The 56,238-nt window shown below is 59.6% G+C and carries 57 protein-coding genes (1 of these 57 only partly in view); 23 read left to right on the forward strand and 34 right to left on the reverse strand.

Translation table 11 applies throughout. The features are described from left to right. Positions 1-246: 246 nt before the first annotated feature. The 5 genes from ABI_RS19820 to ABI_RS19840 all read right to left on the reverse strand — a co-directional run bounded on the left by ABI_RS19820 (position 247) and on the right by ABI_RS19840 (position 5,591). Positions 247-2,370 carry a right-handed parallel beta-helix repeat-containing protein gene (locus tag ABI_RS19820; RefSeq protein WP_006274851.1) on the reverse strand — a complete coding sequence of 708 codons (2,124 nt, stop codon included), beginning with the start codon at positions 2,368-2,370 and terminating at the stop codon, positions 247-249. Between the two features lie 232 nt (positions 2,371-2,602). Next, positions 2,603-3,448 carry a fumarylacetoacetate hydrolase family protein gene (locus ABI_RS19825; protein ID WP_006274852.1) on the reverse strand — a complete coding sequence of 282 codons (846 nt, stop codon included), beginning with the start codon at positions 3,446-3,448 and terminating at the stop codon, positions 2,603-2,605. A 223-nt stretch (positions 3,449-3,671) separates the two neighbouring features. Continuing rightward, positions 3,672-4,397, reverse strand: a complete 726-nt coding sequence (locus ABI_RS19830) for an SDR family oxidoreductase (protein WP_006274853.1) — start codon at positions 4,395-4,397, stop codon at positions 3,672-3,674. Positions 4,398-4,477: 80 nt separating this feature from the next. Continuing rightward, positions 4,478-5,098: a hypothetical protein gene (locus ABI_RS19835; RefSeq protein ID WP_006274854.1), complete on the reverse strand. Its 621-nt coding sequence runs from the start codon at positions 5,096-5,098 to the stop codon at positions 4,478-4,480. Between the two features lie 58 nt (positions 5,099-5,156). After that, positions 5,157-5,591 (reverse strand): Lrp/AsnC family transcriptional regulator, encoded by a 435-nt coding sequence (locus tag ABI_RS19840; RefSeq protein WP_006274855.1) that lies wholly within the window; start codon positions 5,589-5,591, stop codon positions 5,157-5,159. 178 nt (positions 5,592-5,769) lie between these two features. Between ABI_RS19840 and ABI_RS19845 the strand changes: the two genes are divergently transcribed. Next, on the forward strand, positions 5,770-6,648 hold the full coding sequence (locus ABI_RS19845) for a DMT family transporter (RefSeq protein ID WP_006274856.1): 879 nt from the start codon (positions 5,770-5,772) through the stop codon (positions 6,646-6,648). A 170-nt stretch (positions 6,649-6,818) separates the two neighbouring features. Here the strand turns inward: ABI_RS19845 and ABI_RS19850 are convergent, their stop codons facing one another. The 3 genes from ABI_RS19850 to ABI_RS19860 all read right to left on the reverse strand — a co-directional run bounded on the left by ABI_RS19850 (position 6,819) and on the right by ABI_RS19860 (position 10,142). Further along, complete coding sequence (locus ABI_RS19850; protein ID WP_006274857.1) at positions 6,819-7,277, reverse strand: helix-turn-helix domain-containing protein; 459 nt, start codon at positions 7,275-7,277, stop codon at positions 6,819-6,821. After that, complete coding sequence (locus tag ABI_RS19855) at positions 7,274-9,148, reverse strand: methyl-accepting chemotaxis protein (protein ID WP_040309766.1); 1,875 nt, start codon at positions 9,146-9,148, stop codon at positions 7,274-7,276. The genes ABI_RS19850 and ABI_RS19855 overlap by 4 nt, the downstream gene beginning before the upstream one ends. A 250-nt stretch (positions 9,149-9,398) precedes the next feature. Further along, positions 9,399-10,142: a helix-turn-helix transcriptional regulator gene (locus tag ABI_RS19860; protein ID WP_006274859.1), complete on the reverse strand. Its 744-nt coding sequence runs from the start codon at positions 10,140-10,142 to the stop codon at positions 9,399-9,401. Positions 10,143-10,445: 303 nt separating this feature from the next. Here ABI_RS19860 and ABI_RS19865 point away from each other — a divergent pair, with 303 nt between their 5' ends. Continuing rightward, positions 10,446-10,769, forward strand: a complete 324-nt coding sequence (locus ABI_RS19865) for a hypothetical protein (protein ID WP_006274860.1) — start codon at positions 10,446-10,448, stop codon at positions 10,767-10,769. A gap of 68 nt (positions 10,770-10,837) precedes the next feature. Here ABI_RS19865 and ABI_RS19870 read toward each other — a convergent pair whose 3' ends face one another. After that, positions 10,838-11,332 carry an SRPBCC family protein gene (locus tag ABI_RS19870; RefSeq protein ID WP_006274861.1) on the reverse strand — a complete coding sequence of 165 codons (495 nt, stop codon included), beginning with the start codon at positions 11,330-11,332 and terminating at the stop codon, positions 10,838-10,840. Then, the gene (locus ABI_RS19875) at positions 11,316-11,672 is read right to left on the reverse strand and encodes an ArsR/SmtB family transcription factor (protein ID WP_006274862.1); all 357 of its coding nucleotides are present in this window, start codon (positions 11,670-11,672) and stop codon (positions 11,316-11,318) included. Before ABI_RS19875 ends, ABI_RS19870 begins: the two co-directional genes overlap by 17 nt. A 183-nt stretch (positions 11,673-11,855) precedes the next feature. Here ABI_RS19875 and ABI_RS23950 point away from each other — a divergent pair, with 183 nt between their 5' ends. From ABI_RS23950 to ABI_RS19895, 4 genes are all read left to right on the forward strand, one after another. Continuing rightward, on the forward strand, positions 11,856-14,315 hold the full coding sequence (locus tag ABI_RS23950; protein WP_083811577.1) for an ATP-binding protein: 2,460 nt from the start codon (positions 11,856-11,858) through the stop codon (positions 14,313-14,315). A 21-nt stretch (positions 14,316-14,336) separates the two neighbouring features. Continuing rightward, the gene (locus tag ABI_RS19885; protein ID WP_050808368.1) at positions 14,337-14,771 is read left to right on the forward strand and encodes a response regulator transcription factor; all 435 of its coding nucleotides are present in this window, start codon (positions 14,337-14,339) and stop codon (positions 14,769-14,771) included. A gap of 28 nt (positions 14,772-14,799) precedes the next feature. Beyond that, the gene (locus ABI_RS19890; protein ID WP_245531406.1) at positions 14,800-15,582 is read left to right on the forward strand and encodes a response regulator; all 783 of its coding nucleotides are present in this window, start codon (positions 14,800-14,802) and stop codon (positions 15,580-15,582) included. Between the two features lie 531 nt (positions 15,583-16,113). Further along, a complete protein-coding gene (locus ABI_RS19895; protein ID WP_006274866.1) occupies positions 16,114-16,734 on the forward strand; it encodes a hypothetical protein in 621 nt (206 codons plus the stop codon). A 109-nt stretch (positions 16,735-16,843) separates the two neighbouring features. On the opposite strand, the gene ABI_RS25415 is transcribed toward ABI_RS19895, so the two are convergent. Further along, positions 16,844-16,984: a hypothetical protein gene (locus ABI_RS25415; protein WP_157139024.1), complete on the reverse strand. Its 141-nt coding sequence runs from the start codon at positions 16,982-16,984 to the stop codon at positions 16,844-16,846. A gap of 148 nt (positions 16,985-17,132) precedes the next feature. After that, positions 17,133-18,008 (reverse strand): MBL fold metallo-hydrolase, encoded by an 876-nt coding sequence (locus ABI_RS19900; RefSeq protein ID WP_040309767.1) that lies wholly within the window; start codon positions 18,006-18,008, stop codon positions 17,133-17,135. Positions 18,009-18,143: 135 nt separating this feature from the next. On the opposite strand from ABI_RS19900, the gene ABI_RS19905 reads away from it, so the two are divergent. After that, positions 18,144-19,052 carry a LysR family transcriptional regulator gene (locus tag ABI_RS19905; RefSeq protein ID WP_006274869.1) on the forward strand — a complete coding sequence of 303 codons (909 nt, stop codon included), beginning with the start codon at positions 18,144-18,146 and terminating at the stop codon, positions 19,050-19,052. Positions 19,053-19,098: 46 nt separating this feature from the next. Then, positions 19,099-20,151, forward strand: coding sequence for a hypothetical protein (locus ABI_RS23955; RefSeq protein WP_050808369.1), 1,053 nt, complete (start codon positions 19,099-19,101; stop codon positions 20,149-20,151). Between the two features lie 705 nt (positions 20,152-20,856). Here ABI_RS23955 and ABI_RS24610 read toward each other — a convergent pair. The 9 genes from ABI_RS24610 to ABI_RS19950 form a co-directional block, all read right to left on the reverse strand. After that, positions 20,857-22,008 carry a reverse transcriptase family protein gene (locus ABI_RS24610; protein WP_169313753.1) on the reverse strand — a complete coding sequence of 384 codons (1,152 nt, stop codon included), beginning with the start codon at positions 22,006-22,008 and terminating at the stop codon, positions 20,857-20,859. 139 nt (positions 22,009-22,147) lie between these two features. Beyond that, the gene (locus ABI_RS19915; RefSeq protein WP_157139025.1) at positions 22,148-22,525 is read right to left on the reverse strand and encodes a hypothetical protein; all 378 of its coding nucleotides are present in this window, start codon (positions 22,523-22,525) and stop codon (positions 22,148-22,150) included. Beyond that, positions 22,516-23,451, reverse strand: a complete 936-nt coding sequence (locus tag ABI_RS19920) for a phosphoribosyltransferase-like protein (protein WP_157139026.1) — start codon at positions 23,449-23,451, stop codon at positions 22,516-22,518. Before ABI_RS19920 ends, ABI_RS19915 begins: the two co-directional genes overlap by 10 nt. 278 nt (positions 23,452-23,729) lie before the next feature. After that, positions 23,730-24,338, reverse strand: a complete 609-nt coding sequence (locus tag ABI_RS19925) for a hypothetical protein (protein WP_157139027.1) — start codon at positions 24,336-24,338, stop codon at positions 23,730-23,732. Positions 24,339-24,900: 562 nt separating this feature from the next. Continuing rightward, a complete protein-coding gene (locus ABI_RS19930) occupies positions 24,901-27,606 on the reverse strand; it encodes a TonB-dependent receptor (RefSeq protein WP_157139028.1) in 2,706 nt (901 codons plus the stop codon). A 699-nt stretch (positions 27,607-28,305) separates the two neighbouring features. After that, positions 28,306-29,547, reverse strand: coding sequence for an MFS transporter (locus tag ABI_RS19935; protein ID WP_006274875.1), 1,242 nt, complete (start codon positions 29,545-29,547; stop codon positions 28,306-28,308). A gap of 12 nt (positions 29,548-29,559) precedes the next feature. Then, a complete protein-coding gene (locus tag ABI_RS19940; RefSeq protein WP_006274876.1) occupies positions 29,560-30,369 on the reverse strand; it encodes an amidohydrolase family protein in 810 nt (269 codons plus the stop codon). After that, the gene (locus ABI_RS19945; RefSeq protein WP_245531407.1) at positions 30,366-31,364 is read right to left on the reverse strand and encodes an aldo/keto reductase; all 999 of its coding nucleotides are present in this window, start codon (positions 31,362-31,364) and stop codon (positions 30,366-30,368) included. The genes ABI_RS19940 and ABI_RS19945 overlap by 4 nt, the downstream gene beginning before the upstream one ends. Further along, a complete protein-coding gene (locus ABI_RS19950; protein WP_006274878.1) occupies positions 31,318-32,457 on the reverse strand; it encodes a mandelate racemase/muconate lactonizing enzyme family protein in 1,140 nt (379 codons plus the stop codon). Before ABI_RS19950 ends, ABI_RS19945 begins: the two co-directional genes overlap by 47 nt. Positions 32,458-32,620: 163 nt before the next feature. Here ABI_RS19950 and ABI_RS19955 point away from each other — a divergent pair, with 163 nt between their 5' ends. Further along, positions 32,621-33,355, forward strand: coding sequence for a FadR/GntR family transcriptional regulator (locus ABI_RS19955; protein WP_006274879.1), 735 nt, complete (start codon positions 32,621-32,623; stop codon positions 33,353-33,355). Positions 33,356-33,442: 87 nt separating this feature from the next. Here ABI_RS19955 and ABI_RS19960 read toward each other — a convergent pair whose 3' ends face one another. The 6 genes from ABI_RS19960 to lgt all read right to left on the reverse strand — a co-directional run bounded on the left by ABI_RS19960 (position 33,443) and on the right by lgt (position 39,544). Then, complete coding sequence (locus ABI_RS19960) at positions 33,443-34,039, reverse strand: 50S ribosomal protein L25/general stress protein Ctc (RefSeq protein ID WP_006274880.1); 597 nt, start codon at positions 34,037-34,039, stop codon at positions 33,443-33,445. A gap of 150 nt (positions 34,040-34,189) precedes the next feature. Then, positions 34,190-35,494, reverse strand: coding sequence for a hypothetical protein (locus ABI_RS19965; RefSeq protein WP_006274881.1), 1,305 nt, complete (start codon positions 35,492-35,494; stop codon positions 34,190-34,192). A 319-nt stretch (positions 35,495-35,813) separates the two neighbouring features. Then, entirely contained in the window at positions 35,814-36,749 is a 936-nt protein-coding gene (locus ABI_RS19970; protein WP_006274882.1) for a ribose-phosphate pyrophosphokinase, read from the reverse strand. A gap of 94 nt (positions 36,750-36,843) precedes the next feature. Continuing rightward, positions 36,844-37,626 (reverse strand): peptidoglycan editing factor PgeF, encoded by a 783-nt coding sequence (gene pgeF, locus ABI_RS19975; RefSeq protein ID WP_006274883.1) that lies wholly within the window; start codon positions 37,624-37,626, stop codon positions 36,844-36,846. 24 nt (positions 37,627-37,650) lie between these two features. Beyond that, positions 37,651-38,697 (reverse strand): class I SAM-dependent methyltransferase, encoded by a 1,047-nt coding sequence (locus ABI_RS19980; RefSeq protein WP_006274884.1) that lies wholly within the window; start codon positions 38,695-38,697, stop codon positions 37,651-37,653. After that, complete coding sequence (lgt, locus tag ABI_RS19985; protein WP_006274885.1) at positions 38,687-39,544, reverse strand: prolipoprotein diacylglyceryl transferase; 858 nt, start codon at positions 39,542-39,544, stop codon at positions 38,687-38,689. Before lgt ends, ABI_RS19980 begins: the two co-directional genes overlap by 11 nt. Positions 39,545-39,704: 160 nt before the next feature. Between lgt and ABI_RS23960 the strand changes: the two genes are divergently transcribed. From ABI_RS23960 to proC, 3 genes are read left to right on the forward strand one after another with little or no spacing between them, the layout of a single operon-like run. Then, positions 39,705-40,037 carry an accessory factor UbiK family protein gene (locus ABI_RS23960; protein ID WP_006274886.1) on the forward strand — a complete coding sequence of 111 codons (333 nt, stop codon included), beginning with the start codon at positions 39,705-39,707 and terminating at the stop codon, positions 40,035-40,037. A gap of 23 nt (positions 40,038-40,060) precedes the next feature. Next, entirely contained in the window at positions 40,061-40,609 is a 549-nt protein-coding gene (locus ABI_RS19995) for a type III secretion system chaperone family protein (protein WP_006274887.1), read from the forward strand. Then, a complete protein-coding gene (gene proC / locus ABI_RS20000; protein ID WP_006274888.1) occupies positions 40,610-41,419 on the forward strand; it encodes a pyrroline-5-carboxylate reductase in 810 nt (269 codons plus the stop codon). Between the two features lie 43 nt (positions 41,420-41,462). Here the strand turns inward: proC and ABI_RS20005 are convergent, their stop codons facing one another. The 4 genes from ABI_RS20005 to ABI_RS20020 all read right to left on the reverse strand — a co-directional run bounded on the left by ABI_RS20005 (position 41,463) and on the right by ABI_RS20020 (position 45,623). Then, complete coding sequence (locus ABI_RS20005; RefSeq protein ID WP_006274889.1) at positions 41,463-42,461, reverse strand: phytase; 999 nt, start codon at positions 42,459-42,461, stop codon at positions 41,463-41,465. Between the two features lie 183 nt (positions 42,462-42,644). Beyond that, positions 42,645-44,000 carry an ATP-binding protein gene (locus tag ABI_RS20010; protein ID WP_006274890.1) on the reverse strand — a complete coding sequence of 452 codons (1,356 nt, stop codon included), beginning with the start codon at positions 43,998-44,000 and terminating at the stop codon, positions 42,645-42,647. A 2-nt stretch (positions 44,001-44,002) separates the two neighbouring features. Then, positions 44,003-44,704 carry a response regulator gene (locus ABI_RS20015; protein WP_050808371.1) on the reverse strand — a complete coding sequence of 234 codons (702 nt, stop codon included), beginning with the start codon at positions 44,702-44,704 and terminating at the stop codon, positions 44,003-44,005. 106 nt (positions 44,705-44,810) lie between these two features. Further along, the gene (locus ABI_RS20020) at positions 44,811-45,623 is read right to left on the reverse strand and encodes a hypothetical protein (RefSeq protein WP_006274892.1); all 813 of its coding nucleotides are present in this window, start codon (positions 45,621-45,623) and stop codon (positions 44,811-44,813) included. A 125-nt stretch (positions 45,624-45,748) separates the two neighbouring features. Here ABI_RS20020 and ABI_RS20025 point away from each other — a divergent pair, with 125 nt between their 5' ends. Then, positions 45,749-47,308: a hypothetical protein gene (locus ABI_RS20025; RefSeq protein ID WP_006274893.1), complete on the forward strand. Its 1,560-nt coding sequence runs from the start codon at positions 45,749-45,751 to the stop codon at positions 47,306-47,308. A 125-nt stretch (positions 47,309-47,433) separates the two neighbouring features. Here the strand turns inward: ABI_RS20025 and ABI_RS25420 are convergent, their stop codons facing one another. Next, positions 47,434-47,583, reverse strand: a complete 150-nt coding sequence (locus tag ABI_RS25420; RefSeq protein WP_006274894.1) for a hypothetical protein — start codon at positions 47,581-47,583, stop codon at positions 47,434-47,436. Positions 47,584-47,726: 143 nt separating this feature from the next. On the opposite strand from ABI_RS25420, the gene ABI_RS20030 reads away from it, so the two are divergent. From ABI_RS20030 to ABI_RS20040, 3 genes are read left to right on the forward strand one after another with little or no spacing between them, the layout of a single operon-like run. Then, the gene (locus tag ABI_RS20030; protein WP_006274895.1) at positions 47,727-49,010 is read left to right on the forward strand and encodes a NupC/NupG family nucleoside CNT transporter; all 1,284 of its coding nucleotides are present in this window, start codon (positions 47,727-47,729) and stop codon (positions 49,008-49,010) included. A gap of 24 nt (positions 49,011-49,034) precedes the next feature. Continuing rightward, positions 49,035-49,649: a glutathione S-transferase family protein gene (locus ABI_RS20035; RefSeq protein WP_006274896.1), complete on the forward strand. Its 615-nt coding sequence runs from the start codon at positions 49,035-49,037 to the stop codon at positions 49,647-49,649. Positions 49,650-49,669: 20 nt separating this feature from the next. Then, positions 49,670-50,035, forward strand: a complete 366-nt coding sequence (locus ABI_RS20040; RefSeq protein ID WP_211211198.1) for a hypothetical protein — start codon at positions 49,670-49,672, stop codon at positions 50,033-50,035. On the opposite strand, the gene ABI_RS20045 is transcribed toward ABI_RS20040, so the two are convergent. Continuing rightward, positions 50,013-50,462 carry a PaaI family thioesterase gene (locus ABI_RS20045; RefSeq protein ID WP_006274897.1) on the reverse strand — a complete coding sequence of 150 codons (450 nt, stop codon included), beginning with the start codon at positions 50,460-50,462 and terminating at the stop codon, positions 50,013-50,015. The genes ABI_RS20040 and ABI_RS20045 overlap by 23 nt on opposite strands. Before the next feature lie 26 nt (positions 50,463-50,488). Here ABI_RS20045 and ABI_RS20050 point away from each other — a divergent pair, with 26 nt between their 5' ends. The 5 genes from ABI_RS20050 to ABI_RS20070 all read left to right on the forward strand — a co-directional run bounded on the left by ABI_RS20050 (position 50,489) and on the right by ABI_RS20070 (position 54,501). Beyond that, the gene (locus tag ABI_RS20050) at positions 50,489-50,737 is read left to right on the forward strand and encodes a DUF3253 domain-containing protein (protein WP_006274898.1); all 249 of its coding nucleotides are present in this window, start codon (positions 50,489-50,491) and stop codon (positions 50,735-50,737) included. Between the two features lie 196 nt (positions 50,738-50,933). Beyond that, positions 50,934-52,025: an ABC transporter permease gene (locus ABI_RS20055; RefSeq protein ID WP_006274899.1), complete on the forward strand. Its 1,092-nt coding sequence runs from the start codon at positions 50,934-50,936 to the stop codon at positions 52,023-52,025. Further along, a complete protein-coding gene (locus ABI_RS20060; protein ID WP_006274900.1) occupies positions 52,025-52,879 on the forward strand; it encodes an ABC transporter ATP-binding protein in 855 nt (284 codons plus the stop codon). The genes ABI_RS20055 and ABI_RS20060 overlap by 1 nt, the downstream gene beginning before the upstream one ends. Before the next feature lie 12 nt (positions 52,880-52,891). After that, entirely contained in the window at positions 52,892-53,827 is a 936-nt protein-coding gene (locus tag ABI_RS20065) for an MlaD family protein (RefSeq protein WP_006274901.1), read from the forward strand. After that, positions 53,824-54,501 (forward strand): ABC-type transport auxiliary lipoprotein family protein, encoded by a 678-nt coding sequence (locus tag ABI_RS20070; RefSeq protein ID WP_006274902.1) that lies wholly within the window; start codon positions 53,824-53,826, stop codon positions 54,499-54,501. Before ABI_RS20065 ends, ABI_RS20070 begins: the two co-directional genes overlap by 4 nt. On the opposite strand, the gene ABI_RS20075 is transcribed toward ABI_RS20070, so the two are convergent. After that, entirely contained in the window at positions 54,502-54,969 is a 468-nt protein-coding gene (locus ABI_RS20075; RefSeq protein WP_040309772.1) for a tRNA (cytidine(34)-2'-O)-methyltransferase, read from the reverse strand. A gap of 262 nt (positions 54,970-55,231) precedes the next feature. Between ABI_RS20075 and petA the strand changes: the two genes are divergently transcribed. Both petA and ABI_RS20085 read left to right on the forward strand, forming a co-directional pair. Continuing rightward, positions 55,232-55,774 carry a ubiquinol-cytochrome c reductase iron-sulfur subunit gene (gene petA, locus ABI_RS20080; protein WP_006274903.1) on the forward strand — a complete coding sequence of 181 codons (543 nt, stop codon included), beginning with the start codon at positions 55,232-55,234 and terminating at the stop codon, positions 55,772-55,774. Positions 55,775-55,776: 2 nt separating this feature from the next. Next, positions 55,777-56,238: the beginning of a cytochrome b gene (locus ABI_RS20085; protein ID WP_006274904.1), read on the forward strand. 822 nt of this gene lie beyond the right edge of the window; the window shows 462 of its 1,284 coding nt (coding positions 1-462); the start codon lies at positions 55,777-55,779; the stop codon falls past the right edge of the window.

The following is a 56,238-nucleotide window of genomic DNA, read 5'->3' on the forward strand; positions in this document are numbered from 1 at the left end:
AAACGACGGAAGTCACGGACAGAAACGGAAAGAAGCGGAATTTCGGTTATGGCACCTCCCACGCGAAGCGCCATTCTTGCCTCATCTTGATTAGTGTCGCGCCGTCACGTCCGCATCCAAAATACAGCACAACCGCGTGCGCATTGACACGAGAAGGAAGGCGCTTCGCGCGGTTTCAGGTTATCCTGAATTCCGCTTCTTTCCGTTTCTGTCCGTGCCTTCCGTCGTTTGATTCCACTGTAAAACTCAGGGCTTGCTTCCCGGCGTATGGAATTTCGGACACTTGCCGCCGGGATACTGCTTCGGATTACCCGGCCCCACACAGGCCTCAGACGGCGCCTGCTGTTGCGATGTCGCCTGCGGTTTGTCACGCCCCGCCGGCAAATCCGCCCCCGCCTTCTCCATCACCTTGCGCGCCTCAGCCGGCCAGTCTTTGTCGGTGACAAGGTTGTCCTGGGTCACGCTGTTACCCGACTCAGGGTTCCACCTCCCCCCGACCTGATTGCTGTCGTGCCAGTTGCCCGTGGCGATATTGTCGGTGGTGATCCCGCGCGTATATTGCTTGCCCACCGTATTGGCATTCAGCCACCAGCCGCGCGTCTCGACCACATTGCGTTCGATCCGCAGATGTTTTGAACCCTCATCGACATAGATCCCGATGGCGCCACCGATGTCTGAGATATGGTTCTCGCGGATGACACCGCCCGGATTGGCCGATAAATTATAGATGGCGCCGCCATCCTTGTACCAGGTCTTCACGCCATGCACCCGGTTGTTGGCGACGATCGTATTGCGCAAGGTCGTCGGCGTGTCATAGACCTTGTTGACCTCATAACCGCGCTGGTTTTCGCGATAATTCGGATTACCCCCGGCGTCGTTGTAGCCCCAACCCCAGCCGATATCGATGGCGTCATACGGCGCCTCCGAGATGTCATTATGCACGATCCTTGCGCCATCGACATAGGTCGTCAGCACCGCAGCGTTTTCCTTATAGTCCTGTGATACATTTGTTATAACATTGTTTTCAATAACAATATTTCGGTTCACCAAGCGCGGATCCTCCGGATGGTGCGCCGGCTCGCGCACCCCGCCGGCCATAACCGCGCCGCCACCCAGCATCGAGAACCGCGAATTGCGCACCGTCACGCCGTCCACTGCCAGCCCCTGACCCGAGGCATGGGCATTAGCGTCATTGCCGATCCCAAGCGCAATCTGGCCCAGGTGCGTAAAGCTCATGCCATCAAAAACCACATTCTTTGCCGCCGAGACCTGCACCGCCGCCGGCATCTGGCTCCACCTTTGGCGCAAGGTCTCGAACTCGACACAGCCCCAGCCGCAGCTCTTATAGGCATCGACCGGCCGCACCGCCGCGGTCTCCACCAGATAGGCGCCGCTTTGCTGGCTGGCATACCCGGTCGGCAGCGACGGCCCCATCCACGAGGTATGCGACAGATGCAACCCCTTGAAGCTCAGGTTCTTTACCGGCGCATCCAATGTCCCACCAACACTGATCAGATGATCCAGACGCGGCAACACCACGCTCAGTGCCGCAACATCGGCATCGGGCGGAATGCGGATATAGAGCTTGCCGGCCTCGGGATCGATGTACCACTGGTAGGAATTGGAATGCCACTGATTGGTGACACCGAACAACTCAGGGGCATTGACCAGGAACAGCCGCGAATCGTCGGGAAAGATCGGACTGCTGATCGTGTCATACCCGAACGCATTATTATCCCACGACGGCTGCTGCATGATCAGTGTATCGCCATAGATCGCCTTCACGGGCGCGTAACGGTCGGTGAAAAAGCCGGTATATTCCATCTCCAGCCGGTGAGGCTGCTTCAGCTTGGCGATATAGCCGTGCTCTGCATCCTTGAGGATCAGGCTGGTCGGGGTGAACTCGACATCTTCGCGCTTCAGCTCGATCTTGGGTCGCTCGGCGGTGACGCCGTTGATCCACAACTGGCGTGAATCCAGCCCCTTCGGCGTGTCGGCGACATAGACGTTCTTTTCGGCATCAAACAACGTAAACCCACTGACCGTCATGCCGCCGGAAATCAGCGGACCGGCCTTATTGGCCGCCTGCCATGTCACCGTAAACCGGCCCTGGCCGCCATCGGCCGTGCGGAAATTTAGCGGCTTATCCAACACATAGACCCCGTCACCTAAGGTGACGATGACATCGTCCTTGGTGTTGACCGCGCGCACAGCTTCCTGGGCGCGGGGGAAGGTGCGGAAGGGCCGCAACTTGCTGCCGTCGCCTGTATCAGAACCGGAGGGCGACACATGAATGCGGATGTCGGCTAAGGCCGGAGAGGCGAGGGCCAGGACGGACGCACTCAGCAACAGGCAGGCAATACGCGGCATGGCTTACTTCCGACTATTATCATATGATGTATGATGAATTTTGCACGGAATGGAACCCGGCGCAATAAAAAAGGGCATCCGAAGATACCCTTTTAGATAGGAAAGCTTCTAACCTTCTTAGCCCACCCCGTTTACGGGGTAAGCGCAGCGAAAGTATAGCTTTCGCCAGCGCATGGCGCGAACCGCAGGGCGGGGCTCTTTCTTAAGGAGTCAAAATCAGCCGCCGCTAATATCAAGCCGCCCCGACCGTCTGTTTCTGACTGCCTAACCCCTGGATGCCCAACTCCATGACATCACCGACATTGAGGTAGATCGGCTCCGGCTTTTGCCCCAAACCAACCCCCGGCGGCGTACCGGTCGAGATAACATCACCCGGATGCAGCGACATGAACTGCGACACGTAGTGGACCAGGAAGGCCGGCTTGAAGACCATGGTCGCCGTGTTGCCGTTCTGGAACCGCTTGCCGTTTACATCCAACCACATGGACAGGTTGTTGACATCGCCGGCTTCGTCCTTGGTGACGAGCCACGGGCCGATCGGACCGAAGGTATCGCAGCCCTTGCCCTTGTCCCAGGTGCCGCCGCGTTCGATCTGGAAGTTGCGCTCCGACACGTCGTTGATGGTGCAATAGCCGGCGACATAATCCAGCGCCTCGGCTTCAGAGACATAGGACGCCTTCTTACCGATGACCACGCCCAACTCGACTTCCCAGTCGAGCTTGGTCGAACCGCGTGGCTTCAACACTTCGTCATTGGGACCGACGATGGCCGAGGTCGCCTTCATGAAGATGACGGGTTCGTCCGGCACGGGCAGGTTGGATTCCGCGGCATGGTCGGCATAGTTCAACCCGATGCAGATGAACTTGCCGACGCGACCGACGCAGGGACCGTAGCGCGAGCCTTCAGGCGCCGTTGGCAACGACGCAGGATCGATGGCGGCAATCTTCGCCAGGCCTTCGGGCGACAACACGCCGCCGGCGATATCATCGACATGTCCGCTGAGATCGCGGATCTGGCCATCGGCGTCGAGCAGGCCGGGTTTTTCGGAGCCCGTAGGGCCAAAGCGGAGCAGTTTCATGGGGAGGTCCTGTGGACTGAGGAGTGTGGTTTCGGCTGTAAGAAGGGTTGTCCACAGATAAGCCAGATAAGCCAGATGGACAGCTTTTCTCGCGCCCAATCCTGCCAGTCACTTATCGACGCGCTTTGCGCGTCATTAAAAACCGTTAGAATTCAGAGCGGTACGTGCCGACCGCGCGGATCGTCTGGCTTATCTGGCTTATCTGTGGACAACCCTTCTTTCTTTAGTTGAGCCAACCGCCGTCGATAATATGGGCCTGACCCGTCGTAAAGGTGGATTCGTCCGACGCCAGGTAAACCGCGAACGCCGCCAGTTCTTCCGGCGTGCCCAACCGTCCCGAAGGCTGCCGCGCCAGGAACGCTGCCCGGCCTTTTTCGTAGTCCCCAGTATCGCGCATCCGCTGCTGCAGCGACGGCGTGTCGATGGTCCCCGGACAGATGGCGTTGCAGCGAATACCCTGCTTGACGTGATCCGCGGCCACCGCCTTGGTCAACCCGATGACGGCCGCCTTGGACGCGCCATAGGCCAGCCGGTTCGCCACCCCCTTCAAAGCCGCCACCGACGCCATGTTGATGATCGATCCCGACCCGCGCGCCAGCATGCCCGGCAGCACCGCCCTGATCATGCGAAACTGCGCCGTCACGTTTAAAGCAAAGGCAAGCTCCCAATCCGCATCGGAACAGTCCAAAATCGTCCCGGCGTGGACCACCCCGGCGCAGTTATACAGCACGTCGATTTCGGGAAATTCCGCCGCGATGTCCATGACCGCCACCGGATCGGTAACGTCCAACTGACGCAATACGACACCAGCGAAACCGTCCAGCAGATCCAGCCGGACATCGGTGGCGATGACGGTGGCGCCTTCGCGCAAAAAGGCTTCGGCGGCGGCTCGGCCCATGCCCTGGGCGGCCGCGGTGACGAGGGCGGTTTTGCCACTCAGACGACCCATAACTCACATCCTATACATAATACGTATGATGACGTGTTTTAAGAGTCACGGCCCAGGGAGTCAAGCCGGTTGAACGGAAATTACGGTATCGCCTCCGCTGTCGCCTGACCCAACGGCGTATTCGGCGGTGGCGGCACCACGACCGAATAGACGGCGACGAAAAGATAGAGAATTACATGCAGGCCAAGCGCGACGATAAACAGCCAGCGTCGCTTCGTCCAGGCGGCTAATCCGACCAGAACGAGATAGATAGCCAGATTCATCGAGTAGCTGATCGCCAGGACCACGCCGTTCTCACGCGTAAGGTTCACGGCGTAGGTTCCGCACATCCCAAGCAGGTTGGCCACGATCAGCAGGCAAAGGGTCGTGCGCTTATTGGTCCAGAAATGCTGGTCCAGAGGCACGGGTGTGTCGCTCTCGTCGGGGAAGACCAGGGCGGCAGCAATGAAATAGACGACGGCGACGACCAGCCCTCCGACAAGTAGCCCATAGCTGAACGGCAAGGTCCGATAATTGACCCAGGCGGCCTCCCAGAATGACGTGATGTCCAGCGCGACGAAGATCGCGAGCAGGGGCGTGAGCCATCCGACGGGCTGCCTCCGGCGATGCTTGAAAGCCCGCGCCGCGCCGGTAGCCAGGACTGCCACGGACAATCCCAGAAGCAGGCCGTAGAAGCTGAAAAAGAACTCGAACGGGCTCATGGAGGTCTCCCTTACCGCACTTTGGCTTGAAGGAATCCGGCGCCATTGTCCACGGGTTTTACAGTGGCGGCAAACGGCGCTTTACGGTCTGGGATTTGACGATCGATGTGCTGGTCTGAGCCTTGTCTATGATCCGGTCGAGTATCTCGTCCAACTGGGCAATCGACCGCAAAACCAGCCGGACAATAAAGCAGTCATCCCCGGTCACCTTGTCGCATTCGATGACTTCCGGGATTTCGCTTAGCAGGTTCTGGACGATATAAAGCTTGCCAGGCAGGGGCTTGACCCGGACAATGGCCTGCAGAGTGTAGCCCAGGGGCTCCAGCGCGACGTCCACGGAAAACCCCTGAATGACGCCGCGTTCCTCCAGCCGTCGCAATCGGTCGGAGACGCTGGGCGAGGACAGCCCGACCCGGGCGGCCAGGTCTTTAACCGACAACCGGGCATCCTCGGCAAGGGCGGAAATCAAACGACGGTCGATATCGTCAATCAAAGGAAGTCCTCGTGCAATGCCTAAGATAATTAGGCCTTTTGCTGAAAAATCCTTGTGATGTCCATAGATGCCAGGTTCCAATCCGCGTATTTTTGCGCTTCACCTCCCGATCTTCGATGGGCAGCTGATGAACAAGCGGGACCTCTTCGGGCCGCCCTTCAAGCCGCAGGAGCGCCTTATGAACGACACAACCCGTGGCACTGCCGAAATGACAGCCGCCATGTTCATATCCGGTACCATCGGCTGGTTCGTCGTGAAGTCCGGCCTCCCAATCCCGCAAGTCGTCTTCTATCGCAGCCTGTTCGGAGCGCTGACCCTGACGGTGATCTGCCTGGTGATGGGCCTGTTCAAACCTGGCGCTATCACCTGGCGCCAGGCCGGACTGGCGGCACTCGGCGGCCTTGCACTGGTCAGCAACTGGCTGCTGCTGTTCGAAGCCTATCCGCGCGCTTCTATCTCGATCGCCACGGCGGTGTACAATACCCAACCCTTTATGCTGGTCGGTCTTAGCGCGGTCTTTTTTCGTGAAAAGGTCGCGCCGGCCAAACTGACATGGCTGGTCGCGGCCTTTGCCGGAGTCCTGCTGATCGTGCAGGCCAAATCCGGGCCGTCCGGCGGCGACTACCTCACCGGAGTCCTCCTGTCCGCAAGCGCGGCATTCCTGTATGCGGTCGCCGCCCTGGTGGCGAAGCGCCTGAAGGGCGTGCCACCGCACCTGATCGTGCTGATCCAGGTCATTATCGGGATCGTCGTCTTCCTGCCGTTTGCCCGTTTTGACGCGCTTATGACCGGGGAAAGCTGGGCTATGGTCCTGTCGCTTGGAGGGATACACACCGGCGTGATGTTTATCCTGCTTTACAGTGCCTTGCAGAAACTGCCGACGACCTTGGTCGGGTCCTTATCGTTTATCTACCCCGTGGTGGCCATCGCGGTCGATCATATTGCGTTCGGGCACCGCCTGGATGTGGCCCAATGGCTGGGCGCCGGTATTATCCTGCTGTCGGCGGCAGGTATGACACTGGGCTGGACCTGGCCGCGCCGCGTTCCGGCCGAGTAGTTTCGGGGCAACCGAGCTTGCCCCGTGATCTTGCTCCATGACCTTGCCCCGTGACGTGGTCGGCGCCGATCACGCCGGAGATCTCGGCCGACAGGTTCTGGACGATATGCACGTGGCGGGTAAGGGCTTGAAACCGACTCGGGACGCACCGGGTGCTTACGGAACAGGACTCAGGTCAATGCGCCGGCATCTCTCCATTGCCGCACGGCCTTCTGCGCCGCCAGCCGCCGCACGGCATTGGTGACAAATTTTCGACCCTCGGGCTTCAGCCGCCGAAAATCCTCCAAAAGACGCGCTTCCTCAGCGGTCAGTGTCTCCGGAACCACTGGCACTTTCGGTGAAGCCGCAGCCGCCGTGCCCTTTGCACCGTCAAAGAAGTAGCCGATCGGCACGTCCAACGCGCCGGCAATCTCATACAGTTTTGACGCGCTGATCCGGTTGAAGCCGCGCTCGTATTTCTGCAACTGCTGAAAGCTGACCTTCAACTGGGTCGCCAGTGCCGGCTGGGTGATCCCAAGCTCTTTGCGTTTCAGCCGAACGCGCTCGCCGACATGAAGATCGATCGGGTGGGCCTCCGTCTGGTCTTTCGACGGTGCCAGGCGCGGTGCGGTGTCTTGGTGCGTCATCATGCGGCACGTATCCCGTTTAAAAAGCCATCGGCGGCGGTTTGCAAATCCTGCATCTGCGACGACAGGCGGTGGATCTCGTTCAGGGCCTCGCCAGCCTTGAGCCCGGTATGTCCAGCGATTTTCGACAAATCTCCGACGGTGGTGCTGATCTCCCGGGCCGAGGTTGCGACCTCTTGCGTCGACTGCGAAATCTCGCCGACGGCGGCAGATTGCTGGCCGGCGGAATCCAGGATCCCTTGCGAGATTTCCTTCAGCCGCAAAACGCCGTCGGAGACCAAAACCATGACGTCGGCTGCATGCGCCGTCGCCTCCTGCACGCCCCTGACCTGGAGATTGATTTCCTCCGTCGCCCGGGCGGTTTGCGCCGCCAAAGCCTTGACCTCGGCGGCGACGATGGAAAATCCCCTCCCGGCATCCCCGGCGCGGGCGGCTTCGATGGTCGCATTCAGCGCCAGGAGATTGGTCTGGGATGTGATCGTGGAAATCAGGCTGACAGCCGTGCCTATGCGCTGTGCTGCCGACTTCAATTCGTCGACCACGCGCATGGCCGCTTCGGCTTCTACGGCTGCCGTGACGGCGGCGTCGGCGGCTATGTGCGCCTGTGAGGCAATGGTCTGCGACGAGGCGGACATCTCTTCGGTCGCGCTGGCGACCGACTGCACATTCATGCTGGTCGCCTCCAGTTGCGTTGCTGCCTCGGCGCTGCGCTGCGATGTCGTATCGGCATCGCTGGTCAGTTCGCTGGCCGAACTGGCAAGGGTTTTCGCAGATTCGGCCAAGCGACCGACGACCGCAACCAACGTCCGCTCGAATTCATCGGCCAGGTCCAGCATGGCAAGTCGCCGATTGTTGATCGAGGCCTCTTCGGTTTCGTGCTGGATCAGCCGCATCCGTTCCGTCTGCGCCAGAGTTTCCTTGAACGCCGAGAGCGTTTCAACGATTACACCGGTTTCATGGCGATCGGACTGATAGGGAATGGCCGGCACGGCTTCGCCGCGCGTCAGTTTCTGCATCAGGCTGGACAGCACGGAAAGCCGTTTCGCCAGGCCGATGCCGATCAACTGGCTCAGCCCCAGGGCAATTACCAGCGCCAGAAGCGAAAACGCCAGTTGCAGTGACATTGTCGTTTTCGTCCGGGCGATCCGGGCCTGCAAGAGCGCGGTCAGTTCCGAGTTTCCGCTGGCAAACAGCTCGCCGGTGACCGAAACCAGGCCGGTCCAGGCGTCTGAACCCTGATCGGTTTCAAAGGTTTTTGCGGCCGCGGCAAACGCAACCAGTTTCGCTTCGAAATCCGCGCCGGGCTTGCTGAAACCGCGCCCCTTGGCGGAGCGTTCCGCGTCCTCTATCACTTCATCGACAGCCGTCTGGAAGGCGCTCACGTCCACCGCCGCGCCCGACGTGGAATTGCGCAACTTGTAACCTTCCATGATGACGTCCGGTATATTGGCGGTCACCAGGTACATCATGTAGAAGCTGTCGAGGTCGGGATCCAGCGTCAGGTTCGACCTGTCACCGACCTGATGGATCAGATCGTGGCCGGACTGCATCAGCGCCTTGCCTCTGGTGTCGCCCAGACCGGCGAGTGCCGCGACGTCCATCATGTCAGGGTTCTTCGCTGCAAACGCCTTGGACGCCTCGATATCCGCCGGCATTGCTGCCGCGTCAACCGCGCCCGCGGCAACCATGTTCCACAGCGGGGCTAGGGATGTGGTTCCGGTCACTTCGCGGTCGGTAAACGTCATGACCGACAGGTGGGCCTGAACCAGGAACCATGCCGTCACGCATACCGGAACCAGGATGATGACGCTGAGGAGGCGCATGCGCGCAAGGACGCTGAACCTCGCGTTCAGACTATCGAGAGATTGAAACATTTGCCCCGGTGCCTTTTTGTCGCGTCGGCTTTCATGCTAACGTCGATCTACAAAAATGGGGTCGAGGGGTTAATCGTTTGTAAAGCGATGATTACGCCGATGTCAGATTCATTTATAGGTATAGCTAACGCTGCATTGACCAGGTATTTTCTCAGGCTCAGATTGAACCTGCGATTATTCGCAGGAAATTTTATCGCGTGTTCGTGGAGTTGAAAATATCTGCAAATTTTGCGGCAGGGTCGCTTGGTGCCTATCGAATCAGGTTCAGGCGTAGCGCGTCAGCAATGGCCTGGCTGCGGTTGCGCGCGCCCAGCTTGCGTGTAATCAGCTTCATATAGCTGTTCACGGTTTCGGTGGTGAGGTCCATCTGCGCCCCGATTTCCTCGCTGGTCATCCCTCTGGAGGCCAATTCCAGGCACGTCGTCTCGCCGGCGGTCAGCCCAATTTGCTGGTTGAAACCGTTCAGTACCGGCTCGCAGAGATCCTTGTGAATCCGCCGTGAAAACCAGCTCAGTATCGCCATTTCATCGGCGGAAAAAGGCTCGGTCCGCGCATAGCCGGCCGTTCCATACGGGTCTCCGGCCGAATTCCACTGAGAGAAAATGACGCGCGGCGGGATGTGATGCTGATCCAGCAGACTGACCAGCGCCCGCACCTCCGGCCTTGCCTTCACCTCCTCCGGCACGTCGAACCAGGACAGATCAGGCCTTTCCACCGTGACGAGCGTCAGCAACGGGTCCGCGCGAACCAACCCGGAGGCGTGATATTCCGCAATGCCGGCCTCAGGCATGTCGCTCATCAGCACCATGTTCGCGCCGGTATGGCAATTGTCCAGATCGACGCCGCTGAAGAAGAAATAGTCGAAGGGAATGACCTTGCGCAGGCTCTCGATGATCGCCCGGTCATAGGCCGGATGACGGGCCCGAAGCTCGGCCAGTTCACCGGTGGCGAACTCGCGGGCGGCCAGCAGTCGTGTACGCACATAGGACGGCATGGCAAGGAGACCGTAGGAAACGAAGCAGGGAGGTCAGTTTTTACAGCTCGGCCGGAAAAAATGCAAAGGGACGGACCGCCGCCGCCGCCGCTCATACGGTGTGCTGCGGCCGGCCGGCGCGCAGATAGTGTCGTTGCCCGCCCTCAATACTTGCAGCGGTCGTCGCGATCTCAATCTATACGACTGCGTAAGGCTCCTTTAAGTTGTCGGCAATAAATGTCTCCCATGTTTAGGTAACCGGCTTCGCAGGGATGCCTTGGCGCCGTTTCGACTGTATTCGCGTTTAAAGCTTCGCTGAAGATTGTGGCGCAAGACCTGGTTGAGTTGTTGATATCGGACCTGGATACTGAGCGTGCGCCCTTTGAGAGTGTCATCCGCGTCCTGGTCGGCATCAACCGTGCCACATGGCCGACCTTCTATTCCATCCGCCGCATCGAACGGCTTTCCAGCTATGTCGAGTACAGCGTGATGGGCTATTTCTTTGACTTGCTTGGACAACCCGAACTGGTGGCGCGTCTGTCCCGATTGCTGGAGATGGCGTCCCGGCGCGATACCCATCCGCAATTCGTCCTCTCGGGCGACTGCGAAGCCGAACACTTCGGCCATCTGATACCCGCCGCCGCCTGACGTTCAGCGGCCGGAGAGGGGGCGCGATTTGCGGATGCAGGCGGCTTGCCGCTGGAGGCTGGGCCGGCTCAGCCGAGGGTGTCCTGAGCGCCAAGCACCTCTTCCAGTTGGGTGAATTGCTCGTCGAACCCGCTTGTGGCACCGGACACCAGGGCCTCATCGAGCGCTTCCTTTGACGGATAGAGGTCGTGCCAGGTGACCAGGGTCATATCGCCAATGCTTTCAAACGTCACCGTCGTGACGGCGCCTTCGTCATCGCCTTCCTCGTTGGTCCAAACGATGCGCGCGTTCGGCACCACATCCAGATACTTGCCGAAGAACGCCATCGGCTCTCCCATGGCGGGGTGGCTGATCACCAGGCGGTAGCCGCCGCCGGTGCGCACGTCCATCTCGCACGACAATATGGTCATGCCGAACGACTTCGGCGTCCACCACCGTTTGAACAATTCGGGATCGCTCCAGGCCTTGAAGACGAGATGCGCAGGACCGTTGACAGTCCGTGTCACGACAAACTCGCGATCGGAGGTCCGTTCCGCGGTGGTGCGGCTATCTTTGTCGTTCATGGTGTCTCTCCTGATGTTTCAATTCTTCGACAATGTCGTCCAGCGCGTCGAACCGTTGCGCCCACATCTGGCGGTGATGCTCGATCCAGGCCGCTTCTTCCGCCATGGCGCGCCGCCCCAGCCGGCAGGTCCGCACGCGTCCGACCTTTTCCGTCGTGACGAGGCCTGCCTTTTCCAGAACGCTGACGTGCTTCTTCATGCCGGTCAGCGTCATGTGAAACCGGTCGGCCAAGTCGGTGATCGAGGCGTCCGACCGGCCGAGTTGCTCCAGCACGCCACGCCGGGTGTGGTCCGACAGCGCGGCGAAGGTGGCATCGATGAGGCGTGAATACTGAACCATTTGGTTCAGTGTATAGCCGATGAGTGGATGCAAGGCAAGGGGGCGCATTTCGGGACTGCAAAATGTTACCGGGCGCTGAATTTCGCAATCATTGATTGTGACCCTGGCGTCGCAATTGATTCGCGGGTTTTTAAGCATTTTACCCCCATCTTGGACGTCGTTGCTCAGCAAGCGAGATGATGTATGCCGAAGTTGCCTAAGCCCGAGAATGAAGACCAAAGGCTTGCGGCACTGGCAGAGTTGATGATTTTCGATACGCCGCCAGAACCGGCGTTCGACCAACTCACGGAACTGGCAAAGGCCCTCTTCGACGTCCCGATTACCCTCATCTCCCTCATCGATGAAGAGCGGCAATGGTTCAAGTCCTGCATCGGCCTGGACGTTGATAGCACGCCACGTGACCTTGCCTTCTGTGATCACGTCATCCGCAATGACGCCGTAATGATCGTCACCGACGCGAGCTTGGACCCCAGGTTTTTGCACAATCCCTTGGTTACGGGCGCGCCGCATATCCGGTTTTATGCCGGCGCACCGGTGCGCTACCAAGACGTGCTGATCGGCACGCTGTGCGTTATCGATCGCGTGGCTCGCGCGGATTTCGGGGCGAATGAGGCGCTCAAGCTCGAAAAGCTGGCGGCGGCGGTGTCGTCTGTCATGGCGATGCGCAAGGACGCCATGGCCAATATCGCCATCATGAGAGCGAGGGAAGAAGACCAAAAGACGCTGGAACTTGTCGAAGATATCGCCGGCGTCGGGCAATGGTCCTTCGACGTCAAATCGGGACGCGTCGTCTGGTCCGATCAGGTTTTTCGCATCCATGGCTTGCCGATCACCGAAAGTGCGCCGGATTATAGTGACGTGCTCGCACTCTACGATGAAAACGATGCCTCCACTTTGGCCAGACTGGTGGAACGGGCAGCAAAAACCGGCAAAGGTTATACATTGGAGGCGCGAATACGCCGGCCAAATGGTGCCTTTCGAAATGTCGTCGCGAAGGCCGAGACCCTGCGCGGCGCCGATGGCGACGTGGAGACCATCCATGGCGTGTTCCAGGACGTTACCGACTACCGGATGGCCACGGAAAAGGCGCGCAAGAGCGAGGCACGCTACAGGCTGCTGGCGTCCAACATGCCCGGCATGCTGGGTCACTGGGACAGCGATTTGAAATGCCGCTTCGCCAACAACGCATATTTGGAATGGTTCGGTAGGACGCCGGACGAACTGATTGGCGTCCACCTCAAGACCGTGCTTGGCGAAGAGCTTTTCGCGCTGAACGAGCCCTTCATTCGGCGCGCGCTTTCAGGTGAAAAACAAACTTTTGAGCGCGCAATCTCCAAAGCTAGTGGCGCCTTGGGGTATACCCTGACGCAATACTTGCCGGATTTGGACGAGGACGGGCGGGTTCGGGGCTTTTTTGTGCTCGTGACCGACATCACTGATCTCAAGCTCAAGGAACTGGCTCTGTCCGACAGCAATGCGCAGTTGATCGCGGCGCGCCATCAGGCCGAGGCAGCCCTCGAAATCAAGGCCCAGTTTCTGGCGACGATGAGCCACGAAATCCGCACGCCTCTCACGACAATTCTGGGCTATGCTGGCCTGCTGGGCGAACAGGACGACCTGTCGCAAGAGGCGGCAGCCTTCGTAAAGCGTATCGGCAAGGCGGGACGTACGCTCTTGGCATTGATCAATGACGTGCTTGATGTGTCTCGCCTGGAAGCCGGGCAGGTTACCCTCACTCAGCAGGCCGTCAATGTGCACGAACTCGCGCGCGAGCTTGTCGAGCAATTCCAGATGCAGGCGAGCACGCGGAACCTGAAGCTGAACCTTGACTATGACGAGGAACTGCCGGAGTGGCAGTTGATCGATGACACCCGTTTGACGCAGGTATTGAACAACCTGGTCGGCAATGCCTGCAAGTTTACGTCCGACGGTGTCATTTCAATCTCCATGCGGGCGGTTGAAAACCTGGCGGGCACGCGCATGAGAGTCGAGGTAGGCGATCCGGGGCCGGGTTTGACCACGGAACAGACCGGCAAGCTTTTCAAGCGGTTTCAGCAACTCGATGCCGGCATCAACCGCAAACACGGTGGCAGCGGCCTTGGCCTGGCCATCTGTGCCGAGATCATCAAGCTGATGCAGGGCGAGATTGGTGTCGTCTCATCGGTCACCGCCGGCAGCACCTTCTGGTTTGAAGTTCCCTTGACCATGGCGGCGCCAGTTTATGTCGATTCGGAAGAGCCGCATTTTACGGACTATGACATAAGTGATCGTAAGGTCCTTCTGGTTGACGACCATGCGGTCAATCGTCAGATGATAAAGGCACTGATCCTGCCCTATGCGGCGGAGGTTGCCGAGGCCTGCAATGGAGCCGAGGCTATTGCGCAGTGCCAGACCTCGAGATTCGACCTGGTGTTTATGGATATCCAGATGCCTGAGATTGACGGCGTGGCAGCCACAAAGGCCATACGCGCGACCTGTCCGTTCAACGCCGACACGCCGATCGTGGCCCTGACGGCCATGACGAAAAGCCGTTTGCCCGATGACTATTCCGAGAGCCTGTTCACCCAGGTGCTCGCCAAGCCTATAGATCCCCGGAAATTCCACTCGGTGCTGGCCGCGCTGCCGGCACGCGCTTCCGCTTAGAATCCAATCGAAGGTCATCCCATGAAGCTGTCATCAGCCTCGCCCGCTAAGCGCAACATTCTCGTCGTGGAAGATGACGACGATATCCAGTCCCTCCTGAAGCACATCCTCAAGCGCGATGGTTACGACGTGACCTGTGCCGACAGTGGCATGACAGCGCTCGGTGCCATGGCGCAATCGATCCCGGATTTGATCCTGCTCGACATGGCCATGCCTGACATGGACGGTCTGAGCTTTCTGAAGCGCCGCGCCCAATTCCCGGAATTCCGTGTTATTCCCGTTATCTGTGTCACAGCGCGCGATCGCAACACAGACGTTATGGCCGCGATAGAGATGGGCGCGGACCACTATGTCACAAAGCCCTTCGACAATGCGAAACTGCTGGCAAGCATTGCCCGCCTCATGCCCAAAACCTCAAGTCTAAGCGCCGAGGTCCGTGCCGTTGTCTGGAAATAGTTTGCTCGCGACGCATTCAATGCCGCAAATGACCGCGCTCGTGCTCGAGGATAGCCAAACCCAGGCCAATATCATCACCCGCATGCTGGGCGCTGTCGGCTGGTCAGCCCTGCATTGCCACTCTGCGGCCGAAGCGTTTGAAATCCTTAAAACCGTCAGCGTCGAAGCCTTGTTCATCGACGTCTTCTGTGGGGTTCAAAATACACTCGGCCTACTGCCACAGTTTCGGCGGATGGCACCGAAAGCAGTCGTGGCGGTGATGACCGCGGGCTCGTCTTTGGAAAGCATCGACGTAACCCTTGACAATGCACGTAAGGCCAGAGCGGACTACGTCCTGCGCAAGCCCTTCGGCGAGGCAAAGGTCAGGGAAATCCTTCAGCAGGCCAAGGGGGACGACACCCTCTCAGGTCGGCGAAAGCACATACTGATTGTCGATGACAGCATGACCGTGCGCAGCTTGACGAAAGCCATTTTCGAAGGCGCTGGCTATCGCACGTCCCTGGCAAGCAGCATGGAGGAAGCCTTCAAAAACCCCGACATCGCTCATATTGACCTGGCCCTGTGCGATGTTTTCATGCCCGGCATGGGGGGCTTAAAAGGTATGCGCTACATCAAAAAGGTATGGCCGCACGTCAAGATCATAGGGATGTCAGCCGGCGCCGGTGCCTATGTCAGCGACGCGGAGGCTCTAAACGCTGCGCGCGAACTCGGATCTGATGGCCAGATATACAAACCGTTCGCGGCGGAAGCGCTCCTGGAACTTACGGGGCTCGTCCTTAACCCCGAAGTGATTGCCGAATATTTGGACTAGGCTGGCCCAACGTCAAAAGCGATTGTACCAGGTCACACGCCGCGCGTGCCGTCCAAGCAGATCGCGCCCAGGCGCACCCCCTCGGAAAACCCGGAATATGCCAGCTAGCGCGCTATGGGATTTAGCAGAATTGGGATTCCCAAATCAGCGGCATTTTGATTCAATGTCCTCCAACGTTGGCAGCGATGGGTCGACCCTTATCCATGGATTTGCGTGAGCGGGCGATAGCTCGTGTTGAGGGGGGCGAAACGACGCGGTGCGTGGGCAAAGCGCTAAATATAGCGCCGTCTAGATCGTTATGACTTTAGGTGGAACTAAGATCATCCCTTCTTCTCCTCCCTACGAAGTTGGGAGGGGGACCGTGAAGCGGTGGAGGGGTACCTTATACGCTACGACGGCTTGTTTCCGCTATCCTATCCACAATTTCGCATAACAGCGTTTGTAATTGGCGCAGAAGCCGCGTGCCGTGCCAGTCTGGACCGTAGCAAGCCTGCCGCCATGCGGCCCGCCCGCGCCCGGAAAGGGACGAAAATGAAGAAAAGAACCGCCATAGCGCTGGCCCTATGCCTACTTACACAGCTCGGCGGGGCACAGACCGCATTTGCGTCGGACCCCAATGTCGACGCCAGCCAAGCGGTTGCCTTGTACAACGAAGCGCTGGAAGCTGCCAGGGAAGGGCGGAATGAAGACGCCTGCCGCGGAAGCCGCAGCGCGGCGAAAATCGCGGAAGGTACCATTGGCGACCTGGTGTTCGATTCAGACTTCGGCGAGTCAACCAAGTATGAATTCATCAAACACCTTCAGGACGTGATGAAACAGGCCACCGCGCTGGCCGAGATGACGTGCGGCCAGGCCGACTTTACACCGCCGGCCTCATCGTCTTCCGGGACAGACTACAGCGACAACGCCGACAATCTGGCCGACCGGGTGGCGGAGGCCGCACGCCGCAGCGACCAGGCCCTGGCGGCCTACGAATCCGGCGACAAGCCGACATCCTGCGTCCTCGGCAGGCAGGCCATCACGCTGTGGCAAAATGCCTATGCCCTTATCCAACGGACGTCTGCAGACGATTCCCGCGGCATCGAGTCGGTTAGGCAAAACGCCGAAACGGCCCAGGAGCTTGCGGATAAGTATTACTGCAGGCAAACCTAGCCCCTCAGGCGGGAAGAAGCGAATTTTTGGGGTCGGCGATTTAAGCGGTCAGAATCGATTACAGACCATGTTACCTTGCTTCCACCCGCACCACATCAAGCCTGAGCATTTAGCCCGCCAATGGCGTATCCGTTACGCCTTCGATAACCTGTTGCCGGTCGGGGCGGCCTTGGGCGCCATTGTCGATCTGCCGGTCATTGCCGTCGATCACCTGGATGGTGACGGCCGCGCACACGCAACCTGACACCATAGGTGGTCCCGCCCGTCGCACACCCGCACAAATGAGAACCCGCAGTTCCGGGTGAGGGAGCTACGGGTCAGCGCCAGAGCCTCCGCAGGGCCAAACGCAGGGTAGGGTTAGATAACAACGAGGAGGGAGGGCGCCATCGCCGGCATAATCAGCCCCATTTCATCTCGCCCATTGCCACCTTGGCCCCGATCTCGAGCGCGACGCCCATACCCGCTTCGGGATAAAGTTTCTTCATGGCTTCGATCAGTGCAGCGCTGTTCGTGGCCTTTGCCAGTTCCGCCTCGAATGCCAGGAGATAGCCGTGCGTATAGGCGATGGCAGACGCGTCCAGGGGCGAACCGGGCATCATATGGCCGGGCACAACCACCTTCGGATGACGGGCCGCCATCGTCTCCAGCGCCCCACGCCAGGCCGCCCGGGCCGCAGGCGTTGCCGTGTCGGCCGTCCAGACATGGACACCACTGAAAACCAGCACCCCGCCGAAAATAGCTTCCAGCGATGGCACCCAGAGATAGCGACGGTTAGCCAGGCCCTCGACCGCCACGATCTCGATAGCCTTGCCCTCTATCGTCAGATGAGAGGCATCCGAGATCTGGGGCATCACGATATCAGCCAGGGTTTGCGGCCCGTTGTCTTTCAATTGCGGCCCCCAGGTCTCCAGCTTCTTACCGACACTGGCCTGGATGGCCGCAACCGTGTCGCCGGCGGCAATAACCCGTGCGTCGGGGAAGGCCGCGTGTATCGGCCCCAGGCTGAAATAATAGTCCGGGTCGCTTTGGCTGACATAGATGGTCGTCAGCTTTTTCCCGGACGCCGAAATCTCCCCGGCCAGCGCCCGGCCGTCGGGCAAGGTAAAGCCTCCATCGACAAGGATGGCCTCATCGCCGCCTGAAATCAGAACCGGTGCGCGGAAGAATCCATTTTCACCCGCCGGAAAGGCTTTCCAGCTCAGGGAGGTACTTGCGAAAGACGGATCGGCGGAGGCCAAAACCGCAACAGGGCCGGCAGCAAGTAAGTTTTTCATCGTCTGTCTCCTGGTCAGCATGTGAGGAACTCCTATGAGGCGGCGACAGACTACCAGAACGACAACGTTGCATAAGTTAGATCAATCTTTACATACTGTATGTATTTTCTATACAATGGGCGGCGGGAGGCCGAGGTGGCCAAGCATATAAATCTCAATCGGCTGGCCTATTTCACCGCCGTCGTCGAAACCAGGTCCTTCACCGCCGCGGCCCAAAGGCTGAGCACAACCAAGGCCGTTGTGAGCCAGCAGGTGGCGCGTCTGGAAGAAGAGATCGGCACGACCCTGCTCATCCGGACCACGCGCAACGTCCATGCAACGGAGGCCGGGCTGGCATTCTATGCCCGCTGCATCACCATCCTTCGCGAAGCCGAAGACGCCTTTGACGCCCTGGCGGAACGCGCCGTGAAACCGTCGGGCCTCCTGCGGATAACGGCGACGTTCGACTATGGTATTTCCGTTATCGTGCCGAAGATTGCAGCGTTCACAGCCCTATATCCTGCCTGCGAAGTCGACCTGTCCTTAAGTGACGAAAGGATCGACCTGGTCTCCAGCAATATCGATATGGCCATTCGTGTCGGCTGGTTATCCGATTCCACTCTCCAAGCCCGCCGTATCGACTCGTTCCGCCAGATCCTCGTGGCGAGTCCTCAGATGGCGCCCGCTGTCTCTCATCTTGACTCGCCGCGAGCGCTGGAGACCCTGCCATTTGTCGCCAACAGCGCTTTACGTCATCCTCTGCACTGGAACTTTTCGCACGGCGAAGACGACCCTATAGCCGTCAGACTTCGGGCGGCTGTGTCGATCGATGCGACATTGGGTGTTCTGGCGGCTGTCCAGGCAGGCGCCGGCCTGTCCGTCCTTCCCGACTATATTGCAGCCCCTCTGATCGGGTCCGGGGAACTCATTCATGTCCTGCCCGACTGGAGCCTGCCGATCGGCGGGATATTTGTCGTCTTTCCGGCGGCAAGATACCGGCCCGCCCACGCGCGAGCCTTTGTCGACCTTCTGTCCACCCCTGCCAAACGATGCTATTGCCGGTAAGGTGCGGCATGTTTTGAGTTCGGAACATTTTCGCAAGGGGGGTGTCATGTTGGAAATAAGCAATTTCATCTACTTTCCCGACACGTCGGATGCGCTCAGGCAGGTCGAACGGGCCTTTGGCGAAGCATTGCCCGACGCGCCAGGCCGCCTGAGCCTTATTGGGCGTCTTGTCGTCTCCATTCGTCTCAACAATCCGTTGGCAGGCATAATGCGCCCGGGACGTGGCAGCTATCACAAACCGACGGACACCTACTATGTCGAAGCCTTTGCCGACTACGAACGTTGGATCGTTCCGGACTGGCTCGCGCGGATCCAGAGCTATGCGGCAGCGCTGAAAGACGCCATTGGCCGGGTGCCAAAGACGCGCTTGTCCGATGCCGAGCGGATAGCCCTTCTGGGGTTGATCGACCGTTTGGAAGAGACGGTCCTTGGATCGCCCCCCGACGTTCTGAAGCCCCTGAAACCGATGAAGCTGATTTACGCAGCGGATAGCCCCAGGCCGGCCATTGCCTTCGACGTCGATTCGCCCATCTGTTTCGGGCTTTCCACCGACGCGGTCCTGGTGCCGCCGGAAAACGCCGCTGCCGTCGCGGCGAGCTTGCCCAAGCGGGAGCCCGAAGGCCCGCGCCCCTTCAAGCTGTATCGTCGAGACGGCGACGCGTTGCATTATCATGAGGCCTGGGCCAATGACAGTGAGATCACCGAACATTGGGGCGTGTGCGGCCATGAAGGAGATAGCTTGCGCCACCTCTACGATGGCTTGGCGGCCGGGGAGAAAGTCATGGCGGCCATAAAGCGTCGTGCGCGCCAGGTTGGATTTTCCTCCCTGCCGCGCTCGCGCCACCGACAACTGGTTATCGAGCTGCCGATCGACGGCTTTGGCACCAAAGGCGATATCGATACCCGCCACAAACTTGAAGACCACTTCGACAATCGCCTTGGCTGGCTGGGTCTCGGTCATGTAGATGGAGGATCAACCGGTTCCGGAAGCATGGAAATCTTTTGCATCGTCCCCGATGTCGCTATCGCCAGGACAGCCGTCCTGGCCGAATTGACGAAGCTGAAAGTCGACAATGTCCGACTCTATGAGATGAAGTGATGTCTACGGAACGAATGCGAATACGGGCACAGGAGGAATATTCGCCAACCGTTTTTGACGCGGCATTACAGAAGCACGGGCTGACCCACGCCTGCGCCTCTCGGCTTTCGTCTCGGCGCGCGGCGAGCGTCGGCGCACCGAGTACGCGTTCCAGACTTGTAGGGAATAGTGCTCCTGTCCCTGAATTCCATCCATGTATTCCATCCACACAACGTGGCCAACTTAATGATGGCGCCAGCCAGGCACAACCAGCACCTGGACGCATTGAAGCGTATCACCGCGTCCTACGCACTCTAGGACCTGCTTATCGGTTAGCGGCGGGTTCATGAAGAAGTCGGAAAGGGTCATGATACGATATGAAGAGCCGGGAAGCATCGGGAATACAGATGCGCCAAAGCCTGCGGGAAACGAACGCATTGGATCGTCCTTGTGATTGGGTTGGGGGGATTGAGCCGACAGCGCGCCCCGCGAACTGTGACGCCACACTCTGTGGACAATTGCCAGATTTGTCAAGAAAACGGCCTTTTCCTCGTTTAGGCGCGACGTTTAACGAGGCTCGGGTCAAGGAGTTTGCCTCCTTGCTGCCGGCGGCCTTACGCCCGGCCAGAACATACTCGACTGAAACGGCAGGGAGCGAGTAGTGTCCATCGGCGGCTGAGGCCTAGCGGAAACCCTGACCTCTTTTCTAACATGCATATTTGTCGATTAGGTCGTGAATAAATCGATGTCGGAGAAAAGTTCGTCTGGGTAATTGATAGGTACTATTCTCCTTGGTTGTGGCAGGGATACGTCCGTATCAACGGTCTTTCTGTATTCCGCAAGCGCCGCGCATAGCTGTCGCGCTGTCTTGGATTCGGGCTCAGCCTGGAGCCAGAAAGCGAGCTTTCCTGCCACCCTTTCTAAAATCAGTGGATCATTGTCTCCAGTCGCCAGTAGATGGCCGGCAACGCCTCGCTTCACTAACTGGAACGCTTGGTTTTTTACGTTACGTCTGAAAGCCCTCGGTACTCGTAGCGTCTGCCCACCTACGGCCAAGCCAGTAACGAATTTTGGTGAGGAACCGCGCATTAGTTGGGTTTTGCGAGGGTTCACGACAAAACGGCATTGCTCTACTATGCTCTTGACGGCAATTGCAAAGCGCGGTCCGATTGAACGCCCAGAGAAAGTCAAATCATCTACATATCGGGTATACGAAAGGCCATATTTTTTAGCCAACGCTGATAACCGTTTGTCCAATGAATTGGCCGCTAAATTTGCCAGCGTAGAGCTAGTAGCAGCACCTTGAGGTAGGCAGCCATTTTCGAAACAAAGTAGCGCGAGGGACCGGCTAACATTTGGCGAATAGCCTGCAGCCCGGAAAATGCTTATTCCGAGCGCTAACGGAACTGTATCAAAAAATCCTTTCAGATCGATTCGCAACACACATCTAGCGCCGAGGTGTGCCTTGGCGTTGCTAAAAATTGAGCGTCCCGGTACACCGCCATGTGCAAATTCGCTGACGGGAAGTTTGTACAATATTTTACTCAGAATCCACTGCTGAATATGAAGCAGCAATGGTGTGGGTGTATTTATTAACCTGACTCCTCCTTTACGTTTTGGAATGTGAAACGATCTATATCTGCCTTGTGCTCCAGACAGATAGAATGCTAAATCTCTAATGTTGATGCCAAGAAGCTGGGAAAGATGATTATCTTCAAATATTGGGGGGATATCTTTTTGTTTGCAGTGTTTCAAAAAGTGAAGGTATCCGCTAATTAGCTGCTGATTGCCTTTCGCTTTATCTAAAAAGAATGCTGCCCACTGTTCAAGATCAATGCTCATTGGGGGTGGCGATACCTTCTCATCAACATCGTTCACAACATGCCTTTATGGCATACTACGCCCCACCGGGGCGTAGGTCAGGACGTGTCCTGACCTGTGCATAAACTTGGCCTTAGCCAACGAGGCGAGATCGCCTCAAAGTGCTATCGCCACCCTTCATCGATTGTTTAACGCTCTATTCGGGGTTGTCCAGAGGTAGCTTTTGAAAAAATGTACGATCGACCAATCGGAGTTTGGGAAGGTACGGGGCGGATGGATCTAAAGCTTTATGAGTGAGTTCTTCCAAGCTTGGCTTCCATCCACTCTTTTCAGTTCCAAAAAATATACCTTTCCGTGCGGCAAGTACCCACTCCCTGCCGGTAAGTGTAAGGCGGGCCCGGATTTCTTTCACTTCGGCAAAGTTCATGGCAACCATGCGTTCCAAAAGGTCTAAGACCTGCGCGGGGCTCAATAGAAAGGCTACGTGAAGATCGTAAAGGTCAGACCATCCGTCTTTCTCAAAGAGAAAGCGAATAATTTCTCGATCACTTGATGTGTACTTATTCATATGCATCTGAGTATCGTTTTTCGCATAGCGCTGTCCCTTCTGGTCTCCCACCAAAATATTGGAAATACGTTATTTGGTGTATTTCCATTGGAGCGTGAGTATAGAGCTTCAGATTTCTTGTATCCAAGGGTGTGCTTTTTCAGTTTCCCTCGACGACCCATTTCTCCAAGCGTTTTTTCTATCGTCTTCATGGTGCCGATGTTCGCAATCGCTTCATCGACTGGATAGAAATCAGTTATTCCTTTGCGCAAAATGTGCGCCGAGAATATTCCGTCAACCGAGGGGCTTAGTCGCGCAATTCCCACTTCCATAGCTGCGACCGAAGCAAAATAGATTTTTGAACTTGCTCCGACGGCGGCGAGTTGCTTCTTAATCCAGTGGATTTGCTTTTCAGCAGTTTCCCCAGTTCCGACGAATTCGTCCACCAAAACTATATTCTCTCTGAAAGGTAATGCGGGCAAGTTCTTTAACCCCGAAACGAACGCGGTGGTGTTCCAATCGTGTGCGTTCCATTTTGCTGCTTTTAAACTATAAGCTACCAGTTGAGAACTATCGGAATATTTTGTGTCGTCTGCGGCAGCTATGTAACAGTTTTCACCGTTAAGATTAAGATCATTCTGTATAAAATCAGATATGCTCTGTATGGATGCGCTGAAATCATTTGCATCAAGAAATGTAAATCTATATAATAATTCACAAATCAAAATCTGCTGCTCATGATCTGCGCATTCATCAATCAATTCGGCCAAAGCTTGCTGGTTTTCTTTCAACCAAGGTTGCTTATCAGTTAAATTGAACAACGTCTTGAAAGTTTCCCTCTCAAGCTTGATTGAGCTTCGCGGCAACGGCGTCTGCGTAGAGACGATCTCTTCATCTGGCACAAATTGAGCTTCGACTGACAAAGGGTTTTGATCGGTTGTTTCCCCGGACACTGTACTATTCCCACGTCATATATGTGAATTATTTGCACTTGAGAGGGGGAATTGATATAGACAATTTTGCCCCACTTGCAGCTAATAGACTAGTTAGCGGTTCCACACTTTTTTTTAAAGGCAGATTCCGAAGTCTTAGCACCGGCATCCAAATCGGGGGCAGAGTCGTTGGAGTCGTTTTGGAGTCGTTGGCCGAAAGGGGGCAGAGTCATTTACAGAAAGTTTTTGCACACTGTCTGCACCGCCTCTCCGGCTTTCGCCGGGGCGCGCGCACTAAACTACCTCGGCTCCACCCGCACCACATCAAGCCTGAGCATCTGGCCGGCGAGCGGCATTTCCGTCACGCCTTCGATCATCTGTTGCCGGTCGGGACGGCCTTGGGCGCCATTGTCGATCTGCCGGTCATTGCCGTCGATGACCTGGATCGTGACGGTCGCGCCCGCCGCAACCTGGATACGCGCCTCGAAATCTTCCTGGTAAATGGTGTGCGATACCGACGGATAGTTGTTCAGCGTGTAGGTCTGCTGAGGCGATGACACATCGATACGCCACTGCGAATAATCCGGCGTGCGAGTCTGCCCGCCCTTATAGAAATAGGGATGCGCTGGATCGGGCGCCGCGCCGCCTTCCATCGTGGTAGGTTCAAACAGGCCGCGCACGCGCAACCTCACATCATAGGTGGTCCCGGCCTTGCCGCCGAACACGAACGACGTTTCGTGGTGGCGCGCATGAAGACAGGTATCGGGCTGGGCGGCGTTCTCGCCTATGCAGGCGTCATGCAAGAAGACGCCCTGAAATCCCTTGGCTGCAGCCAACGGATCGCTCGCTGGGGCCGTCGCGCAACCGCTCATTAAAAATATAATTGCCAACAATCCTGTTGTCCGCATCCCATTTCCCCTTGCTGTTGGCAGGTCTGCCATTCCTCAGACTATAGGACGCACCGTGATCCGCGTCACGCAGTTGTTTGGCGCCGGTTCATGCGGCATGGGGAGGGCGCCGAGTCGACAATGTCGGGTGCCTACGGTGGAATCGAACGGCGGAACACACGGACAGAAGGGGAAAGAAACGGAATTCAGGATGATCTGAAACCCGCTGCGCGGCGGCATCAATTGTAAAGTGGGTCCACAGATTACACAGATTACACAGATTAAGTAAGAATGAGCTCGATATCTAATCTGTGTAATCTGTGTAATCTGTGGACCCACTTAGGAATAAGGCCGCTGCGCGGCGGGAGACAGGTTTTCCGGAATTCCGTTTCTTTCCGTTTCTGTCCGTGTGTTCCGTCGTTTGATTCCATTGTAGGCGCCGGGTCTCGTCACTCAGCGCCGTACGGACAAAAAAGAACCCGCAGTTCCGGGTGAGGGAACTGCGGGCCAAGGGGCCTCTGTCGCCCGAGCCTCCAAACGGGTAAATGCAGGCTCGGTAGGTTAGAATACAGCAGGCAGGGTCTTAGAACCGGTAGCGCACGCCGGCCGAGATACGCTTGCCGGTGGTGCGGTATTCCTTGGTACGGTCCGGGGTGACCGAGTAGATGAACTCGTTCGTATCCGTCAGGTTCAACCCGTCCAGATAGACCGTGAAGTTCTCGCTCACGTCATACGAAACACCGGCGTCCAACTGGCCATAGGCGTCGAAATATTCCGGCTCGCCGTTGCGGCCCGAAGCCACCGCCAGGAACTTGTCGCGCCAAGTATAGGCGAGGCGGGCCTGGACCGGACCCTTTTCATAGAAGCCGATCACGCTGTAGCTGTACTTCGACAGGCCCTCCAGGCCGTACGACACATTGGCCACCGCATTGGTGTAGTTGGCGTTCGACTCGGCATAGGTGAACGAGGTTTGCACGCCAAGGCCGTCGAACGGCGCCGGCAGATTGCCGAAGACCTGACGATAACCCAGTTCGAAGCCCTTTACCGTTGCGCCCTTGCCGTTGGTCGGCACGGTCACCTGGAAGGTTACCTGGTCGACCTTTTGCGGCGTCGTCGTCAAGGTGACGAAGCTGTCGATATTCTTGTAAAAGGCGGCGAACGACAGCAGCGACAGGCGGTCGAAGTACCACTCCACTCCGCCTTCGATCTGCGCGGCGCGGAAGGGCTGCAGGTCCGGATTGCCGCGGCGGATGGTCTCATTGCCGGGGTTGGTCTGGATGGTCTGGCGCGGCGACAGGTCGGACAGGGTCGGACGGGTGATGACCCTTGACGCGGCAAAGCGCAGGATCAGGTCATCCGTCACGCCCAGCTTGGCGTTCAGCGACGGCAGGATGTCGGTGTACTTGCCTTCGAAGCTGACCGGGATGATCGGCGACAGGGTGATGATGTTCTGGCCCGCGCCGTTCGGCACCGCCGACAGTACGGTGCGCGAGGCGCCGGACGAGGTATATTTGGTGTCCTCGACCCGGATACCAGCATTGACCGACAGCGGCATGCCGCCCAGGTCGGCGCGGATATCGCTCATGATATAGCCCAGCATCACCTTTTCATCGACGACCGACGAACCGGCCGCATCGAACCGGCCCGGATCGAAAGCCTTGCCATCCTGAGTGGCAAAGGTGTCGACCTGCTTGATCACCGCCAGCGGATCATAGCCGACCCAGTCGCGGATGATGTTGCCGTCGTGGCTGGCGAAGAAGTTCATGTCGGTGTTGAAGAACAGCGACTGCGGCAACACACGGTCGGAACCGCAATAGGCGCATTGTTCGCCACCGGGGGTCGAGAAGGCGGTGATGGTCTTGACGCGCTTTTGCGACGCTATACCGGCAAACAAAGTGACGTCGCCTTCGGGCGCCCACTTGGCGTCGAACTTGGCTTCGTCGATCTTGTCGTCGATGTCCGAACCGCCGCCCCAGATATAGTAGTGGGCGGTAATCCCGGCCGGGTTGGTCGACGCGTTCGAATAGTTCGGCGAGGTAAAGCCGTAATCATAGATCGGCGAACCGTTGCGGCGGTCGAACCACAGATCCATGTTCTTGCGGCGGATGGTGGTGAAGTGGTTGTTTTCCTTGCCGCGACGCTCGGCCTTGGAGCTCGACAGGTCGAACGACAGGGTCAGGGTGTCGGTGGCGCGGAAATTGGCATTGACGCCCAAAAGCGTGGTGGTGACGTTGCGGGTGTCGTGCTGCAGAATCTGGTCGACGAAACCGCCCTGGTAGCGCTGATAGACCGCTTCCTTACCTTGCACGACCTGTTCGACCAGGGTGCCGCCGGAGAAGTCATAGGCCAGGCCGGTCTGGTCTTCGGTGATCTCGGCCTTGGCATACAGGGCGTCGACACCGATCGTCAGGCGTTCGGTCGGCTTCCATTGCAGCGCACCGTTCAGGCCCGCCATCGACTTTTGCCGCACGAAGAAGAAGGGCGAAAGGTTGGACGGCATCGAAACGCCGGTGAAAGGGGCGACGTTCGGACCCAGGCGGGCGCCGGCAACGCCGCCGGCATTGTAGTAGCTGTCGGTCGACGAGCGCTTGACGTGGCCGGCGCCAATGGTGAATTCGTCGTCGCGGACCTCCTGGTCAGAGAAGGTGGCGGCGACCGCGATACCGAAGTTGCGGTCGGCATTGCGCCAGCTCACCACGCCGGCGGCTTCCGGGTTCCAGCTATCGGCCAGTTCCGCATAGGTGCTGCCGATCGAGGCGGCGGCGGAAAAGGCCTTGGGCTGATCCAGCGGGCGCAGAGTGCGCACGTCGATGGTGGCGCCGATCGAAGCGCCGTTCACATTGGCCTGGGGCGACTTGTAGACGTCGGCGCCGGAAATGACTTCCGACGGGATGACGTCGAAGGAGAACTCACGGCCGTTATTGTCGGTGGCCAGGGTGCGGCCGTTGACGGTGACGGCGTTGAACTTGGGGCCGAAGCCGCGGACCGAGACGTAACGGCCTTCGCCGCGGTTACGTTCGATGGTGACGCCGGGGATGCGTTGCAGCGACTCGGCGACATTCTGGTCGGGCAACTTGCCCAGATCTTCGGAGGCGATCGAATCGACGACACCGATCGACTGGCGCTTGATATCCAGCGATTGCTTGATGCCGCGGCGGATACCGCGAACCTCGACGACGGTGTCTTCAGCCGGGGCGCTGGCGGTGGTGTCCTGCGCGGCGGCCATCTGGGGCGCAAGCGTGGCGACGGTCATGGCTGTGGCGGCCAGTAGAAGCAGTTTCCGGGGCATGAGTTTCCTTACTTATGTCGTACGCCCTATTTTGAGCGCTGATGACCCGTTTTTACGGCATGGTCATATGTGTGTCAAATTATCATCATATGTCTGACAATATACTGCTTCTTATCGCATCCTGTATGCCGGATCGCAGAGTCTGACCATGAAAGACGGTTCGATGAGCAGTGTAAGTCTGTAAGTCCCTGTAACCGTTCTTATTCTTGTTCGGCCAGTTGTCCGGCTCTTGCCTTACCGGCGATTAAGCCTCTTGGATCACCTCATGTCAACGGACCTAAAAAGATTGACGGTGAGGGGTGGATGAACGCGTTCCGGTATCAGCAAGAGGTTTAGGTTATAAGGATATCAGGTGCCATCCGCTGTGATCGATTCAACACAATCGTGATCTGAATATGCAAAAACACATCATTCTATGATGAAAAATGATGTTATTCAATATAAATTGTCTGAGTTAATATAGCGCCGCGCACGAAAAAGCCGCAGAGTCATCTAAACTCTGCGGCTGAAATATTATACCAACAGCCCCAAACCTTGAGCTTGCTTTGCCCACCCGATTTATGGGGAGGGTGGCGCGAAGCGCCGGGCGGGGCCCTTGCTTAGAGTCATGATTCAAGGCTGATGGTATTAGTCCTCCTCTCCATTTATGGGGTTTGGCGGAGCCGATGGCCGGCGAAGCCGGCGGAGGGGTACTCTTTCTTACTTCACCGACTTGATCGGCAACACAAAGAACGACCCGGCAAACACAAAGACAATGGCTGCGATGAACAACACGCGATAGTCGGTGTCATAGATGTTCAACAACACGGCGGCCATGATCGGGCTGATGATTTGCGGAATATTGATGGCGGTGGTCAAGACCCCGAGGTCCTTGCCGGCATCACCCTGAACCGTCTTGGGCAAGACCTGGGTCATCAGGGCCATGTCGATGCTCATAAAGGCGCCATACCCGATGCCGATCAGCGCGGCATAGACATACATCCCCTCAATCGTCGGCAGGAACAACGGCACGGCCATGGCGGCGGCCATCACCAGGCTGGCAAAAAACACGAACGGCTTGCGCCGTCCCAGCCAGTCGCTGGCCAACCCGCCCACCAGGGACGCTATGACAACAAACACGAAGTTGATCACGGCGATATTGCCGATAATCTTGTTGGCGTCGCCGGTCGACAGCTTGATGTAATCCTGCAGGATATAGAGCAGATAGGTCGCGATCCCCTGATAGCCGAGATAGATGGTGAACCGCCCGGCAAACGCCCAGGTGAAGTCGAGCGACTTGAACGGCCGCGCGAACCCAGCGAGGAAACTGCCCAAATCGAATTTTTCAACGACCATACCTGTCGACGGCGCCTCACGGTTCACCACCACAAACACGACACAGCAGGCGGCAGTGGCGGCGGCAAACAGCCCGTACGCCATAACCATCTCACCGGCCAACTGCCCCGCCACCCAGGTGCCGGCGGCGATACCGGCCGTCATGCCGGCGCCGACAAAGCCGGAAGCCACCCCACGCGCCTGCTCAGGAAAGCGGTCCGCGACGACGGTGGTCAGGGCCGGCTGCATCGAATTGAGCGCGATGGCGGCCATTACCCAGACAACTGTGATCGACACCAGCGAGGTCATGAACGATACACCGAACAACGCGGCCGCACCGACCAGGGCGCCGATGGCGATCCACGGTGACCGCCGGCCCCAGCGCGACCGCGTCCGGTCAGAAAGCGCGCCGGCGATCGGCGTGGCCAGGGTCGAGAAGATTGAGGTCACGGCGAAGACCAGGGCCAGATTGCTGGTCTTGTTATCCGGATCTATGGCGGCGATCTGGTTGGGCAAAAGTACGCCCAGGACCCCGCAATACAGCGCCAGCAGGACGAAATTATTGACCAGCAGCGAGATCAGCAAGGTCCAGCGCTGGCTACCTTTCACATGAGCGATGTCGGTCATGGCATTCCTCTTTTATAATTTGTAGACGGCGCGGGCCGTGCCCGACCAGATCCGCTCTTGTTGCGCTTCGGTGAGTCCGGTCACAGCGGTTTCGACCGTTTGCCGCCACGGCTCGTAACCGCCGGCGAGGTCGACCACGGGCCAGTCGCCGCCGAACAGGCAGCGCTCCGGGCTGAAAACCTCGATAGCGTGCGCCAGATACGGCATCAATTGCTCCGGTCGCCACGATTTCCAATCCGCTTGGGTCGGCAATCCCGAAAGCTTGCAAAACAGACCTGGAAATTCCGCGATCCGGCTCAGATCCGATGCCCAGCCGTCGTACTCGCCGCCGGCGATGTCGGGCTTGCCCAGGTGATCGAGAATCACCGTCGCCGCCGGCATCGCGTTGAACAGGACGTCGAGCGCGCGGAGAAGTTCTGGAATCTGCTGCGCCCGGATGCACATGTCGATTGTCAATCCGGTCCGCGCCGTGGCGATCATTCCGGCGGCATAGCCATCCAGCATGAAACCGTCGGGCTCGTTCTGGGTATTGCGGCGGATGCCTTTGACGAGGGGGCGCTGAACCAACTGCGCCAGATGCGGCGTAACCGCCACGCTCAGTTCCAACGGCGCGTAGGCAACAATTCCAGCTATCTCGAACTGTCCAGCCCAGTCAACTTCTTGCAGCGCCTGGTCTGGCGCACAATCCGACTGAACAAAAACAACACTTCCGGCATGTATGAAGTGTTCCGGCAAGTGGGCATGGGCGATATCCGGCACGTATTTCAGCCAGTCATAGCTCAGCCGCGCCGGGTCCCAAAAGTGCGCGTGGGCGTCGATCATTGTCCCGCCTTGCCGCCGTTTCCGGGCAGGACATCCCAGCCCTTATCCCTTACCGGCGCCAGTACGGTTTCGACATGCGCCAGCAATGCCGCATCGACGGACGCGCTCATGGCGGCGACGTTGTCACGCATATTGGCGGCGCTGGAAGACCCGATCACGGTCGACGCGATCCCGTGCTCCGCCGCCTGTCGCAACGCCCACTGCACTGCCAACCGCGAAATATCCGATCCGGCCTCGGTGCAGATCCGCGCAGCCTCCGCCGCCGCCCTATGCACCGTCTCATGACCTGGGTGCCAGTCCGGCGGACCCTTGCGCGTCAGCAAGCCCATCCCCAGGGGCGAAGCGTTGAACACGGCGATATCATGCGTCTTCAACCGTCGTGCCACTGGGCCAAGCCTCTGATCCTGCAGGGTAAAGGTGCAATAGGCCATGACGGTGTCGATCTGCTGTTCGACGGCGATCTTTTCGAGCACCGCCAGGTCGTAGCCGGTAATCCCGACATAGCGGATCACGCCCTGCGCCTTCAGATCGCGTAAGGCGGGGAGTGCCTCTTCGACCAACTGTTTGAGGTCGCCATGCTCGATGTCATGGCATTGCAGGATATCGACATGGCCGGTTTTCAGCCGCCGTAGCGACTCGTCCAGGCTGCGCAGGGTGGCGTCACGCGAAAAGTCCCACGCCTTGTCGCCATAGCGGCCGACCTTGGTGGCCAAGGTATAGCGCGAGCGCTCGACACCCTGCAGGGCGTGGCCCAGGGCGGTTTCAGCCCTTGTCAGGCCGTAATAGGGCGCGACGTCGATCAGCGATACGCCGAGGTCCAGCGCTGTCTGCACCGTGGCGTCGGCATGGGCCTGAGAGACGTGGGAATAGACGCTGCCCAAAGAGGCAGCGCCCAGGGCCAGCACGGATATCTCTGGTCCATCGTGCGGAAGGCGGGTGGTCAGCATATCAGGCTTCAGGAACCAGGCGCAGGCCTGCGCGGGTGGGGCGGACATGCGGGCCGCCAGGCACGGACCATTGACCGGACTGGCGTTCGCTCAGGATAAGGGCCTCGTCGACGTCGATCCCCAGGCCCGGCGCGTCACCCAGGACGATCCCGCCGTCAGCCAGGTGTTGGTCCAGGCTAAGACCGAAGGGCGGCTTGAAATCCTGGACCTCGACCGTCAGCAGGTTCGGCACGGATGCGGCAGCATGGGCGACCGGATTGCAGTTATAACCGACCGGTGACACCGGTAAATTATGGGCGTGGGCAGCATTGGCGACCCTCAGGAAGTGGGTAATCCCCCACACCATGCCGGCCTGGACGATATCGACGGCCTTGGTTTCGAACAGCGGCAGGTATTGGTCAAGTCCGGTCAGGTTCTCACCGGTCGCCACGGCGCATTTGGCGGCGCGCGAAATCAAGGCGTGGCCTTCGGCGTCCCAGCGCCGTACCGGCTCCTCGATCCAGGTCAGGTCGATATGGCGCTCGATCTCGGCGAGGTGGCGAATGGCCTGTTTGCGCGACCACGATTCGTTGACGTCGAACATCATGGCTGGGCGAGGGGTGTTGCGTTCCAGGATATCGCGCACCGCCATCAACCGGCGAATATCGCGGTCCAGGTCCCGGCCGCCCTTGAGCTTGGCACCGGTAAAGCCGAGGTCCGCCCATTGGGTGTAGAGTGTCACCAGATCATCGTCGTTGAGGCCCTGGCACAGGCCGGAGGCATAGCCCGGCACAAAACGGTCGCAGGCACCAAGCGTCCGCCAAAGCGGTTCCTCGGCCATCTTGGCCTTGAGGTCCCACAAGGCCATATCGACCGCGCCGATGGTGCCGAAGGTAGCGCCGGCATGACCGCTTTTGAAGACATGGGCCAGCATTCGGTCATACAGGGCCGTGACGGCGCGCGGATCTTCACCTTCGACGGCCGGAAAGATGCGATCAATGTCACCATGCGCGCCCAGACCGACCCCGGTCAGACCCGAATCGGTGGTCAGCAGCAGAATCGGCACGTCCGTGATGCCGGACTTGACGATGCCATTGACGTCGCCGATGGGCCGGCCCCAGTTGTGAACCGTGGTAAGGCTGCGATAGCCAGTGATCTTCATACGCGGGCGCTTTGTCACTTAAATTGATAATATGTATTATGATGCTATCATGTGGGTCGGGACGTGACAAGCGGTACTTGCGCCCGTTTTGCGTTCGTCCCATACTGGTTGTGCGAAGCCTGTGATCACATGGGATTCGCGGACTCAAAAGGATTTATTGCGCTTGACCGGATCTGCTGCCCTTTCCGCCCGCAACGCCCGCCGCCGTCCCCGCCTGGCAGCCGCCGTTGTTGAAGACCTGGTGACCGCCATTGTGACCGAGGTCTATGCGGCCGGCTCGGCCCTGCCGCCGGAAAACGTGCTTTGCGACATGTTTGAGGTCAGCCGCACCGTGATCCGTGAGGCGACGACCGCGCTGACGGAAAAGGGGCTGGTGGTATCGCAGCAGGGGCGGGGGACCATCGTCCAGGATTCGGTGCGCTGGAGCCTGCTGGATCCGATGGTTTTGGCAGCACTGTTCCAGCGTGACGACGGACTGGTATATCTCGACAACCTGATCGAGATACGCACGGCCCTGGAAGCCTCGATGGCGGCCAAGGCGGCGGAACGGCTGACGGCCGACGATGCGGCGGAGTTGACGGGGCAATTGGAAAAGCTGGATGCATTGCTGGGGACGCCGGCGGCCTATGTCCATGAAGACGTCAGGTTCCATGACATCATCATGCGGATTTCCGGTGATCGTCTGTCCGAAGCGATCATCAACTCGATCCAGGGTAAGGCTCTGAAAAACATAAGCTATTCGGGAAAGTTGAACGTCGAGCATATCCGCGATACCCACGCGGCGCACAAACAGGTCTATGACGCGATCATGAAGCGCGACGGCGAGGGGGCAGCGCGTGCGATGCGCGAGCATATCCAGGGCAGCTGGAAAAAGCGCCGTCCGACGAGTCTAAAATGATACCTTCCCACACGCGGGGAGGCGTCAGACGACAAAAAACCCCGCGTCGATGACGCGGGGTTTTCGGTATCAGGATAACCGGGAAGCTTAAGCTTCGGCGCCTTCGGCGTCGCTGCTCTTGCTGGCGCCCGAAGCAGTGACCGAGGCCACAACCGTCAGGCCCTTGGCGACCGGCGAGACGTCCGACGGCAGCTTCAGGTCGGAGATGTGAACCGACTGGCCGATTTCCAGGCCCGTCAGATCAATGATGATGTCTTCCGGAATGTGGTCGGCCGGAACCTGGATTTCCAGTTCGTGGAACGCCACGTTCAGTGCGCCACCCTTCTTCAGGCCGGGCGACAGCTCGTGATTCTTGAAGTGCACCGGAACCGAGATGCGGATCTTGGCGTGCTCATCGACACGGAACAGGTCGAAGTGCACCGGCACATCCGTGACCGGATGGAAGTCGATCGACTTGGCGATGACCTTCTGGGTCTCTTCGCCGTACTTCAGCGTGACGAGGTGACCGTTCAGCTTGCCGGTCGACAGCGACTTGCGGAAAGCGTTCAGGTTAACGGCGATCGGCACGGGGCCCTTGTCACCACCATACAGAACACCCGGCAGCTTGCCGTCATTGCGAGTGGCACGCGCGCCGCCCGTACCGGTGCGTTCACGCACTTCGACATCCAGAACAATCTCGGCCATCAGCCTCTTCCTCGAACATAAAAAGGCCGCGCATCCATCCTGGGCACGGCGGGGAAACTTTTAAGAGCGCGGGTGATACACGAAGCTGCGGCGGTATGCAACCCGGCAAAACCGGGAAAATGCATGCCACCGCAGCTTCCTGTGATCAGTTTATCTCCGCTTCTTGCGCTTGCCGGTCGCCTTCTTCTTGGACGTCGTCTTGACCGGCGCAGGCTTGATATAGGGCTCGGCATTGGCATAGGAGGCCGCCACCTTGACCGGCTCAAAGCTGAGCGCGTTGCTGGACATCTTGCCCAGGCACTGTCCGGTATCCATCAGCACGTGCTGACCCAGGCAGAAGACGTCCTCGAAATGCGGCGTCGACACGGCCAGGCACTGATACAGGTTCAACTTGCTCATATCGAAGCAGCGCTCGCCTTCGACCTCTTCCAGCAGGGAGTGCAGGTAATCGGCGCGGCCTTCGCCGGCTTCACCCATAATCGCCAGGGCGGCGATGGTCAGGGCACGGTTGACGGCGCTCGTGTAGGGCTGATTGAACAGGTCCGGACGGTCGAAGACATTGGTCGTCGATGCAAAGGTGGACGCCGGCACAGCGGCATCGCTGGCGGCGGGGGCACTGGCCAGCTTGGTGACCGCGGGCGCCGTGACCGCGCTTTGATCATCGGTGGTGGTCGCGGCGGTTTCGGTTTCCGGCGTAAAGGTGACGCCGTCGCCCTGGATGACGTAACCACCGGTCGATTGGCCGGTCGTTGCCTGGGTCGTCAGACCCGTGCCGCTCAGCGCTGCGGCCAGAAGACGAGCGCTCTCGTCACTCTGGACGCTGCGAAGGGTGACCGAACTCTGTTTGGCCTGGGCCAGGCGGCCGTCGCGGTCGGCGACCTTTTCCTTGGACCACTTCTGACGCTGAACGTCATAGGCGGCGCGCTTGACGCCGGCCCCGGAATTGTAGACCGACTGGCCGTCCGAGCTGAGCGCCAGAATGACGCGGCGGGCGGCGATATCGGCCGAGGGCAGGCTGGCGGCGTAGTTGTAGTCAGAGGTCAGCCGACGCACCAGTTCCGCGCGGGCGGTCTCATCGGAGGCGTAGGCGCGCATAGAGGCACGGAAGCTGGGCTCCTGCATGGCGACGATGGCGGCATAGGCCACGACGCCGCGTGCCAGTTGATCCGGTTGATAGGCTGCGCCATCCTGAAGCTTCGCCTGGACCACCCGGGCATCTGCGAAGTTGGCCTTCATGCCGCGCGCCGTGGTAATGTAGTCGACATAGACGGCTGCGGCGTCGGAGACGTTGGACGCCAAGGCGACGGGAGGACCGGCGGGCGCCGGCGGCGGGGGAGGTGGCGGTGGTGGCGGCGCGTCCGTCGCGCAGCCGGCCAGGACCAGGGCAAAACTCAGAGCAACCAGGCTGAGGCCAGAACCCTTCGCACCAGAACCCTTCGCAACTGCCATTTTCATACGCTACTCCCTTTTTTACCCGAGGTGCCGACGGCGCGATTTAAGGTCACCGCGTCGTCGGAGAATATGCTGATTTTGTTGTGAAACATGACGCCGCCGACCGTCACACGTCTTTACATCACAAGGCAGACGCCTTGACCATAAGTGATCGGTAAAAATTTTGCCCAAATTGTGGCCGGACAACCGCTGAACCACGTCGTTTAGGTGGCAAGGTTCGGTGTAAATGCATTAAAAGACAACAACTTACCGCGGTTGCGATATTTATGGCTTCTTTATTGGCCGGTGATCAAAAAGTTTTGATGGCGATTCGATCACTTTTTCAATCGAACAGCTTCGACACGGACTCTTCGTTAGCAATCCGGCGGATGGCTTCACCGATCAGCGGCGCGATGCCGACGATGCGCACCTTGGCATGGTCGCGGATGACGTCGGTGGCTTCGATGGAATCGGTGATGACCAGTTCTTTCAGAACCGATTTGTCGACACGGTTCATCGCTTCCCCTGACAGCACGCCGTGCGAGACATAGGCCGAAACCGAGGCGGCGCCTCGGTCCATCAGCGCCTTGGCGGCGTTGCACAAGGTGCCGGCGGAGTCGACGATATCGTCAAACAGAATGCAGTTGCGGCCGGAAACGTCACCGATGATGTTCATGACTTCGGATTCGCCGGCGCGCGGACGGCGCTTGTCGACGATGGCGAGGTCAGCACCCAGGCGGTCAGCCAGGGCACGGGCCCGAACCACGCCGCCAACGTCGGGCGACACGATCATCAGTTCGTGCGGGTCGCGGTAATTGGCCTGTATATCCTTGGCCATGAAGGGGATGGCGACCAGGTTGTCGGTCGGAATGTCGAAGAAGCCCTGGATCTGGCCGGCGTGCAGGTCCATGGTCAGGACACGATGGGCGCCGGCGCGGGTAATGATGTTGGCGACCAGCTTGGCCGAGATGGGGGTACGGCCGCCGGTCTTACGGTCCTGGCGGGCATAGCCGAAATAGGGGATGACGGCGGTGATCCGCCGCGCCGAAGCCCGGGTCAGGGCGTCGATGCAGATCAGCAGTTCCATCAGATTGTCATTGGCGGGGTAGCTGGTCGACTGGATGACGAAAACGTCTTCGCCGCGGACATTTTCATCGATGGTGACGAAGATTTCCTTGTCGGCAAAGCGCTGCACGCGTGCCTTGGTCAGCGGCATGTCGAGATAGTCGCCGATGGCCTGGGCCAGAGTCCGGTTGGAGTTGGCGGCGAGCAGTTTCATGGCGATGTCCCGTTAATAACTTGCGCGGCTTTTAGCAGGGGTTCGACAGCGTTCAAGAGCAAACGTCGCAAATCCGTAATTTTTCGAGCGTTCTCTAAGCGCGCAGCATGATGGCCGAGATCAAACGGCCATAGTCCGGAAGTTGCTGTTTGAAATTGCGCCGGTTCGAGAAGAACAGGGCCTCATCAGCGCACGTGTCGTGACCGGTGGTGGCGCACTGCGTCACGCCTGCGCGTTCCAGCCGCATCAGGCAGTATCCTGGCAGGTCGAACATGCGCTTGTCAGGCGTGGCGCCGGCGACGAAATAGGGTGGACTGTCCGGGTCGTGGCTGGCGAAGATGCCGGCATAGTCGGCGCCGACCTCATAAGAGGTCTGGGTGATGCAAGGGCCGATAACGCAGCGGATCTTGCCCAGGTCTGCGCCTCTGGCCTGCATCAGGTCGAGGGTGGCTTCGATCATGCCGTAAAGTGCGCCCTTCCAGCCGGCATGGCAAGATCCGACGACGCGGTTGTCGGGATCGGCGAACAGCAGTGGCGCGCAGTCGGCTGAAAGGGCCGACAGAATCAGGCCCGGTGTCGTGGTGACCAGGCCGTCGGCTTCAGGCCGGTCGGTGGTCCACGGACTGGAGACGTCCAGAGCTGTCGCGGAATGGATCTGGTAGAGGCTGAGCAGATGATCGGCCGGCCTGTCGAACGCGGCGGCGACGCGGCGGCGGTTCTCCTGAACCAGCGCCGGATCGTCCTTCGATCCCAGACCGATGTTCAGCGAATCGTAGACGCCCGTCGATACGCCGCCCTGACGGGTGAAAAAACCATGCTGGATGCCGGGCAGGTCGAGCAGCGGATGGAGGATGCGAGGGGGAAGCGGAGCGGCCATGGCGGCGATGTAAACCCCGGCCGTCTAGTCTTCAAGGGCGAAAAGCGGCAGGGAAGCCGGCCAGGCCATACCGACCACCTTGAACAGGTCGCCCATCTGGTCAGGGGCAGTCAAACGGTCGTACTGCCGCTGAAGCTTTTCAGCCTCAGTCGGGTGCGCCTCACAAAGGGCGTTGAACCTGGCGGCCATGCCAAGCGCCTGCAAAAACGCAGATTGTGTTTTGATTGTGCTGAATTTTACTGATGTATTACATATTTGGGCGATCGCCGGAAAGTCTGCCCACACCGTGAGGTCATGGTCGCCCGGCGCCGCCAGAGGGTCGGTTTTACGGTGATTGTGCAGCGCCTGGAGGGTGTCGCCCGCTTCCGGCTGGTCGCGGCCATAGTCAACCAGCAGCGCGGCGCCGGTGCTGGCTTTCAGAAGGCTGGTCAACTGGGCGGCAAAATGCTGTTGCGCCGCGGAGATTTCGATAGTCTGGCCTGGTTCGGCGTCGAGCTGCGGCGTGTATTCCGTCGGGACCAGGCCGAACGCGAGGTGTCCGTCAATGACGCCAACGCATTTTTCAGCCCACCCGTTGTCGGTGCGGACAAACTGTCGCGCAGGCAGGCAGTCGAGGACTTCGTTGGCGATCACAATCACCGGCAGGTCGGTGGCCAGGGCGTTCACATCCGGGACGAAGACGGCCTGGGAGATGGTCTGTTCCTGGGAGGCGCGCAGTCGCGGTGACGGCTCAACCATCGTGACCTGAGCCGCGTCGGAAAGGCCGGGAACGCGTTTCGCCACACGCAGGATATCGGACATCAGGGTGCCGTCGCCACCGCCGATTTCGACCAGGCGAAAAGCGGGCGGGCTGCCCAGCGCGAGCCACATCTGGGCGACCCAGACGCCGATCATTTCGCCGAACATCTGCGACACCATGGGGGCGGTGAGGAAGTCGCCATCGGCGCCGATGCGCACATGGCAGGTATAGTAGCCATCCTGAGGATCGAACAGGCATCGCGCCATATAGTCGGCCACATTCATCGGGCCTTCCAGGGTGATCTGTTCGATAAGTCGGTCTCTAAGCGACATGTTTGCCGGTACTTGGGCTGTCCTTGCGCAGGGCGTGCCAGATGAAGGCGGCGCCGGCGATGACCATCAAAAGGGACAGGGTCTGGCCCATGGTGATGACGTTCTTGAAGAAGTCCCACATCTGCTCGTCGGGCTCGCGGACCATCTCGATCAGAATGCGGAAAATCCCGTAGCCGGCAATGAACACGCCGGTGATGAGGCCCGGACGTTTGAACTCCTTGCGGACATGGGCCAGGTACCAGGCCACGGCGAACAGGATCAGCCCCTCGGTAGCCGCTTCGTAAAGCTGGCTGGGATGGCGGACAATGCCCTGGCCGCCGGAGCAGGTGTGGGAATTGCAGAAAATGATCCCCCACGGCGCGGTGGTTTCACGGCCCCAAAGCTCGCCATTGATAAAGTTGGCGATGCGGCCGAAGAACAGGCCGATTGGCGCGGCGCAGGCCAGCAGGTCGCCGAGATTCAGAAGTTGCGGCAGGTCGAACTTCTTGACGCGGGCATAGATAACGGTGGCGGCAACGACACCGACGAAGCCGCCATGGAAGGACATGCCACCGTTCTGAATCATAAAGACCTGGAAGAAGTCCCGCCAGATCAGGGACATGTCGTAGAAGAGGATAAAGCCGATGCGGCCGCCGATGATGATGCCTAGGGTCATCCAGACAACCAGGTCATCGAGTTGGTCGGTATTGACCGGAGGTTGCCGCGGCGTCCACAGGCTCTCATTGCGGATCAGACGGCCCAGATACAGCCAGCCAAGGACGATGCCGGCAATATAGGCAAGGGCATACCAACGGATGGCGACAGGCCCGAGTTGGAAAATGACGGGATCGATATCCGGCAGGGTCATAAGGCTGCGTCTCCCCAAAATGGTCGCGGCTGTTTAGCACTAACCTGTGACACGTCGCCACAAAAGAGAGACAAAGGACTTAGAATCATGGAAAAACTTTGTCGACCGAGGGAGAAGCCTCTATATTGAATGCCTATGCATTTTCTGGAGGCCCCTCGCCATGCAAAGCCAAAATCCGTTCCTTGACGAACTGGCCAAAATGACCACCTCGGCCATGTCCCTGGCCCAGGCTGCCGGTGAGGAGGCCAAGACGGCCTTTCGTTCTCAGGCGGATCGTTTTGTCGCCGACATGGATCTGGTCCGCCGCGACGAACTCGAGGCGTTAAAAGCGGAAATCGCTGATTTAAAAGCCCAGGTCACCGCCGCGCTCAAGGAGCGAAGCGTTAGCGCAACTCAGGATGCGCTCAAGGAGCGAAGCGTTAGCACCGCTGACACTTCCGCTAAGCCGAAGGGCAAGGGCGTCAAGCCGGACGTCGACCTTCCGGTCGACTAGAACAAAAGGATTTCACAGGTACCATGACCACGCCGCAGACCTACGACAGCGACGCGACCTTCGATCCGCTCGATGTGGTGGAATCCATCCTCACCGAGGAAGGGCTGGAATTTGAACGCACACCCGAGGGCGACCTGGGGTTTGCGTTGAGCGGCGACTGGCGGACCTATGAGATGTGGTTCTCGTGGCGGCCGGAAGGCGAATGCCTGCAGTTGTGCTGTTCGCTGGACGTTGAATCGGGCGCGGGCCAGGCCCTGACCGAAGACCGCCTGCCGGGCCTCTATGAGTTGCTGTGCCTGGTCAACCAGCATGTCTGGTTCGGGCATTTCGAAGCCTTCCGCGATCCGGAAGGCGGCGTGCCGGGCCTGGGGCTCTATGACGTGGTGTTTCGCCATACCCAGGCGATCAATCCGCTCGAGCGCGCCTCGGTGGTGGCCAGTGCCCACATGATCAACAGCGCCGCCGAGGCGGTCGATCGTTTTTATCCGGCCTTCGACTTCTGGTTCAAGGGGGCTGCGTCGGCCCGCGATGCGTTCGCGGCTTGTCTGTTCGAGACCGTGGGAGAAGCTTAAATGGGTGATGTTCTGCCGAAGCCGGTGCTGCTCATTGGCGCCGGGGCGCTGGGCTCGTCCATTCTGAAGGGGATGCGCATTGCCGGCCATGCGGCACCGGCAGACCTGATGATTGTCGACCTCAAACCCGGCGATGAGGCCAAGGCCTATGCCGAGGCGGGGGCGCAACTCAACTCGTCGCCCGATACCTGGCGCGCGGCGAAGACGGTCATCCTGGCGGTGAAGCCCCAGGGCTGGCATGCGGTGGCAGCAATCCTGAACGGCAATCTCGGCGCGGGTGCGGTGTTGATCTCGGTCATGGCCGGGGTACAGACGGGCAGCCTGGAGCAGGCCTTTGCCGGTCATGCGGTGGCACGCGTCATGCCGACGACCGGAGTCGCGACGGGCAAGGGCGTGGCCTCGATTTTTTCGGCCACGGCGGACGGCCTGGCGGCGGCGAGCGCAGTGTTCGCGCCGATGGCGACGACCGTGGTGTTGAGCGACGAAAGCCTGATGGATTCGGCGACCGCGGTATCGGGGTCGGGCCCGGCCTATGTCTATGCCTTTGTGCGTGCGCTGGAAAAGGCCGGCCGTGAAACCGGCCTGTCGCGCATGCATGCCCGCGACCTGGCGCGCGGGACACTCATCTCGGCGGCGCGGTTGCTGGACCAGACGGGCGAGGAGCCGGATGACCTGATCAAGAAGGTGGCGTCACCCGGTGGGACGACCGAGGCCGCTTTGAAAGTGCTGTGCGCTGAAGGTTCCGGCCTGGACGAATTGGTGCTGGCGGCAGTCCAGGCGGCGCATAAGCGGTCGAAGGAACTCGGCTGAGTATCGGGTGCAGGGTCCAGGACCCTGCCCGCCGGAGGCTCTTTTACTTAATAATCAAAGCCTTTTTGATCTCCGACCAAGGCACGATTTTAAAGTTTTGACGGGAGCGGGCGCCGGTCGGGGCTTCGCCTTCCATGTCCGAATCGTCCTGCATCACTACAACGCCCTCGGCATAGGGTCCAACCTGACCGCCCAGGGCCGCGACGCCGTCGGTTCCCGTCACAGCATCGAAACCATTGCCTGGAAACACCGAGAACCGGCCCTTGTAGTTCGCCGTTTCGCCCGCCACCTGCCAGACGGCAAAGGCGCTGTCGCCCTGAGACGAGGCGACCAGGTAGCTGAGACCGGACTCTTCATCGACCAGCAGAGCCAGGCCCTCGACATCCGCGACCAAGATGTCCGATGGGGCGCCCTGGAGTTGCACACGCGCCGGTCCTGTGGCCGGCTCGACACCGTAACGCCAGATACCCTTGGCTTCCTCGGCAATATACAGCGCACCGGTGCGGTCATCGACCACACAACCTTCGGCCTGGCTGCCGACGTCGAAGCGACGGACGATCTCGCCCTTGGGGCCGGTGTCGGTTTCAGAATAGACCGCCTGAACGACGTCGCCGTTCTTGCCAATGATGATGATAGTGATGCCGTCGGCGGTCGTGCCCATGCACAGGCCGTAGGCTTCGGACGTGGTCATGGCTAAGAAGCCGGCGGGCTTGAGCTTCAGGTCATCGCTCAGGGTGAACAGGGCGGCACCGTTCTTGGCCCGATCGGAGGCGGCGATCAGGGTGAAGGAACCCGTCTCGCCATAGACGGTGCGCAGGTCGACATTGTTGAGCGGGCCGTGCGGCACGAAATCGCGGACGCTGCCGTCGAGATTATAGGCATAGAGCCCCGCCTTCTTGTCGGTGCCAAGGATAAGGGCACGCGACCGGTCCATCGGATCGACCCAGATTTCCGGATCGTCGGCGGCGTCCAATCCTGCGGTGCCGACGGCGACAGTTTCGGCAGATGCCAGCACCGGCGTGCCAGTGCCATGGGCGACCAACAGGGAGTCTGACGTCAGTTCTGGGTGTAACGCCGTGCAAGCCGAGAGAAGTGTTGCAGTAATGGCGATGACTGAGACTGTCGTAAATCTGTCACAATTGCGTTTTAAGCCCATAATTTGCCTCATGTCTTGCGTTGCTCAGGCTCATAGCAAGATTTTCGCAGATTGCACGGCAAATTTTTCTCACTCTAGCGGTAGGGCCACAACGGCTCGCAATCCGCCCATGGGGCTGGTGTCGAGTGTCAAATCGCCCCCGTGGCCGCGCACGATATCCCGCGCGATGGCCAGCCCCAGGCCGACACCCTGAATATTTTGGTTGCGCGAGTCGTCCAGACGGTTGAACGGCTTGAAGGCGTCTTCGCGCCGTTCGGGGGCTATGCCAGGCCCATCGTCGTCGACGATCAGGTGCAACATTTTCTTGCCGTCATCGCCCACGATTTCGGCGGAAAAGGCGACCTGCTTGCCGTAGTGAAATCCGTTCAGGATCAGGTTGCTGACGGCGCGCTGGATTGCCATTTCACGAATGACGATACGCAGGTCCTTGTCGAGATAGTCGGTTTTCAGCGCATGTCCGGCGCGTTTGATATTGCCGGTGAGGGTTTCCATCAGGGCAGAAACCGAGACCATGTCGCGATCTTCCGCCATCTCGCCGCGGGCAAAGGCCAGATACTCATCGATCATATAGGCCATTTCCGACACGTCCTGCTTCATGCGCCTATTGGCCTCGTCCTGCTCAGCCATGGCTAGTTCCAGCTTGAGTCGGGTGAGGGGCGTTCGCAGGTCGTGGCTGACCGAGGCCAGCAGGGTGGTGCGCTGCTCGATCTGGCGCTGGATGCGCGCCTTCATCTTCTGGAAGGCTTCGGCGGCGGCGCGGACTTCCTTGGCGCCGTAAGGTTTGAAGTTGGGATCGTCTTCGCCGCGGCCGAATTTCTCGGCGGCTTCGGACAGGCGTTCGATGGCACGGACCTGGTTGCGAATGAACAGCATGGCGACCGTGGTCAAGAGCCAGGTCGCGCCAAGGACCCAGAAGATGAAAATATAGCCGGTGGTGGCGAAGGCGCGTTCCTTGGGGGCGATGAAGCGCAGGACACCGCCCTCGACCTGGACGCGGATGTCGATAAAGCCGGGGTAGCGTCGGGCATCAAACCAGTAGGGATCACGAAGCCGTTCGCGCAAGGCGCGGTCGATCGTCCGGTCCAGCGCCACGAACAGGGTGGGGCGCAGGGTGTCGGGCAGGCCGTCGTCTTTTTTCAAGGTGACCGATACCTGCATTTCGTCGGCATAGGCCTTGATCTTTTCGAGGTTGGCTTCGGTCGGCTCGTCTTCGTAGGCGCGCACCGCCCAGGCGATGTCTCCGGCCAGGCCCTCTGACAGGCGCTCGGTAACCGTTTCCCAGTGCAGGTCGAAAAAGACCCAGGTGATCAGGACCTGCATGATGGCGATGGGCAAAACGATGATCAGCAGCACCCGCGCCATCAGGGTACGCGGGAAGTTGCGCTTTAAGACCTTGGGCAGGAGGCGGAGTTTCGGCAGGCGCATCTTTAATCCGGCGCGAGCATATAGCCCTTGCCCCGGACGGTTTGCAGGTACCGCGGATTCTTCGGATCCTGCTCGATCTTGCGGCGCAGGCGCGTGACCTGGACATCAACAGCGCGGCCCGTGGTGTCGACGCTGTCCTTGGCCAGGTCCATGCGGTCGACCGGCACATTGGCGCGTTCGGCCAGGTAGCGCAGAAGTTGCGACTCGGCTTCGGTCAGGCGCACCAGCGATCCGCTCTTGGTCAGTTCGGACCGCTCCAGGTCAAAATTGAAGGCACCCATGGTGATCGCCTTGGGCAAGGCCGGCTTGACGCCTGTGCGGCGCAGGATCGCTTCGATGCGCAGCAGCAGCTCCTGCGGTTCGAACGGCTTGGACAGATAATCGTCAGCGCCGAGCGAAAGACCCATGATACGGTCGTCGGGCAGGCCGCGCGCCGTCAGGATCAGGATCGGTACATTGGAATTGGCGCGGACCCATTTCGACAGCGAGAAGCCGTCTTCGCCCGGCATCATCACGTCCAGAATCAGCAGGTCGAAGTCGAGCAACTGCAACATGCGCTTGGCGGCGTCGGCGTGGGCGGCGGCCGTGACGCGGAAGCCCTGGCGGCTCAGGAATTCCTTGAGCAGGGTGCGGATGCGGTCGTCGTCGTCGACGACCAGCAGGTGGCGGACAGTAGCGTCGTTGTGACCTGTGGCCAGGCTCATGGGTTTCGATTCTTCCGGCAGGAGGCGCAAACCGGGCCATCCTCACCAATCGGACACAAATGTAAAGCCGTTTTGCGTTGCCGATTGTTTCTGGGGCACATGTTTCTCAGCGCGGACAGCCGGTATAGTGGGCGCGCAGCAGGCTGTTCCACTCGGCTTCGCCGCCATCGCTGACGCGGTTCAGCTTCAGTTTGAAATCGGCATATTCGGCGTGGTTGGGGATGCCGAACTCGGCGTCGACGATGTGGCCATTTTTCGCATCGAGCCACAGGGGACCGCCCTTATTGCCAAAGGCCAGGCCGCCGACGTCGTAGCGGCGCGTGGCCTGGCCTTTGCGTGTTTCCTCGCCGACATAGCGCACGTCGGTGCGGCCCATATAGGTCAGGAAGTCGCTCATGTCGTCGGTCACCACCAGCGCCATACCGATGCTGAAATCCGCCTTGGGATCGGTCAGGTGGGGCAGGGTGACGGTCAGGGTCGCCAGGTCGTAGTCGTACAGATGCCACGGCGCGTCGGGAGCTGTGGCGGTGTCACTGAGTTGAGCGTCGGGCAGGTCGATCTTCGCGGTAATGACACGTGTGGCCGGGTCGAGGTCCATACGGCCGAACACCCGCTGGGTGCCGTCGCGGTTCAGTTTGCCGGCGTAGAGGGTAGTGGCTTCCAGGGTTTGCGGATCCAGGACCGAGGTGACATAGGCCGCCGTGGTACAGGGATCGATCGCCTTGAACACGGCAACTTCGGTGACGCTCTTGCGGTAGACCACGATGTGCTCCGGCAAGCTGCCGTCACGGTTGCTGCGGGTATAGTCGTAGATTCGCCCGACGGGATCGGCGCCACTGAGCGGGGTATAGCCGGGCGTGGTGGCAAGGGCGGGGAGGGCGGTGGCGGCGAGAAAAGCGCTAGCAAACAAGGATTTCATATTTATCTTTCGGTGGCGGCGGGGGCGTCAACGGGTTGTGGCCAAGTCAAAGCTATAATCCGAGTAGCAACAGGTGACAATCGGCGCCGGGTTTCGTAAGGTGCAAGGAATATTGGGGAGATATCATGTCCGCAAAAACCAAACTGGCAGCCTTGATCGCTGTGGCTGTTCTGGCGTCGGCGGGAGCGGCCAACGCGATCACCACACCGGCGGCGCCGCTATCCCAGACAGCCCAGGATTCGTTGTTCAAACGGCTGGAAAAGGCCGTCACCGAGGGCCATGCCGAAAGTCCGGAAGGGGCGGCGGCGCTGACGGTGGAACTGCGGTCGATCATTGCCGACCCGGGCTTTTCGCTTCTGCCGCCACGTTATCGGGCCGGAGCCTACGCCATACTGGCTGTGGCCCTGTCGACCCAGGCACAGCATGAAGACGCTTACCGCATGTTGCTCAAGGCAGGTGAGCTTTCGGATGAATTTGCTCAAAGTGTCTACTACGACGTCATGCTTTCGAGCATAGCCCTGCTGGCCGGGGAAGATGTTGCCGCGATCAACGCCCTGGCCTCGGCGTATGAAAAGGACCCCGGAAACAGCACCGGTATAAGGTCGGAACTGGTGGAGAGGATCGATCATCGCGCCAGCCTTCTGACTGACACTGCGCCACGCCGCCGCCTTCTCGAAGCGCTCTGGGCCGCGGATTACGCCCATGACAATCCGCTGTGGACGGCGCAGGACCTGTGGTGGTGCCTGTTCGAACTGCGCGTCGCCGCCGGTGACGACGAAGCCGCGCGTGAGGTTCTGCCGAAACTGGTCGAGGCCAAGTACGTCGTCGCCGTGCGGGCCGATAACCGCTATACCCGCTTTACCGCCGACCTGCCTTCGGGCGGTGATTACCGCGCCGCCTATCTGCAAAACCGGGCAGAAACGGAGGCCCGCATTGCCGCCAATCCGGACCTTATCGAAGGCCAGAAGATGCTGTCCGACTATCTGGCCAGCGACGGAAAGTTCGAAGAGGCCTTGGCCCTTCTGGACGCAGCCCTGAAAAAGGGACGGGCGCCGGGAGAACCCGCCTACAGCGACTTTACCGATCAGGAGCGCTGGGTTCTGGAAGGTCGTGCCGACCTTTTGGGAGAGATGGGGCGTCAGGAAGAGCAGACTCTCGAGCACGTCAAGGCGCGGGACGCTGCCATTGCCGCCGGTGGCGATAAGGTCAGCCAGGCCCTGAACCTTGGAGGCTACTACAATTCCATCGAGCGGCCCGATCTCGCGCTGAAGGAGGTCGAGGGCGCCGACATTAAATCGGCCAGCCCGTATGGACGGATGGTGGCCGCGGAAGTCCGTGTCTGCGCTTACCAGCAGCTTGAAGACCAGGCGCACGTCGAAGTCTGGATGGATTATCTGACGGAGAACCGGCTTGAAGGGCCGACCATGTACCGCACAGCCCTGGCCTGTGTCGGGAATATGGATGGCCTCGCGGCGATGGTGATTTCAGAGCTGGAAGACCCCAAGACCCGCAATGTGATGTTGCGTGGCCTGCAAACCTATGACGATCCTGTCGGCAACGTAACCCCCTATGAAAGGAGCATGTCGGCGATCAATTACGCCATCAAGGTGCGCCCCGACGTGCGGGCGGCGATCGCCAAATACGGAACGCAGGCGACCTATTCCCGCTCCGGCGCCAAGTCGTAATCAGCGCGCTTCGCCGACTACCTCCATCGCGGCCCAGTTGGCCGGGGTGGCATCACCCTTGGCCAACATATCCGGTGAGGCGTCGATGCGGAGCATCTGGGCCTCACCGCCCTTGTGGGTAAGTGTCAGTTAAATTCGCTCTCAGCCCGGTTGTAGCTGCCAGAACTGCTCGACACCGAGGCGAAGCTCGCGCGAAACAGGTCGGCAAACCAGGTCCCGAAGCTCAAGGTGAGCGTGACGGCAAGAAACACCGATGCCACTTTGGTCTTTTTCATGATAGTCCCCTCTGATTGCGGTAAATCTACCGCAGGTAATAGTCACCATAAGCGCAATTGTCTGTCAACGCGAATTAGCCCTTGCAAAGGTTACGTTTGCTCCCGAATATGGTTCCCTTTCGGTAAATTCGGGGATCGCGTATATGTTCCACTATGGCGTTGAAAATCTGCAGAGCCTGCTCGGCATCGCCGTCATTCTCGCCATATGCTGGGGCCTGTCCGAAAACAAGAAGCGCTTTCCCATATTCCTGACCCTAGGCGCCATCGCCATCCAGGTCGCGTTGATTCTGCTCCTGTTCGCCATCCCGCAATCCCATGGCGTTCTGGACGGTATTTCCAACGGCATGCAGGCCCTGTCCGACGCGACCGCGGAAGGCATGCAGTTCGTCTTCGGCTATCTCGGCGGCGGCGCCCAACCTTACCAGGTGGCCAATGAAGGCGCGCTGTTCGTTTTTGCCCTGCGCGTCCTGCCGCTGATCCTGGTCATTGGCGCCCTGGCCGCCTTCCTTTGGCATATCGGCGTCTTGAAGGTCATCATTCGCTTCTTCGGCGTCATCTTCGAAAAGGGCGTCGGCCTGGGCGGCGCTTCGGCCCTGGGCGTTTCGGCCGGCATCTTCGTCGGCAATGTCGAAGCCCTGATCATTATCCGTGCCTATCTCGACAAGCTGACCCGGTCGGAACTGTTTGTCATGCTGGTCATCGGCATGGCCAATGTCTCGGGCTCGACCATGGTCGCCTATGTGCTTATCCTGAACAACGTCCTGCCCAATGCCGCCGGTCATATCCTGGCGGCCTCGATCGTCTCGGCGCCGGCGGGGGTGCTGCTGGCGCGGATCATGGTGCCGGAACTGGTCGACCACAAACACGAGAAGGTCGATTACAGTTCGTCGCTGAAATACGACAGTGCCATCGACGCGATTGCCAAGGGCACGACCGACGGCATGAATGTCGCCATCCACATCGCCGCCATTCTGATCGTCATGGTCGCCCTGGTCGCGCTGGGCAATGCGGCGCTGAGCGGCTTTTATCATGTCGGCGGCGAGCCGATCACCATTGAACGCATCCTGGGCTGGCTGTTCATGCCCCTGGCCTGGCTGATGGGCGTGCCCGCGGACGAGGTCTCCGTCGCCGGGCGGTTCCTCGGCATCAAGATGGTGCTGACCGAGTTCGTCGCCTATCTCAAACTGGCCGCCGTGCCAGTCAGCGACATGTCGGAACGTACCCGCATCCTGTTGACCTACGCGCTTTGCGGCTTTGCCAATGTCGGCTCGGTCGGGATCACGGTGGCAGGCTACGGCGCTTTGATGCCCGAGCGCCGTCCCGAAATCCTCAACATGATCTGGAAGGCCCTGGCGGCCGGATTCCTGGCCACCGTCCTGTCGGCCGCCATTGTCGGGGCCTTGCCCAACGCCATCTACGGACTGTAAGGTTTCCCACACGGGAGACGCGCCATGAAACTCTACACGACGGACTATGCCCCCAATCCGCGGCGCGTGCGCTGGGTGATGGCCGAAAAGGGCATCGGTGATATCGAGCTGATACTGATCGATATCATGAGCCTGGAACACCGCACCCATCCGGTCATCGCCAAGGCCGGTTCACCGCACCTGCCGGTCCTGGAACTGGAGGACGGGTCGGTGATCGCCGAGTCGGTGGCCATCGGGCGTTTTCTCGAAAGCCTGTATCCGGAACCGAACCTGTTCGGTCGTGACGCTCGGGAGATCGCCGACATCGAGATGTGGACGCGCCGTCTGGAACAGCGCCTGGCGACGCCGCTGATGCTAGGCACGCGCATGAAGGCGGCACCGCTTGTCATCCTGGAAGATCCCAATGCGGCGGTCGGTGACTACATGTTCGAGAATGCGGCGGCCTACTGCGCAGGTCTGGACGCCCATCTGGCCAGTCGCGCGTTTATCACGGCCGGGCGGCTGACCATTGCCGATATCGCGTGCGTGTGCGCCTTCGACTTTGCCCGCATCGCTCGCTTCCGGCCGGACAAGTCGCTGGAAAATGTGGCCCGGTGGCTGGGCGCGCTGCGCGAACGGGCGAAGGTGTTAGAAGTCTGATGCGATACGCAGGTTCGCTTGTGGCGGTAGGGATCGCGGTCGCGCCTTTTCATGCAGCAGCCTGCTCCTTGATCGACGTTGTTGGCTCGACCCGATCATCGGTAGAAACCGCCTACATCTACCTCGCCATTTCGGCCGTCGGGGCGGCTGGCATTGCAATTGCCGACATACGAAAAAAACGTCCGTCTTGGCAACTGATGGCAGTGACCGGTTTGTTGGCGCTTCATCCGGCGTGGACAGTCAAACCCTTCTACGGACCGGACTGCCAGTTCGAGAATGTCCAGGCAGCGCAACTATTCCTGATCGTGGTAACAGTTCTGGCTCTATGGCGCCTTTTTCTGGCCTGGAAGCGTCGTGACAGCGCTACGCATCCCCCTGCGGTTTGATCTTCTTGCGCGCCAGAATCCCCGTAAAGCTCAGCAGCAGCTTGTCGCCACAGCGCAATTCACCGCGGCCGAAGATGACCGTCTGACCGGCGCGGGTGATCTCGCCCGTCGCAATAATGATATCGCCCTCGCGCCCCGGCGCCTGAAACTGGGCATCCAGTTGCAGGGTCACCGCAGCGCCATCGCCGAGATGGGGTATGGCAAAAACGAACAGCGACGTGTCGGCCAAGGTCAGCAGACAGCCGCCATGGACGCTGCCGCCACCATTGAGATGGCGCTTTTCCGCCTGGAAGCCGACTTTAACTCTGGTCGGATCGGACGTGTCGTAATAATAGGCGCCAATCAGCCCGTTAAAGGTGTCGCCGGGTTCAGCCCGCTTCCACCCGGCAAACGGGCCTTCGGTGACGGTCGATAGGTCGGCACTCATTTTCACGCACTCCGGAGTTCGCATCCATGTCCCAACTGGCCGAAGAGACACTTTTGGCGCTCTTATCGCAGGTGCGAACCGGAGAGTCCATCAGCCCCAACGACGTCGCCAAGGCGATGAGCGCCGAAAACTGGCAGCGCGAACTGCCCAAGGTGCGCGCGGTCATCCTCAGCCTGGTGCGTCAGGGCCGCATCGAGGTGGTGCGTAAGGGTAAGCCTGTCGAACTGGAAGGGCTGAAAGGCATTTATCGCATCCGGTTTGTTCCCGCATCTTAGGAACTTGAAGGAATCGCCCTATACACAATCGCTGGTGTGCGCTTGGCTACACTCTTGCCTTTTTATGCGTTTACCTCATCTAAGAGGTTCGGCCCTAAAAGGCGTGCGAAAGAGTCCTGATTCCTGATGCCGAAGGCAAAAACCAAAATCCCCCAAGGCGGACTTCGCGGTAGATGCCGGTGAGGGCGGAACGGCTGTGCTGCGGCCCAAGGGCAATTGGATCGTCACCCGCATCGAAGGCCTGAGCGAACGTTTGCGCCAGGCACTGAAGTCGTACCAGCAGATTACCGTTGATGGTAGCCAGATCGAGGCGCTCGACACAGCCGGCGCCTACCTGTTGCGCACCGCGGTCGGTGACCGGCTTCAGGGCGAGGTTTTTGCCGGCCAGGACAACTTTGCCCGCCTGTATGGCATCGTCGGCAATCACGCAGCGCCGATTTCCAACTATGCCCAGGAAAATCCCGAGCCACCCAAGATGTGGCTCCACCCGTTCTATTTCGGTCTGGTCAAGCTGGGCAAACTGGCCGAACGCTTCAAGACGGGATTTATCGCCCAGGCCGTCTTCATGGGGCATATCATTGCCCAATTGATGATATCGATCGCCAAGCCGGGCAGCATGCGATGGGCTGCGCTGGTCAATGTCATGCAGCGCGCCGGCATTGAAGCCATTCCCATCGTGCTGATGACCAGCTTCTTCATCGGCGCCGTCCTCGGCTTTATCGGGGTCCTGCAACTGAACCAGTTCGGCAGCGGCATCTTTGCCGTAGACATGGTGGCGATGTTTGCCCTGCGCGAATTTGCCCCCCTGGTGACAGCGGTCCTGCTGGCTGGGCGCTCGGCCTCGGCGTTTGCTGCCGAAGTCGGAGCGATGAAGATGAACCAGGAAATCGATGCCATGCGCGTCATGGGGATCGATCCCTACGAAGCCCTGATCCTTCCGCGCCTGATCGGGCTGGTGCTCATGTCGACCTTTATCACCTTCCTGTCGACGCTGGGCATGATGTTTGGTGGCATGCTGGCCATCTGGAGCGCACTGGGGGCAGGGCCGTCGGTCTTCCTGCAACGCGTCCAGGATTACGTTCCCTTCTACAACTTCTTCGTCGGCATCGTTCGTCCGCCCTTCTTCGCCGCCACCATCGCCATTGTCGGCTGCTGGCAGGGGATGCAGGTCAAGGACGACGTCCTGTCACTTGGCCGTCAGGTGACGACCGCCGTGGTGCAGTCGATCTTCCTGGTCTTCATGCTGGACGCCCTGTTCGCCATTCTGTTCAACGGGTTCACCTTCTGATGACCGAGGAGCCCGATATCAGCGCCGAGACCAGCGACGACAGCGGCAAAAAGCGCGAGAAGCTGAGCCTGAACCATGTCGCCAAGCCGAAGAACGGCCAGGGTGACGACCCTGTTGTGATCGAAAAGCTGAACAATCGCTTTGGCGATCACGTCATCCATGAAGATCTCGACCTGGTGGTCAAGCGTGGTGAGGTGCTGGGCGTGGTTGGTGGCTCGGGGTCGGGCAAGACGGTCCTGCTCAACTCGATCCTGGGGCTGCATCGTCCGCAAAGCGGCGACATCCATCTGTTCGGCCAGAAACTGCTGGACGCCAAGCCCGAAGAAGGCAAGGCGTTGCGGGCCAAGACGGGGGTTCTGTTCCAGGGCGGCGCTCTGTTCTCGACCCTCAGTGTCGCCGAAAACATCATGACGCCGATCCTGGAATTCACCCGGCTGAGCCCGCGCGAAGCCCGCCAGATCGCGCTGCTGAAAATGTCCATGGTCGGCCTGCCGTTGCGCGCCGCCGACCTGACGCCGTCAGAACTGTCGGGTGGGATGATCAAGCGTACCGCCCTGGCCCGCGCCTTGGCGGTCGATGCCGAACTGATCTTTCTGGACGAGCCGACGGCGGGTCTTGACCCCATAGGGGCGGCCGCTTTCGACGACCTGATCCGCGGCCTGGCCGACAGCCTGGGTCTGACGGTCTTTATGATTACGCATGACCTTGATAGTCTCTATGCCATCTGTGACGAGATCGCCGTTCTGGCGGACCGTCACGTCGTGCTGAAGGACCGCATCGAGGTATTGGAAAAATCCGATCACCCCTGGATTCATGAATATTTTCATGGTCCGCGGGGGCGGGCGAAAGGGTAGGGAGACACGCCCATGGAACGTCAGGCGCATTATGCCTTTGTCGGTCTCGTCACCTTTGTGATGGCGCTGATTCTGCTCGCCTTTACCTTTTGGTTCATCAAGTTCGACTTCAACCAGGAATTCGGCGTCTACGATGTCGAGTTCAACCAACCGGTCGATTTCCTGAACAAGGGAGCGGAGGTCCATTTTAATGGTATAAAGGTGGGTGAGGTGACCTCATTGCGTCTCGGTAAGGCCAATACCGCGCAGGTTTTCGCCCGCATCAAGCTGGACAGCGAAACGCCCATCCGCGTCGATTCCGTCGCCACCTTGCAGCCTCAGGGGATCACCGGACTGCTGTACATGCAGATATCGCCGGGCTCGGCCAGTTCCCCCTTGCTGAAACGCAAGCCTGGCGGGCCGCCGCCTGTGATCCGCTCGGAGGAAAGCGCGCTTGCCAAGCTGTTGCAAGGGTCGGGCTCGGTGGTTGAAAAGACCTATGAGAGCCTCGATCGGGTCAACCGATTGCTGTCGGACCGCAATATTAAGACCTTCTCGGACACCCTCGACAACCTGCAGAGCATCACGGCGGACATTGAAAACCGCCAGCAGATGCTGGACGACGCGCACGAAGCCGTCATCAGCGCTGGCCAGGCCGCAGATGCGATTACCAAGCTCGCCAATTCCACGGACGGCGTGATGGCTCAGCAATTGCCGGAGACGCTGGAAAAAATCAACGCAGCCACCGACAAGCTGGCCACGGCAGCCGAGCGCGTGTCGGTCGTGGCCGATTCGGTCAAGGGGCCGGCTGATCAGATCAACACCCAGACCCTGCCCCAGATGCAGGAAAGTCTGGAGAACCTGAACGAGGCTTCGGAGTCGCTGAAGGATCTGGTCGAACAGGTTCAGCAAAATCCGCAGGGTCTGGTCACAAAGCCTGTCGCCAAGCAAAGAAAGGTCAGCGAATGAAGCGCTTCCTCCTCCCCGTTCTGGCGGTTACGGCTTTCGGGCTGACCAGCTGTATCAGTTTGCTGCCCAAGACTGATCCGGTTCAGATGTACCGCTTCGGCTTTGACGCTGGCTTGGTGGAAAGCGCCCTGGCGCAACAGCAGGGCGTTCCGGTCTCTCTGTCGCTCGGGCCGGTGGTTTTCCCGCCGGGCAGCGCCGGTGACGGCATCATGACGGTCGAAAACAATGAAGTCGCCTATGTTGAAAAGGCGCGCTGGGCCGCCGGTGCCCGCGAGTTGTTCACCGAAGCGGTCCAGGCGGGGTACGCCCGCAGCGGCGGCAATGTCCGTCTCGACCCACGCGGCCGTTCGGCGGCGGCCTATCGCCTGGATATTGCCGTACGCGGTTTTGAGACCCGTTATGTCCGGGGCAAGCCCGTGGTGTCAGTAGCGCTGGACGCGCGCATCACGCGACAGTCCGACCGCACGGTGGTGGCTTCGAAATACATTACCCGTGAGGCACCGGTCCGCCGCAACGACATGTCGCTGACTGTGGAAAGTTATAACCAGGCGGTGACGGAAGCTGTGGGAGATCTGATTGGTTTCAGCCAGGCGACCCTGTCGCCGATGGCGCCCCCGCCAACGCCCCTGACCGAGATGCCCAAGGACGGCAAGCAAAAGGTCGAGGGCCTCTGATCACGGGCGCACCGGAAATCCTGACGTCTGCCGCAGGGCTTCGCCCAGGCCCATGGCGGCTGCGGTAATGACGTTGATGGATCGCGCCTGCGCCGAAATTGGGATGAACAGCCGGTGATCGGCAGCATCGTGGACATCGTCCGGCACGCCGGCACTTTCGCGGCCCATCAGCAGCACGTCGTCCGGACGGAAGGTAAAATCGCCGTAGGGCGACGCCGATTTCGTCGTGAACAGGATCAGCCTTGCCGCCGGATTGGCCCGGGTCGAGGCCAGGAAAACCGCCCATCCGGTGTGGTGCGACACTATGGCGCAGCCGCCGTAATCCATCGCCGCGCGCCGGATTGCCTTGTCATTCAAGGGAAATCCGCACGGCTCGATGATGTCCAGTGCCACCTCCAGCGCCCCCGTCAACCGGATGGCAGCGCCGAGATTCTGAGGGATATCCGGCTGATACAGGGCCAGGCGCATGCGGGGAGACTCGACGGGGGGACTTAAGACCGTGTCGACATCGGGCACGGCGGCATTATTGTCAAGAAAATGGCCCCCAAAGCGTTTTGGTGGTTTGAATCCGCAGCGCAATTGTGGTTATAGACGCAATCGGCGTTCACGGGCGGTCTTACGGGACCTGAGTCTGGTTACTTTGTTAAGGGAATCAGTCATGAGTGCCGTTAAGTTTTGCGCGGGCGGGGCGGTCGCTGCCAGTCCGTTGCGGTATTGAAGAGGTGGCAAGGTGAGCGAACCTGTAAACGGGACGGTTGAGGGTCATGACGACCCGTCACGCCGTGACTTTATCTATATAGCGGCCGGGGCCGCTGCGGTCGGCGCGGTGGCGGCGGTTGCCGTGCCGTTGATCGGTCAGATGAACCCGGCGGCCGATACGCTCGCCCTGGCCTCGATCGAGTACGATGTCGGCAAGGTGGCCGAAGGTCAGCAGGTCGTGGTCAAGTGGCGTGGCAAGCCTCTGTTCGTGCGTCACCGCACGGCAGCGGAAATCCAGGAAGCCCAGGGCGCTGATCTGGGGGGCATGAAGGATCCGCAACCCGACTCTGACCGCGTCAAGGCCGGCAAGGAGCAGTATCTGGTTCTGGTGGGTGTCTGTACCCACCTGGGCTGCGTCCCGAACATGGGCGGCAGCGAGTTCGGTGGCTGGTTCTGTCCGTGCCACGGCTCGGACTACGATACCTCGGGCCGCATCCGTAAGGGACCTGCGCCTAAGAACCTCGAGGTTCCGGAATACGCGTTCCTGTCCGACACCAAAATTAAGGTGGGCTAATCATGAGCGATCATCCCTCGACCTACACGCCGAAATCCGGGATCGAAAAGTGGCTCGACGCCCGTCTGCCGATCCTGCGCCTGGCCTATGACAGCTTCGTCGACTATCCGACCCCGAAGAACCTGAACTACTGGTGGACCTTCGGCGGTATCCTGTCGCTTTGCCTCGGTATCCAGATCATCAGCGGCATTGTCCTGGCGATGCACTATGTGCCGCACATTGACCACGCATTCGACAGCCTCGAGCGTATTCGTCGCGACGTCAATGGCGGCTGGCTGATCCAGTTCGTCCACTCCAATGGCGCGTCGATGTTCTTCTTCGCCGTCTATATCCATATGTTCCGCGGTCTCTATTACGGCTCCTACAAGGCGCCGCGCGAAGTCCTGTGGCTGCTGGGCTGCGTTATCTACTTCCTGATGATCGCCACCGCCTTCATGGGTTACGTCCTGCCGTGGGGCCAGATG

The organism is Asticcacaulis biprosthecium C19, from assembly GCF_000204015.1.
GTDB classification, from domain to species: Bacteria; Pseudomonadota; Alphaproteobacteria; order Caulobacterales; family Caulobacteraceae; genus Asticcacaulis; species Asticcacaulis biprosthecius.

Bases quoted from the DNA above. Each gene is read 5' to 3' on its own strand.
- ABI_RS19925 (WP_157139027.1), bottom strand. From the start codon at position 24,338: ATGCGGACAACAGGATTGTTGGCAATTATATTTTTAATGAGCGGTTGC.
- ABI_RS20030 (WP_006274895.1), top strand. From the start codon at position 47,727: ATGTTCCACTATGGCGTTGAAAATCTGCAGAGCCTGCTCGGCATCGCC.
- ABI_RS20075 (WP_040309772.1), bottom strand. From the start codon at position 54,969: ATGCGCCTGGCCCTGTATCAGCCGGATATCCCTCAGAATCTCGGCGCT.
- ABI_RS19930 (WP_157139028.1), bottom strand. From the start codon at position 27,606: ATGCCCCGGAAACTGCTTCTACTGGCCGCCACAGCCATGACCGTCGCC.
- ABI_RS19950 (WP_006274878.1), bottom strand. From the start codon at position 32,457: ATGAAGATCACTGGCTATCGCAGCCTTACCACGGTTCACAACTGGGGC.
- ABI_RS20070 (WP_006274902.1), top strand. From the start codon at position 53,824: ATGAAGCGCTTCCTCCTCCCCGTTCTGGCGGTTACGGCTTTCGGGCTG.
- ABI_RS19995 (WP_006274887.1), top strand. From the start codon at position 40,061: ATGACCACGCCGCAGACCTACGACAGCGACGCGACCTTCGATCCGCTC.
- ABI_RS19965 (WP_006274881.1), bottom strand. From the start codon at position 35,494: ATGAAAATGGCAGTTGCGAAGGGTTCTGGTGCGAAGGGTTCTGGCCTC.
- ABI_RS20010 (WP_006274890.1), bottom strand. From the start codon at position 44,000: ATGCGCCTGCCGAAACTCCGCCTCCTGCCCAAGGTCTTAAAGCGCAAC.
- ABI_RS25415 (WP_157139024.1), bottom strand. From the start codon at position 16,984: ATGGTGTCAGGTTGCGTGTGCGCGGCCGTCACCATCCAGGTGATCGAC.
- lgt (WP_006274885.1), bottom strand. From the start codon at position 39,544: ATGACCCTGCCGGATATCGATCCCGTCATTTTCCAACTCGGGCCTGTC.
- ABI_RS19850 (WP_006274857.1), bottom strand. From the start codon at position 7,277: ATGATGACGCACCAAGACACCGCACCGCGCCTGGCACCGTCGAAAGAC.
- ABI_RS19945 (WP_245531407.1), bottom strand. From the start codon at position 31,364: ATGTCCGCCCCACCCGCGCAGGCCTGCGCCTGGTTCCTGAAGCCTGAT.
- ABI_RS19900 (WP_040309767.1), bottom strand. From the start codon at position 18,008: ATGAAAAACTTACTTGCTGCCGGCCCTGTTGCGGTTTTGGCCTCCGCC.
- ABI_RS19830 (WP_006274853.1), bottom strand. From the start codon at position 4,397: ATGGGTCGTCTGAGTGGCAAAACCGCCCTCGTCACCGCGGCCGCCCAG.
- ABI_RS19875 (WP_006274862.1), bottom strand. From the start codon at position 11,672: ATGGTTCAGTATTCACGCCTCATCGATGCCACCTTCGCCGCGCTGTCG.
- ABI_RS19935 (WP_006274875.1), bottom strand. From the start codon at position 29,547: ATGACCGACATCGCTCATGTGAAAGGTAGCCAGCGCTGGACCTTGCTG.
- ABI_RS20015 (WP_050808371.1), bottom strand. From the start codon at position 44,704: ATGAGCCTGGCCACAGGTCACAACGACGCTACTGTCCGCCACCTGCTG.
- ABI_RS20050 (WP_006274898.1), top strand. From the start codon at position 50,489: ATGTCCCAACTGGCCGAAGAGACACTTTTGGCGCTCTTATCGCAGGTG.
- ABI_RS19860 (WP_006274859.1), bottom strand. From the start codon at position 10,142: ATGCCGTCCTATGTGCGTACACGACTGCTGGCCGCCCGCGAGTTCGCC.
- ABI_RS20065 (WP_006274901.1), top strand. From the start codon at position 52,892: ATGGAACGTCAGGCGCATTATGCCTTTGTCGGTCTCGTCACCTTTGTG.
- ABI_RS19980 (WP_006274884.1), bottom strand. From the start codon at position 38,697: ATGTCGCTTAGAGACCGACTTATCGAACAGATCACCCTGGAAGGCCCG.
- ABI_RS19940 (WP_006274876.1), bottom strand. From the start codon at position 30,369: ATGATCGACGCCCACGCGCACTTTTGGGACCCGGCGCGGCTGAGCTAT.
- ABI_RS19820 (WP_006274851.1), bottom strand. From the start codon at position 2,370: ATGCCGCGTATTGCCTGCCTGTTGCTGAGTGCGTCCGTCCTGGCCCTC.
- ABI_RS20035 (WP_006274896.1), top strand. From the start codon at position 49,035: ATGAAACTCTACACGACGGACTATGCCCCCAATCCGCGGCGCGTGCGC.
- ABI_RS19970 (WP_006274882.1), bottom strand. From the start codon at position 36,749: ATGAAACTGCTCGCCGCCAACTCCAACCGGACTCTGGCCCAGGCCATC.
- proC (WP_006274888.1), top strand. From the start codon at position 40,610: ATGGGTGATGTTCTGCCGAAGCCGGTGCTGCTCATTGGCGCCGGGGCG.
- ABI_RS19825 (WP_006274852.1), bottom strand. From the start codon at position 3,448: ATGAAACTGCTCCGCTTTGGCCCTACGGGCTCCGAAAAACCCGGCCTG.
- ABI_RS20025 (WP_006274893.1), top strand. From the start codon at position 45,749: ATGTCCGCAAAAACCAAACTGGCAGCCTTGATCGCTGTGGCTGTTCTG.
- ABI_RS19835 (WP_006274854.1), bottom strand. From the start codon at position 5,098: ATGAGCCCGTTCGAGTTCTTTTTCAGCTTCTACGGCCTGCTTCTGGGA.
- ABI_RS20045 (WP_006274897.1), bottom strand. From the start codon at position 50,462: ATGAGTGCCGACCTATCGACCGTCACCGAAGGCCCGTTTGCCGGGTGG.
- ABI_RS19885 (WP_050808368.1), top strand. From the start codon at position 14,337: ATGAAGCTGTCATCAGCCTCGCCCGCTAAGCGCAACATTCTCGTCGTG.
- ABI_RS20060 (WP_006274900.1), top strand. From the start codon at position 52,025: ATGACCGAGGAGCCCGATATCAGCGCCGAGACCAGCGACGACAGCGGC.
- ABI_RS20020 (WP_006274892.1), bottom strand. From the start codon at position 45,623: ATGAAATCCTTGTTTGCTAGCGCTTTTCTCGCCGCCACCGCCCTCCCC.
- ABI_RS19845 (WP_006274856.1), top strand. From the start codon at position 5,770: ATGAACGACACAACCCGTGGCACTGCCGAAATGACAGCCGCCATGTTC.
- ABI_RS19915 (WP_157139025.1), bottom strand. From the start codon at position 22,525: ATGCATATGAATAAGTACACATCAAGTGATCGAGAAATTATTCGCTTT.
- ABI_RS19855 (WP_040309766.1), bottom strand. From the start codon at position 9,148: ATGTTTCAATCTCTCGATAGTCTGAACGCGAGGTTCAGCGTCCTTGCG.
- ABI_RS23950 (WP_083811577.1), top strand. From the start codon at position 11,856: ATGCCGAAGTTGCCTAAGCCCGAGAATGAAGACCAAAGGCTTGCGGCA.
- ABI_RS23960 (WP_006274886.1), top strand. From the start codon at position 39,705: ATGCAAAGCCAAAATCCGTTCCTTGACGAACTGGCCAAAATGACCACC.
- ABI_RS19870 (WP_006274861.1), bottom strand. From the start codon at position 11,332: ATGAACGACAAAGATAGCCGCACCACCGCGGAACGGACCTCCGATCGC.
- ABI_RS19960 (WP_006274880.1), bottom strand. From the start codon at position 34,039: ATGGCCGAGATTGTTCTGGATGTCGAAGTGCGTGAACGCACCGGTACG.
- ABI_RS25420 (WP_006274894.1), bottom strand. From the start codon at position 47,583: ATGAAAAAGACCAAAGTGGCATCGGTGTTTCTTGCCGTCACGCTCACC.
- pgeF (WP_006274883.1), bottom strand. From the start codon at position 37,626: ATGGCCGCTCCGCTTCCCCCTCGCATCCTCCATCCGCTGCTCGACCTG.
- ABI_RS23955 (WP_050808369.1), top strand. From the start codon at position 19,099: ATGTTGGAAATAAGCAATTTCATCTACTTTCCCGACACGTCGGATGCG.
- ABI_RS19895 (WP_006274866.1), top strand. From the start codon at position 16,114: ATGAAGAAAAGAACCGCCATAGCGCTGGCCCTATGCCTACTTACACAG.
- ABI_RS19890 (WP_245531406.1), top strand. From the start codon at position 14,800: ATGACCGCGCTCGTGCTCGAGGATAGCCAAACCCAGGCCAATATCATC.